Annotated in this window: 50 protein-coding genes (2 of these 50 only partly in view); 33 read left to right on the top strand and 17 right to left on the bottom strand. The window is 57.5% G+C overall.

What is annotated here, in order from left to right; all coding sequences use genetic code 11:
• A protein-coding gene (gene iolB / locus EC836_RS14180) for a 5-deoxy-glucuronate isomerase (protein WP_123334180.1) crosses the window boundary here: on the top strand, positions 1-476 show its 3' portion. It extends 343 nt beyond the left edge of the window; the window shows 476 of its 819 coding nt (coding positions 344-819); the start codon falls outside the window, past its left edge; its stop codon occupies positions 474-476.
• Between the two features lie 129 nt (positions 477-605).
• On the opposite strand, the gene EC836_RS14175 is transcribed toward iolB, so the two are convergent.
• A complete protein-coding gene (locus tag EC836_RS14175) occupies positions 606-1,532 on the bottom strand; it encodes an AraC family transcriptional regulator (RefSeq protein WP_123334178.1) in 927 nt (308 codons plus the stop codon).
• 164 nt (positions 1,533-1,696) lie between these two features.
• Between EC836_RS14175 and EC836_RS14170 the strand changes: the two genes are divergently transcribed.
• On the top strand, positions 1,697-2,905 hold the full coding sequence (locus tag EC836_RS14170) for an MFS transporter (RefSeq protein ID WP_123334176.1): 1,209 nt from the start codon (positions 1,697-1,699) through the stop codon (positions 2,903-2,905).
• Between the two features lie 39 nt (positions 2,906-2,944).
• On the opposite strand, the gene EC836_RS14165 is transcribed toward EC836_RS14170, so the two are convergent.
• Positions 2,945-3,781, bottom strand: coding sequence for a MurR/RpiR family transcriptional regulator (locus tag EC836_RS14165; protein ID WP_105594105.1), 837 nt, complete (start codon positions 3,779-3,781; stop codon positions 2,945-2,947).
• Positions 3,782-4,524: 743 nt separating this feature from the next.
• Between EC836_RS14165 and EC836_RS14160 the strand changes: the two genes are divergently transcribed.
• From EC836_RS14160 to EC836_RS14150, 3 genes are all read left to right on the top strand, one after another.
• Positions 4,525-5,010 carry a fimbrial protein gene (locus EC836_RS14160; RefSeq protein WP_123334174.1) on the top strand — a complete coding sequence of 162 codons (486 nt, stop codon included), beginning with the start codon at positions 4,525-4,527 and terminating at the stop codon, positions 5,008-5,010.
• Positions 5,011-5,103: 93 nt separating this feature from the next.
• A complete protein-coding gene (locus EC836_RS14155; RefSeq protein ID WP_123334172.1) occupies positions 5,104-5,844 on the top strand; it encodes a fimbria/pilus periplasmic chaperone in 741 nt (246 codons plus the stop codon).
• Positions 5,845-5,896: 52 nt separating this feature from the next.
• A complete protein-coding gene (locus EC836_RS14150) occupies positions 5,897-6,940 on the top strand; it encodes a fimbrial protein (protein ID WP_148050376.1) in 1,044 nt (347 codons plus the stop codon).
• A gap of 78 nt (positions 6,941-7,018) precedes the next feature.
• On the opposite strand, the gene iolC is transcribed toward EC836_RS14150, so the two are convergent.
• Positions 7,019-8,941, bottom strand: coding sequence for a 5-dehydro-2-deoxygluconokinase (gene iolC, locus EC836_RS14145; RefSeq protein WP_123334168.1), 1,923 nt, complete (start codon positions 8,939-8,941; stop codon positions 7,019-7,021).
• A 607-nt stretch (positions 8,942-9,548) separates the two neighbouring features.
• On the opposite strand from iolC, the gene iolD reads away from it, so the two are divergent.
• The 4 genes from iolD (at position 9,549) to iolE (ending at position 14,501) form a co-directional block, all read left to right on the top strand.
• Positions 9,549-11,483 carry a 3D-(3,5/4)-trihydroxycyclohexane-1,2-dione acylhydrolase (decyclizing) gene (iolD, locus tag EC836_RS14140; protein WP_123334166.1) on the top strand — a complete coding sequence of 645 codons (1,935 nt, stop codon included), beginning with the start codon at positions 9,549-9,551 and terminating at the stop codon, positions 11,481-11,483.
• A gap of 97 nt (positions 11,484-11,580) precedes the next feature.
• Positions 11,581-12,591 (top strand): Gfo/Idh/MocA family protein, encoded by a 1,011-nt coding sequence (locus EC836_RS14135; RefSeq protein ID WP_123334164.1) that lies wholly within the window; start codon positions 11,581-11,583, stop codon positions 12,589-12,591.
• Between the two features lie 84 nt (positions 12,592-12,675).
• Positions 12,676-13,560 carry a sugar phosphate isomerase/epimerase family protein gene (locus EC836_RS14130; RefSeq protein WP_123334161.1) on the top strand — a complete coding sequence of 295 codons (885 nt, stop codon included), beginning with the start codon at positions 12,676-12,678 and terminating at the stop codon, positions 13,558-13,560.
• Positions 13,561-13,604: 44 nt separating this feature from the next.
• Positions 13,605-14,501 (top strand): myo-inosose-2 dehydratase, encoded by an 897-nt coding sequence (gene iolE / locus EC836_RS14125; RefSeq protein ID WP_123334160.1) that lies wholly within the window; start codon positions 13,605-13,607, stop codon positions 14,499-14,501.
• Positions 14,502-14,591: 90 nt separating this feature from the next.
• Here iolE and EC836_RS14120 read toward each other — a convergent pair whose 3' ends face one another.
• Both EC836_RS14120 and EC836_RS14115 read right to left on the bottom strand, forming a co-directional pair.
• On the bottom strand, positions 14,592-15,152 hold the full coding sequence (locus EC836_RS14120; RefSeq protein ID WP_123334157.1) for a DcrB family lipoprotein: 561 nt from the start codon (positions 15,150-15,152) through the stop codon (positions 14,592-14,594).
• A 102-nt stretch (positions 15,153-15,254) separates the two neighbouring features.
• On the bottom strand, positions 15,255-15,920 hold the full coding sequence (locus EC836_RS14115; RefSeq protein WP_123334155.1) for a 7-cyano-7-deazaguanine/7-aminomethyl-7-deazaguanine transporter: 666 nt from the start codon (positions 15,918-15,920) through the stop codon (positions 15,255-15,257).
• Between the two features lie 236 nt (positions 15,921-16,156).
• Between EC836_RS14115 and tusA the strand changes: the two genes are divergently transcribed.
• Positions 16,157-16,402 carry a sulfurtransferase TusA gene (gene tusA / locus EC836_RS14110; RefSeq protein WP_105594092.1) on the top strand — a complete coding sequence of 82 codons (246 nt, stop codon included), beginning with the start codon at positions 16,157-16,159 and terminating at the stop codon, positions 16,400-16,402.
• Between the two features lie 63 nt (positions 16,403-16,465).
• Here the strand turns inward: tusA and EC836_RS14105 are convergent, their stop codons facing one another.
• Together EC836_RS14105 and EC836_RS14100 are read right to left on the bottom strand one after the other, a co-directional pair.
• Positions 16,466-18,748 carry a zinc/cadmium/mercury/lead-transporting ATPase gene (locus tag EC836_RS14105; RefSeq protein ID WP_123334153.1) on the bottom strand — a complete coding sequence of 761 codons (2,283 nt, stop codon included), beginning with the start codon at positions 18,746-18,748 and terminating at the stop codon, positions 16,466-16,468.
• 82 nt (positions 18,749-18,830) lie between these two features.
• The gene (locus tag EC836_RS14100; protein ID WP_123334151.1) at positions 18,831-19,457 is read right to left on the bottom strand and encodes a lysoplasmalogenase; all 627 of its coding nucleotides are present in this window, start codon (positions 19,455-19,457) and stop codon (positions 18,831-18,833) included.
• A gap of 137 nt (positions 19,458-19,594) precedes the next feature.
• On the opposite strand from EC836_RS14100, the gene EC836_RS14095 reads away from it, so the two are divergent.
• Entirely contained in the window at positions 19,595-19,960 is a 366-nt protein-coding gene (locus tag EC836_RS14095) for a DUF2500 domain-containing protein (RefSeq protein WP_123334149.1), read from the top strand.
• 53 nt (positions 19,961-20,013) lie between these two features.
• On the opposite strand, the gene EC836_RS14090 is transcribed toward EC836_RS14095, so the two are convergent.
• Positions 20,014-20,283 (bottom strand): DUF1145 family protein, encoded by a 270-nt coding sequence (locus EC836_RS14090; RefSeq protein ID WP_123334147.1) that lies wholly within the window; start codon positions 20,281-20,283, stop codon positions 20,014-20,016.
• 40 nt (positions 20,284-20,323) lie between these two features.
• On the bottom strand, positions 20,324-20,929 hold the full coding sequence (rsmD, locus tag EC836_RS14085) for a 16S rRNA (guanine(966)-N(2))-methyltransferase (protein WP_123334145.1): 606 nt from the start codon (positions 20,927-20,929) through the stop codon (positions 20,324-20,326).
• Between the two features lie 221 nt (positions 20,930-21,150).
• Between rsmD and ftsY the strand changes: the two genes are divergently transcribed.
• The 7 genes from ftsY (at position 21,151) to EC836_RS14050 (ending at position 27,610) form a co-directional block, all read left to right on the top strand.
• On the top strand, positions 21,151-22,740 hold the full coding sequence (gene ftsY, locus EC836_RS14080) for a signal recognition particle-docking protein FtsY (RefSeq protein ID WP_123334143.1): 1,590 nt from the start codon (positions 21,151-21,153) through the stop codon (positions 22,738-22,740).
• A 6-nt stretch (positions 22,741-22,746) separates the two neighbouring features.
• A complete protein-coding gene (gene ftsE / locus EC836_RS14075) occupies positions 22,747-23,415 on the top strand; it encodes a cell division ATP-binding protein FtsE (protein ID WP_123334141.1) in 669 nt (222 codons plus the stop codon).
• Positions 23,405-24,397 carry a permease-like cell division protein FtsX gene (gene ftsX, locus EC836_RS14070; protein ID WP_123334139.1) on the top strand — a complete coding sequence of 331 codons (993 nt, stop codon included), beginning with the start codon at positions 23,405-23,407 and terminating at the stop codon, positions 24,395-24,397. Before ftsE ends, ftsX begins: the two co-directional genes overlap by 11 nt.
• A gap of 290 nt (positions 24,398-24,687) precedes the next feature.
• On the top strand, positions 24,688-25,542 hold the full coding sequence (gene rpoH, locus EC836_RS14065; RefSeq protein ID WP_123334137.1) for an RNA polymerase sigma factor RpoH: 855 nt from the start codon (positions 24,688-24,690) through the stop codon (positions 25,540-25,542).
• Positions 25,543-25,659: 117 nt separating this feature from the next.
• Complete coding sequence (locus tag EC836_RS14060) at positions 25,660-26,505, top strand: AraC family transcriptional regulator (protein ID WP_123334136.1); 846 nt, start codon at positions 25,660-25,662, stop codon at positions 26,503-26,505.
• A 74-nt stretch (positions 26,506-26,579) separates the two neighbouring features.
• Complete coding sequence (locus EC836_RS14055; RefSeq protein ID WP_123334134.1) at positions 26,580-27,299, top strand: AzlC family ABC transporter permease; 720 nt, start codon at positions 26,580-26,582, stop codon at positions 27,297-27,299.
• The gene (locus tag EC836_RS14050) at positions 27,299-27,610 is read left to right on the top strand and encodes an AzlD domain-containing protein (protein ID WP_123334132.1); all 312 of its coding nucleotides are present in this window, start codon (positions 27,299-27,301) and stop codon (positions 27,608-27,610) included. Before EC836_RS14055 ends, EC836_RS14050 begins: the two co-directional genes overlap by 1 nt.
• On the opposite strand, the gene panM is transcribed toward EC836_RS14050, so the two are convergent.
• A complete protein-coding gene (gene panM / locus EC836_RS14045; protein ID WP_123334130.1) occupies positions 27,586-27,990 on the bottom strand; it encodes an aspartate 1-decarboxylase autocleavage activator PanM in 405 nt (134 codons plus the stop codon). The genes EC836_RS14050 and panM overlap by 25 nt on opposite strands.
• Before the next feature lie 386 nt (positions 27,991-28,376).
• On the opposite strand from panM, the gene EC836_RS14040 reads away from it, so the two are divergent.
• The 10 genes from EC836_RS14040 to ugpQ all read left to right on the top strand — a co-directional run bounded on the left by EC836_RS14040 (position 28,377) and on the right by ugpQ (position 38,570).
• Positions 28,377-29,492, top strand: coding sequence for a branched-chain amino acid ABC transporter substrate-binding protein (locus EC836_RS14040; protein ID WP_123334127.1), 1,116 nt, complete (start codon positions 28,377-28,379; stop codon positions 29,490-29,492).
• Positions 29,493-29,627: 135 nt separating this feature from the next.
• A complete protein-coding gene (gene livH, locus EC836_RS14035; RefSeq protein ID WP_123334125.1) occupies positions 29,628-30,554 on the top strand; it encodes a high-affinity branched-chain amino acid ABC transporter permease LivH in 927 nt (308 codons plus the stop codon).
• Positions 30,551-31,825, top strand: coding sequence for a high-affinity branched-chain amino acid ABC transporter permease LivM (locus EC836_RS14030; RefSeq protein WP_123334123.1), 1,275 nt, complete (start codon positions 30,551-30,553; stop codon positions 31,823-31,825). The genes livH and EC836_RS14030 overlap by 4 nt, the downstream gene beginning before the upstream one ends.
• Positions 31,822-32,589, top strand: a complete 768-nt coding sequence (gene livG / locus EC836_RS14025) for a high-affinity branched-chain amino acid ABC transporter ATP-binding protein LivG (RefSeq protein WP_123334120.1) — start codon at positions 31,822-31,824, stop codon at positions 32,587-32,589. Before EC836_RS14030 ends, livG begins: the two co-directional genes overlap by 4 nt.
• Positions 32,589-33,302 (top strand): high-affinity branched-chain amino acid ABC transporter ATP-binding protein LivF, encoded by a 714-nt coding sequence (livF, locus tag EC836_RS14020; protein WP_123334118.1) that lies wholly within the window; start codon positions 32,589-32,591, stop codon positions 33,300-33,302. The genes livG and livF overlap by 1 nt, the downstream gene beginning before the upstream one ends.
• Before the next feature lie 269 nt (positions 33,303-33,571).
• Positions 33,572-34,888: a sn-glycerol-3-phosphate ABC transporter substrate-binding protein UgpB gene (gene ugpB / locus EC836_RS14015; RefSeq protein WP_123334116.1), complete on the top strand. Its 1,317-nt coding sequence runs from the start codon at positions 33,572-33,574 to the stop codon at positions 34,886-34,888.
• 138 nt (positions 34,889-35,026) lie between these two features.
• Complete coding sequence (gene ugpA, locus EC836_RS14010; RefSeq protein ID WP_123334114.1) at positions 35,027-35,914, top strand: sn-glycerol-3-phosphate ABC transporter permease UgpA; 888 nt, start codon at positions 35,027-35,029, stop codon at positions 35,912-35,914.
• The gene (gene ugpE, locus EC836_RS14005; RefSeq protein WP_123334112.1) at positions 35,911-36,756 is read left to right on the top strand and encodes a sn-glycerol-3-phosphate ABC transporter permease UgpE; all 846 of its coding nucleotides are present in this window, start codon (positions 35,911-35,913) and stop codon (positions 36,754-36,756) included. The genes ugpA and ugpE overlap by 4 nt, the downstream gene beginning before the upstream one ends.
• Positions 36,757-36,759: 3 nt before the next feature.
• On the top strand, positions 36,760-37,830 hold the full coding sequence (locus EC836_RS14000; protein WP_123334110.1) for a sn-glycerol-3-phosphate import ATP-binding protein UgpC: 1,071 nt from the start codon (positions 36,760-36,762) through the stop codon (positions 37,828-37,830).
• Entirely contained in the window at positions 37,827-38,570 is a 744-nt protein-coding gene (gene ugpQ / locus EC836_RS13995) for a glycerophosphodiester phosphodiesterase (RefSeq protein WP_123334108.1), read from the top strand. Before EC836_RS14000 ends, ugpQ begins: the two co-directional genes overlap by 4 nt.
• 193 nt (positions 38,571-38,763) lie before the next feature.
• Here ugpQ and EC836_RS13990 read toward each other — a convergent pair whose 3' ends face one another.
• Positions 38,764-39,054: a DUF2756 domain-containing protein gene (locus EC836_RS13990; protein ID WP_123334106.1), complete on the bottom strand. Its 291-nt coding sequence runs from the start codon at positions 39,052-39,054 to the stop codon at positions 38,764-38,766.
• 155 nt (positions 39,055-39,209) lie between these two features.
• Between EC836_RS13990 and ggt the strand changes: the two genes are divergently transcribed.
• Positions 39,210-40,988 carry a gamma-glutamyltransferase gene (gene ggt, locus EC836_RS13985; RefSeq protein ID WP_123334104.1) on the top strand — a complete coding sequence of 593 codons (1,779 nt, stop codon included), beginning with the start codon at positions 39,210-39,212 and terminating at the stop codon, positions 40,986-40,988.
• 39 nt (positions 40,989-41,027) lie between these two features.
• Here the strand turns inward: ggt and malT are convergent, their stop codons facing one another.
• A complete protein-coding gene (malT, locus tag EC836_RS13980) occupies positions 41,028-43,751 on the bottom strand; it encodes an HTH-type transcriptional regulator MalT (RefSeq protein ID WP_123334102.1) in 2,724 nt (907 codons plus the stop codon).
• Between the two features lie 565 nt (positions 43,752-44,316).
• Here malT and malP point away from each other — a divergent pair.
• Positions 44,317-46,719, top strand: coding sequence for a maltodextrin phosphorylase (gene malP, locus EC836_RS13975; protein ID WP_123334100.1), 2,403 nt, complete (start codon positions 44,317-44,319; stop codon positions 46,717-46,719).
• Between the two features lie 9 nt (positions 46,720-46,728).
• Positions 46,729-48,810, top strand: a complete 2,082-nt coding sequence (gene malQ / locus EC836_RS13970) for a 4-alpha-glucanotransferase (protein WP_123334098.1) — start codon at positions 46,729-46,731, stop codon at positions 48,808-48,810.
• Positions 48,811-48,852: 42 nt separating this feature from the next.
• Here malQ and fabF read toward each other — a convergent pair whose 3' ends face one another.
• The 3 genes from fabF to gntX form a co-directional block, all read right to left on the bottom strand.
• Complete coding sequence (fabF, locus tag EC836_RS13965) at positions 48,853-50,127, bottom strand: beta-ketoacyl-ACP synthase II (protein ID WP_123334096.1); 1,275 nt, start codon at positions 50,125-50,127, stop codon at positions 48,853-48,855.
• Between the two features lie 197 nt (positions 50,128-50,324).
• Positions 50,325-50,900 (bottom strand): Fe-S biogenesis protein NfuA, encoded by a 576-nt coding sequence (gene nfuA / locus EC836_RS13960; RefSeq protein ID WP_123334094.1) that lies wholly within the window; start codon positions 50,898-50,900, stop codon positions 50,325-50,327.
• Between the two features lie 58 nt (positions 50,901-50,958).
• The gene (gntX, locus tag EC836_RS13955) at positions 50,959-51,642 is read right to left on the bottom strand and encodes a DNA utilization protein GntX (protein WP_123334693.1); all 684 of its coding nucleotides are present in this window, start codon (positions 51,640-51,642) and stop codon (positions 50,959-50,961) included.
• Between the two features lie 37 nt (positions 51,643-51,679).
• Here gntX and bioH point away from each other — a divergent pair, with 37 nt between their 5' ends.
• Together bioH and EC836_RS13945 are read left to right on the top strand one after the other, a co-directional pair.
• On the top strand, positions 51,680-52,444 hold the full coding sequence (gene bioH, locus EC836_RS13950; RefSeq protein WP_123334092.1) for a pimeloyl-ACP methyl ester esterase BioH: 765 nt from the start codon (positions 51,680-51,682) through the stop codon (positions 52,442-52,444).
• A 244-nt stretch (positions 52,445-52,688) separates the two neighbouring features.
• A complete protein-coding gene (locus EC836_RS13945; RefSeq protein ID WP_123334090.1) occupies positions 52,689-52,955 on the top strand; it encodes a DUF1471 domain-containing protein in 267 nt (88 codons plus the stop codon).
• A 15-nt stretch (positions 52,956-52,970) separates the two neighbouring features.
• On the opposite strand, the gene EC836_RS13940 is transcribed toward EC836_RS13945, so the two are convergent.
• Together EC836_RS13940 and feoB are read right to left on the bottom strand one after the other, a co-directional pair.
• On the bottom strand, positions 52,971-54,662 hold the full coding sequence (locus tag EC836_RS13940; RefSeq protein ID WP_123334088.1) for an alpha-amylase family glycosyl hydrolase: 1,692 nt from the start codon (positions 54,660-54,662) through the stop codon (positions 52,971-52,973).
• Positions 54,663-54,766: 104 nt separating this feature from the next.
• On the bottom strand, positions 54,767-56,692 hold the 3' portion of the coding sequence (gene feoB, locus EC836_RS13935; RefSeq protein WP_123334087.1) for a Fe(2+) transporter permease subunit FeoB. The gene runs 378 nt beyond the window's last position; the window shows 1,926 of its 2,304 coding nt (coding positions 379-2,304); its start codon lies beyond the right edge, outside the window; it ends in the stop codon at positions 54,767-54,769.

The raw sequence follows: 56,692 nt of genomic DNA, 5'->3' as shown, positions 1-56,692 counted from the left end.
ATCTGCCGGCACGTCTGATTGCGCCTGAAGATGTTGGCGTGGAGCAGCGCGGTAAAGGCCACAACAAGCGTCTGGTGCATAACATCCTGCCGGACAACAAGCCTGCCGACAGCCTGCTGGTAGTGGAAGTGTACACCAACGAGGGTGATACCAGTTCCTACCCAAGCCACAAGCACGACCAGGAAGATTCAGAAGACGAAACCTATCTGGAAGAGACGTACTATCACCGTTTCGATCCGGAGCGTGGCTTCGCCCTGCAGCGCGTCTATACCGACGATCGCTCGCTGGATGAGTGCATGCCGGTGTATAACCGCGACGTTGTTACCGTGCCGCGTGGCTACCATCCGGTAGCGACTATCGCCGGTTACGACAACTACTATTTGAACGTCATGGCCGGGCCAGTACGTTTATGGAAATTTACCTGGGAGAAAGATCACGCCTGGGTGAACAGCGATGAGTATCCGCGCAAGAAGTAAGTTGGTTTAGTTGTAGTGATGTACCCCGGAGGGTTTTCGTCGCCGTCAGGCCGCTGGAAGCTCGAAGGAAAAGGTTGATGTTGAAAACAAGCTAATAAACGGGCGGCCACCTACGGGCTGCCCGTTTTTTTATGGCTGGCGTTTACCGCTAACCGAGGTGGGCGTTCGACCGTAAAAACGATGGAAGGCTGCGCTGAAGCTGGAAAGATGCTGATAGCCGACCTTCCACGCCACCGTGGAAGCGTGTAGCCCGCTTTCCAGTAATGCCAAGGCGTGAGCCATGCGAATCTCCGTCAGCATGCGGTGCGGCGTGGTATTGAACAGCGTGCGAAACCCCTGCTTCAACGCGAATTCATTGCTGCCCGTGGTGGCACAGAGCCAGCCCACGGTCAGCGGCTGGTCATAGTGCTGCTGCATGAGTTCTCTGGCTTTGAGCAGCTTATCCTGGGCCGCACCGCTCATCGTCTGTGACTTTTTCGGCGGCGATGAGAGCAGCCTGGCCTGCTCACTCAGCAGGGTAAGCGTGGCGATCTGGATTTCGAGGGCGCTGGCATTCCGGCTATGCAGCGCGACCAGCCGTTCCGCCAGCCGCTGGATACTCAGGCCGTGCTGGCCGGAGAACAGGGAATACACCTGATTATCTGGCTGACGACCGCTGAGCAGCCCGGTCAGCGCGTACTGCTCCATCAGCGGTTCATCAACGATCAGCCGCAGCTGGCGTATCTGCTGACCCGCCGGTAAAAAACGCTCGCCGCGGGCGCGGGAAAATAGCGCCACCGTGCTGTGCCCTGCGCGCAGATGATAATGGCTGCCGTCGCTGGCGCTGGTCAGGCTGTTACCCTCAAGCGCAATAGCGATTGTCAGACTGCGAACGTTCCGTTCGATGATGCTGTGCTCACGCAAATCACGCTGCGGCTGATAGTGGCACAAGGCCAGCGCCAGGCCGTCATCCAGCCGCAGGCGATCGACAAAGCCACCGCAGGACTCCTGGGATATCGGCTGCCTGTGCCAGCTAAAACGCTGCGCTGAAATCATTGTGCCCTCTGCATTCCACATCACGCCGGCTCCGTAATGCCTAAACAAAGCTCCGTTATGCCTAAGAAGCGAATGATACACAATCGCATTAAAAACTTATAGTGATCCACGGCTTCGCGCGGCCCGATTAACCGATGACTAACGCAGATGAGGTGATGGCAACCGTCACCCGTACGGAGTAACAGATGAACGAATTATCCGGTGGTAATACCCGCACGGCCACGCAGGCGCGTGCCGGGCAACTCTGGCTACTGTGGCTGGGGTTTATTCTAGTTTCGATGAATATGCGGCTGATTTTTACCACGGTGGGGCCGCTGCTGGCGGAGTTCCACCTCAGCTTCAGTTCCACGCTGATGGTGACAACGCTGCCGCTGGTGCTGCTCAGCGTGTTCTCGATCACCGGCGTGAAGCTGCGCCAGCGATTTGGTGAAGAACGCGCGCTGTTTCTGGCTTTGGCGCTGCTTTGCCTGGGCTGTGCCGTAAGAGGGCTGGGGGAGATGATGCTGCTGGTGGGCACGGCGATTGGCAGCATCGGCATTGCGATTATGAATGTGATTATGCCCGCCCTGGCGCGTAAACGTTTTCAGCCCCGCCAAATGGGAACGGTGATGGGGATTTATGCTCTGATGCTGGGCGTGGGGGCGGTGATTGGCGCCAGCGGCGCTTTTCCTCTCTACCTCGCTTTGGGCGCGAATGAACCGGCGGCCTATCAGTCGCTGGCGCTGTGGGCGCTTCCGGCGCTGCTGGCGATGCTGATCTGGCTGCCGCAGTTACGCTATGCTGCCGCCGCAGGCCTGGTCCCCGGCGTTCAGAACGGCGAGCGGGTTAACCTCTATCGGCAGCCGGTGGCCTGGTCGGTGACGCTGTTTTTTGGCCTGCAGGTGCTGAACCTTTACGTCTTTCTGGCCTGGATGCCGACGATATTTATCAGTCGTGGCTCCACGCCTGAAGCGGCAGCGCTGCTGTTTTCAGCCTCGCAGTTCAGCCTGATGATCGGCGGTTTTCTGGTGCCGTTTTTTGCCGCCCGGGTGGCCGATCAGCGCGGATTTATGGTTCTCACGATCCTGCTGTGCCTGTTCGGCACGCTGGGGATCCTGTATGCCCCTGGCAGCACGGCAATGATCTGGGTGCTGCTGCTGGGGTTTGGCCAGGGGGCCGGTCCGGGTCTGGGAACCTATCTGTTCGTGGTGCGCAGCGCCAGTGGGGAGAGCGCGGCGCGGCTGTCAGCCATGGCGCAGAGCGTGGGCTATCTGATTGCCGGACTGGGTCCGCTGCTGGTGGGCTATCTGTGGACGTTTGTTGGCAACTGGGATTTGCCGCTGCTGCTGGTGGCCGGGCTGCTGGTGGTGGAACTGCTGGTTTGTCTTCCTGCCGGGAGGAATCAGCGGATTTGAGGGGCAACCGGCGCAGAGCGAGCGCCGGTTATTCACCGCTTAGTTGGCGTTGTTCAGCGCCAGCGAAACGGCCAGGGTCTGCGCCAGACACAGGGAAGCCACCTGCGAACGGAAGCCGTCAACCTGTGCTTCACGCACCACGAAGCAGACGTCGCTGAAGGCGGCCAGCGGGCTGACCTGGCTGTCGGTAATGGCGATCTGATGGGCACCGCGTTTGGCGCCCAGCTCAACCAGCTCAACCGCTTCCCGCGCGTAAGGCGAGTAGCTGATGGCAATCACCACGTCTTTCGGGTTCACCATGCTCAGCTGCTCGGCGAACATGCCGCCCAGGCCGTCGATCAGAAACGCGCGGCGCTCCAGATGGCGCAGGGCATAGGTCAGGTAAGAGGCGACGCTGAAGGAACGGCGCAGGCCAATCACGTAGATGTTATCGGCCTCATCGAGCATTTTAACCGCTTTTTCCAGCTGTTCCGGATTGATCTGCATCGCCAACTGCTGCAACGCCTGCGAGTTCACCATGGTGAACACGTTAAGGATCTCCGCCGGATTTTCCGGTGCGGTTGGCGTTTCATCGGTCGCGGTCTGGCGGAACAAACGTGCACGTTCGGTGTAGTTGACCGTTTCTTCCATCAGGTGCTGACGAAACACCTGCTTCATTTCGTTGAAACCGCTGAAACCAAATGCGTTCGAGAAGCGGATTAACGTCGAAGGTGGCACGTCCGCCTGCTGGGCAATTGAGGCCACGGTATCGAAGGCGATGCTGTTACTGTTATCCAGAATATAGCGAGCGACCTGCTTCAGGCGTTTGCTTAGGGTGTCGTAACGGCGACGGATGTCGTCCTGTAGCAGTGAAAGCTGTGTTGGATTGTTGGTCATTAAGCTGCTCGCTAATCTTGAAATGTTGTTCTTCTGAGCGCCATTCTACCAGATGAACAAAAAATTTCACTTGATGAAGAAAGCAGCGGCGTCTATTTCATCAGGGTTGGGAATTGGTTCACAAAAATGCAACGAACAGGCAAATAAAAAGAGTGGCAGAATGTTCATTCGATTTGTTAACCACGCCATGACTGTAACGATTTATGCTTATGCGGTAGTCCCTCTCCGTAGAAAGACCCCTCCGGGTGCCTCCCGGCCTGTGGTTCGTGTGATGGCATTTCTCTTCACGCGCACCGTTTACCCTCTGGTATTCACTGCCCGCGTGCTGATTTTCTGTCCGGCATCATCAAGCCATGTTCACCCACAAAGTAAGGGAATAACGGTCATTTAATTGATCAATTCGTTGATATCACTTAATTTTGTTAAGTTTGCGATACATTTAACTATAAAAATTGAATTGAAATATAATTAACTCGCAAAAGTTATTTTTAGAGTAAAACTGGAAAGTAATTGATCGAAATGCTATTCGCGGTGATTTATCATTTCTAGAATAAAACTAATTCAATGTATAATTTTTCTTCTGGGTTTTTTCGAATAACTGGAAGTTTCAGAAATCCCCAAGTGATTTTAGGACGCTGTCGGCAAGACCTAAGCCGAAGTTGATGGGGGCTGAAAAAGATAATATTGTTCAGTTATGGTCAGATAATTCGCTGCCTTACACCACGTAATAAAATGGAGAGTATATGTTCGCATGGAAGATACCAGTGGTGGTGTTGCTGATGAGTACCTGCCTGCAGGCTTATGCTGATGGTCCAGCCAGATTTAATTTCAAAGGCCGTGTGGTGGATAAAAACCCCTGTACCATAAATAATGGAAAGCAGATTTTAATTCCTTTTGATAATATTACGCAGGAAAAATCCGATGGTAAGCAGATTCAGAAGAAAATAGATCTCAACGTGGTGTGCACGGAGGAATATGTCAATTCTGCATTGAGAATGCAAATTTTAGGTACGGCATCATTTGCAGATAATGTGCTTAAAACCGATATGGACGATCTTGGTATCGTCTTCTATAAAAATGGAGCCCCCGTCGAACTGCAGACCTGGTTTAATTTGCCCAAACCGGCCAGTTCGCTACTGCTGACGGCATCACCGATTGCTAATGGCAAATCTAAAATGCCGGGGGGGAATTTTACCGCTTCCGCTACGCTGCTGGTTAATATTCAGTGAAATCACATCTGTGGAATGTGGTTTCATAAAGTGAAAATGTCTGAAGCTGAATTAACTACCAACGATAAATTGAAATTATAAGCTGAGTGCATTATGTTTTTCCCCGTAAGAACCTTTATATCTTTCCTTGCCATCACCGCTTCATTTGTGACAAATGCAGCGATTTCGTTGCAGCAAACCCGCGTTGTTTTTGATGGCGATAAAAAAACGGCCAGCCTGTTCGTTGTTAATCAAAATACGAACACGCCTTACCTGGCGCAGGGCTGGATTGAAGATGAGCAGAACAACCGTGTGCAGGGCCCCTTGCTGATTCTGCCCCCGATTCAGCGTATTGAGCCAGGCGAAAACTCGCAGATTAAAATTCAGGCATTACCGGCAGCAAGGCTGCTTCGGCAGGATCGGGAAACGCTGTTTTACCTGAACCTGCGAGAAATCCCGCCGAAAAATGAAAATGGCAATACGTTACAGGTTGCGCTACAGAATCGTATCAAGGTCTTCTACCGGCCGGTGGGACTAAAAAACACCGAACTCGCTTCTCCCTGGCAGTCTCAGTTGGTGTTAAACAAACGGGATAATCGCTGGCAGATAACGAATCCCAGCGCGTATTACATCACGCTGGTAGACGCTCAGGCTCGCCAGCGGGGACCATCCGTCGCGGGCTTTACGCCATTAATGCTGGCACCTGGCGCCAGCGACATGTTGCCGGGTGATGCAAACAGTTATGGTAGCGCCCCAGTATTGACCTACCTCAATGATTATGGCGGTCGCCCAGAAATCACTTTTAGATGTGGTTTAGAACGTTGCAAGGTTATTACCAATCAGGTTCCGCGCTAATTACAGCGAACGTTTGGCTGATAAAGAACATCTTAAATACGTGGTGGTAATCATGAGAAGAGTACAAAAGTGGATGGATGAAACGTTCCCGGTAAAAACATTTTCGTTTTTGATGCTGGTAAGTTCTGCGGTATATGCGGTTCCCGATCGCCCACCTGGTATGCCGGGTGGTGGATGCTGGGCGGATCCAATGAATAATTTGATAGTAGTATTGTCGTCTTCATCATTTTATTCAAATCAGGAAGGCACAGTAGCGACTATGAATTTCATGACTCAACCAAGTACATACCCAGGGTGGTGTTATAGCGAGGATGCCGATTTTAAGGCAGCACGTTATTTTGGGTTGGAATCGGGATTGGTTATTCCGGGTAAGACCGAAAAATACTATCAAATGTCCGACGATGTAGATGTTCGCGTAGGTGTAAATTTTTCAGATGGTTATGCTGAAGCTTATCCGCCTATGTGGGATAGATATTATCCAGCTACTGCGGGTGCTACTCGTCCGGGTGTCAGCGAATTGGCCGGTGCTAGAGTCGGTAACAGTGGGAGTGTTACTTTTAAGCTTCGCCGAACATTAATTGGTGGTGCATTCTTTGTTCCCGGGGGATTGGAACTAGCTCGCATGTATCGTTACGTCTATGCTGGAAAGCATCCGACAATACCTTTGTATCGGCTTATCACGCAGCAAACCTTGATTCCCGTTCCGGTAGTGTGCGGTATTAATGGAGGTAAGACGATAGATATTGATTTCGGTCTGATTGACAGCGATCGGCTAACACAGTCGGCCCTGTCATCCCCCTATCATGAGCAACAGCACCTTCAATATAAGTGTAATACCTCCCTGACTCAGGATATGAGGGTCGATCTTGTTGCTGAACCTGCCGCTTTTAGTGATGCCATTAAGACGACTAATCCAGACGTTGGGGTGGTCATGCTGTATAACAATGTGCCTGTTAAACCCTACGGCAGTTTTAAGACGAAAGTCGTCAACGGCATGGGCAGCGACGATGTCAGCTTCGCCATAGTCGGAAACGGTAAGAAACCCGCTACCGGAGATTTTACCGGCTCGGCAGTACTTATTATTGCCAGCCTGTAGTTCATTAAAAAAACCGCCCCCAACGGATACCGGCATGCATTCCAGCATCCGCCAGGGGCGGTTTTATCGTGCAGATGTTTACTTAGCCGGGCGCGCTTCGCGCCAGTAGCCAATCAGCGTCAGGTAGTTACTTTTCACTTTGGCAATCAGTGACGCATCGTCCAGTTCGCCCTGCAGCCACTGGCGTGAAGGCTGGCCGAAGATGGTGCGACCTACCGCGAAGCCTTTGACCCACGGGCTCTTCGCCGCAGCGGCAAAGCCCGCTTTCAGTTCAGCTTCCGGCGCATCCAGGCCCAGCAGCAGGATCCCACGGCAGTGCGGATCGTTCTTCTCGATCAGCGCGCTGATCGCTTCCCAGCAGGCGTGAGACAGCGGCGGCAGCTTCCACCAGTCAGGCTGAATGCCCATGCTGTAGAAGTGGGTCAGGATTTCCAGATAGTACTTCTCGTCTTTATCCGGGTTGCTTTCCGGCAGGATCACTTCCAGCAGCAGTTCGTGACCGGATTTATTACAGCCGTTCCACACGTCGAGGATCAGATCGTCCTGCTCTTTACGCATTTCCGCGCTGTCGTGCGGATGGTAGAAGGTCAGGCATTTGACCACGTGCTCCTGCGGCCAGTCCACCAGCTGCGAGCCGATGTTACCGTGCTCAAGGCGCAGCGGACGAGAGCTTGGCAGCTCGATTGGGCGACCAATCCACCAGCCTTTACCGGTGATAGCGTTCAGCGCGGGCTGACCGTAGGTGGTGTCAGCCAGGATACCGCAGCGACCGTCGTCCAGACCGGCTTCACGTGCCGCTTCCTGTGCGCCCTGCAGCAGCAGTGTTTTCAGCTCGGGAATGCGAGAATCGTCAAAGCCCGCTTCGGCTGCCATGTCTGCCAACTGTTTGCGGTGGTCGAAGGCAAAAATATTCAGCTCGGTCCACTCCTGCTTGCGCGTGGTGACGCGGTGCAGGTGGTTCAGGCGTGCGTCCAGGTCCGGGCGCTTAACGTCTTTATCGCGGCTGAGGAAGTCGTCCAGCTCTTCTTTGGTAGGCATCGCTGGCGCACAGCCGTGGCGGGAAACCACCAGTGCACCGCAGGCGTTGGCGTAACGGCAGGCCTGTTCCCAGCTTTCGTCGTTCAGCCAGCCGCGCAGCAGACCGGACATAAAGGCATCGCCTGCGCCCAGCACGTTCAGCACTTCTACGCGCACGCCGCTTTGCAGCTGTGTGTCTTCCCAGCTGTCCGGGATATCGCCTTCAAAGACGACGCAGCCCAGCGGGCCACGTTTGCAGACCAGCGTGGCTTTGGTGGCTTTACGCACGTTCTTCAGCGCGGTCAGACTGTCGGTGCTGCCACCGGCAATGTGGAACTCTTCTTCCGTTCCCACGACCAGATCAAAATAGTGCAGCACTTCCTGCAGCTGCTGGGTTACACGCTCGGACTCAACGAAACGCGTTTCGCCGTCGCCCAGTGAGGTCAGGCCCCACAGCACCGGACGGTAGTCGATGTCCAGCGCGGTACGCAGGCCGTGACGGCGGGCGATCTCCAGCGCTTTCAGCACGGCGGCGCGGGTGTCCGGGTGAGACAGATGTGTACCGGTTACGGCAACGGCGCGGGAAGAGGCGATGTAGTCTTCCTGAATATCATCCGGCACCAGGCCCATATCGGCGCAGTTGTCACGGTAGAACACCAGCGGGAAGGTTTCCTGATCTTTAATCCCCAGGATTACGAGGCCGGTCAGACGTGTTTTATCGGTGATCAGGCTCTGAGTGTCGCAACCAACGCGCTGCAGCTCTTCCCGCAGGAAGCGGCCCATATGCTCATCACCCACGCGCGCCAGCATGCCTGATTTCAGGCCCTGGATTGCGGTACCGTACGCCACGTTACCGGATGAGCCACCCAGATATTTAGCAAAGGTGGTTTCATCTTCAAGGCGCGCACCGATTTGCTGGCCATAAAGGTCGACGGCGATGCGCCCGATACAAATCACATCAAGCCGCTTCTGTTGTGTACTCATACCTGTTTTTTCCTTCTGTGATGTACCCTGGTCATCGGCGTTTTTTCGCGGTTGAGTAACCGCCGGTGGTTTCGGGTAAAGCCGACTCTGTTTGAGCTTCTCCAGCGGATCGGTGGCACGCCAGCCCGATCGAATCCGGATCTAACATGCCAACGAGTATGAGGAATAAAAATTCCAATTTCAATATGAAATGAAATTATTGCCCCAAAAGTGTGAGGTGGTTAAAACTCTTGCACAGCGGCATATCCGCACGGCAGATGTCATGCCGTTTCAGACAGCTCAGGAGTTGTGAGCGATATCTCAACTTTCTTAGATAACAGGCGTAAACATATTGAAGTGAAAGGGTTTTTATCATTTTATGTCTGGATGGGGGTAAGCGTTTCATTTCCCCCCCTTCGATCCCCCCATTCATCCCCGTTTCACCGCAGAATTTGATCTCACTCGCAAAATGAAATGTTTCTTCTGTAATTCTGTTTAGTGAAAAAAATATTTGTTTATAATCGGCTCACGTTTCACTTATAGCTGTCGCCGTTTTCTCACCAGGGCGACCAAAAATGCGAATACCGGTGGACCTGAGTTGCGTCCCCGACAAATAAAGGAAGAGCAAATGGGCAAGATTAGATTAACTACAGCACAGGCTCTGGTCAGATTCCTGGACAACCAGTATCTGTCGGTAGACGGCGTTGAGACCAAATTCGTTAAGGGCATTTTTGCCATCTTTGGCCACGGCAACGTGCTGGGTCTGGGCCAGGCTCTGGAACACAACAACGGCGATCTGGTGGTGTATCAGGGTCGTAACGAGCAGGGCATGGCGCATGCGGCTATGGGCTATGCCAAGCAGAAGCTGCGTCGCGAGATTATCGCCTGTACCTCTTCCGTCGGTCCGGGCGCGGCCAACATGATTACCGCAGCGGCGACCGCCACCGCCAACCGCATCCCTTTATTACTGCTGCCGGGCGATGTGTTTGCCACCCGCCAGCCGGACCCGGTTCTGCAGCAGATTGAACAGAGCCACGATCTGAGCATCAGCACCAACGACGCGTTCCGCGCCGTTAGCAAATACTGGGACCGCGTTAACCGTCCTGAGCAGCTGATGACCGCCTGTATCAACGCCTTCCGCGTGCTGACCGACCCGGCTGAAACCGGCGCGGTGACCATTTCTCTGCCGCAGGATGTGCAGGGTGAAGCCTATGACTTCCCGGAATATTTCTTCCAGAAGCGCGTGCACCGCATTGAGCGCCGTCTGCCAACCGAGGGTCAGCTGGCCGATGCGCTGAAGCTGATTGCCGCGAAACACAAGCCGATGATCATCTGCGGCGGCGGCGTGAAGTACTCCGGCGCGGGCGAAGCGCTGCTGGCCTTTGCTGAACGCCACGGTATTCCGTTTGCTGAAACCCAGGCGGGTAAAGGCACCATCGTTTCTGACCATCCGCTGAACGTCGGCGGCGTGGGTGAAACCGGCTGTCTGGCCGCTAACCTGCTGGCGAAAGAGGCCGATCTGGTGATTGGTATCGGTACGCGCTACACCGACTTCACCACCGCGTCAAAATGGATCTTCCAGAACCCGGACGTGAACTACATCAATATCAACGTCAGCAACTTTGACGCCTACAAGCTGGATGCGGTGCAGGTTGTTGCGGATGCCCAGGAAGCGCTGAACGCACTGAACAGCCGTGTGGAAGCCATTCACAACGGCTGGGGCGAGCAGGTGACCCAGGCGCAGAGCAAGCTGCTGAAAGAAACGCAGCGCGTTTACTCTGCGGTGTACAGCGAAGAGAACTTCGTGCCGGAAATCGCCGACCATATCGACCGCGAAGCGCTGTTTGCCGAGTTCAATCGTCTGACCGGCTCCTTCCTGACGCAGAGCAGCGTGCTGGGAACGCTTAATGAGCACCTCCCAAAGGATTCGGTGATTGTCGCCGCCGCGGGCAGCCTGCCGGGCGATCTGCAGCGTATGTGGCGCACCAAAGATTACAACAGCTATCACGTCGAGTATGGCTATTCCTGCATGGGCTACGAGGTCAACGCTTCTCTCGGCGTTAAGCTGGCCGAGCCGCACCGTGAGGTTTACACCATGGTGGGCGACGGTTCATTCCAGATGCTGCACTCCGAGCTGGTCACCTCGATCCAGGAAGGCGCCAAGATCAACGTGGTACTGCTGGATAACATGACCAACGGCTGCATTAACAACCTGCAGATGGAACACGGTATGGACAGCTTCACCACCGAGTTCCGTTTCCGTAACGCGGAAACCGGCAAACTGAACGGTGGCTTTGTCCCGATTGATTTCGCCGCGATTGCCGCAGGCTACGGCTGCAAAACTTACCGTATTACCACACTGGAAGAGCTGAAGGCCGCGCTGATTGATGCGCAGAAGCAGACCGTTTCCACGCTGTTCGATATCAAAGTTCTGCCGAAGACCATGATCCACAAGTACTTCAGCTGGTGGCGCGTGGGCGGAGCCCAGGTTTCAGACTCTGAGCGCGTCGATGCCGTCGCCCGCAAGCTGAACGAGCATATCGACCAGGCTCGCGAATATTAATAACGCATTTTTTATTGTTCTTTTTGCTGTTCTTTTTTGCCTTTAAAGCGCGGGCTGTTTAGCCCGCTTTTACCCCCTACTCAAGTAAGGATCGATCATGACGTTAAAGTTAGGTGTTATCGGTGCTGGTGCCATTGGTCAGGAACATATCCGTCGCTGCAGCAAAGTGCTGCAGGGTGCAGAGGTTGTGGCCGTCTCTGATATCAACGTGGAAGGCGCGAAAGCGGCCGTTGCGCGTCTGGGTCTGAACGCTGAAGTCTATGCCGACGGCCACGACGTGGTGAAATCGTCCAACGTGGATGCCGTGCTGGTGACCTCCTGGGACCCAACGCACGAAGAGTACACGCTGGCTGCGATTGCTGCCGGTAAGCCAGTGTTCTGTGAAAAACCTCTGGCGATGAGCGCTGAAGGCTGCCGTCGCGTGGTGGATGCTGAGATTAAATTCGGCAAGCGCCTGGTGCAGGTTGGCTTTATGCGCCCGTACGATGCCGGATACCGCGCGCTGAAAAAAGTGATTACCGATGGTGAAATCGGCGAACCGCTGATGCTGCACTGTGCGCACCGTAACCCGACCGTACCGGAGAACTACACCACCGATATGGCGATTACCAACACGCTGATCCACGAGCTGGATGTGCTGCGCTGGCTGACCGAAGACGACTACAAATCTGTACAGGTTGTCTTCCCACGCGTAACCTCCAAAACCCATGCCAAACTGAAAGATCCGCAGATCGTTTTGTTTGAAACCCGTAAAGGTATCCGCATTGACGTTGAAATCTTCGTTAACTGCGCATACGGCTACGACATCCAGTGTGAAGTCGTTGGTGAAGAGGGTATTGCTAAGCTGCCGGAGCCGTCTGCCGTGCAGATGCGTAAGAATGCGCAGCTTTCTACCGCGATTCTGACCGACTGGAAAGACCGCTTTATCGATGCCTATGACGTTGAGTTACAGGCGTTTATTAATGATGCCACCGCTGGCAAGCTGACCGGGCCATCCGCCTGGGACGGCTTTGCCGCTTCCGTCGCCGCTGATGCCTGCCATAAGGCGCAGAACAGCGGGGCGATTGAGCCGGTGGAACTGCCAGAGCGCCCGGCGTTCTACAACTAATCGCCGCGCTGCTACCGCACCTTCCCCTGCCGGTGAGCAGGGGAAACCGTAAAACAGCGTACTGATTTAATCACGGAGAGTCTGATGAAAATTGCCTTTGATGTGGATGTCATTCGAGATTTGGGCATCACAAAAATGGTTCACCAGGTGGCTGACTGGGGCTACAAATATATTGAGCAGTCCCCGCATCCGCAGATCAACCCGTTCTACAAGCATCCGAAAGCCAGCCGCGAAATTATCACCGAGTACAAAAACGCGCTGCGTGCTACCGGGGTTGAGATCTCCTCTTACATCGTGGTTTATCGCTGGTCCGGTCCTGACGAGGCACGCCGCCAGGCTGCCGTTCGCAACTGGAAACGTATGATCGAGATCGCGGTAGAAACCGGTGTGCAGGTCATTAATACCGAACTTTCCGGTAACCCGAACGAGCCAGAAATCTGTGAAGAGATGTTCTATCGCTCCATGGAAGAGCTGCTGCCTATCGTTGAGCGCGAGGGCATTCGTATCGAAATCCAGTCACACCCGTGGGATTTCTGCGAAAACAGCAATGAAACGGCCGATATTGTGAAATCGTTCCGCAGTGAGAACGTGAAGTACCTGTACAGCGCACCGCACACTTTCTTCTACGACAAAGGCAAGGGCGATGTGAAGCCTATGCTGGAGTACGCCGGTGCTGACCTGTCCCACGTGCTGATTGCCGACACTATGAACCACACCAAGCACTGTCGCTATATCGTGAACCCACCGGGTGTGGACGCCACGATCCACCAGCACGTTGCCGTGGGTAAAGGTGAGGTTGATTTCCCAACGCTGTTCCAGACTCTGCGCGATATGAAGTTTGCTGAGCAAACCTTCAAAGTGGGTGGCGATCCGATTATCGCCGCGGCGCTGTTCGGTTATCCGGAAGAAATGCATGTTGAAGCAGTTGCAACGCGCGAACTGATCGAGCGTGAACTGCTGCGGAAATAACAGCGGGCGGCTGTGGCCGCCTGTTGAACACCAGAGGTAGGATCATGAACAAAGATAACGTCAAACTGGCTATTGCCCCGATCGGCTGGACTAACGATGACATGCCGGAGTTGGGTAAAGAGAACACCTTCCAGCAGATCGTCAGCGAAATGGCGCTGGCCGGTTTTGTGGGCAGCGAAGTGGGCAGCAAGTATCCGCGCGATCCGGCAGTCCTGAAGCCGATGCTGGATATCCGTGGCATTCAGATTGTTAATGCCTGGTTCAGCACCTTCTTCGCCAATGGTGACAAGGCGAAGACCATCGACGAATTCATCAACCATCGCGATTTCCTGCATGCGATGGGGGCGAAAGTCATCGGCTGTTCCGAGCAGAGCCTGAGCATTCAGGGCACCACCAAAGCGGTGCTGGAAGAGAAGCCAGTCTTTACCGATGAGCAGTGGCGTCTGACCACCGAAGGCTACAACGAGCTGGCGAAACTGGCCGCTGAGAAGGGCATGACGGTTGGTCTGCATCACCATATGGGTACCGGCATTCAGACCACGGAAGAAGTGGATCGCTTTATGGCGGAAACCAACGACGACGTTTATCTGCTGTTTGATACCGGCCACGCCTACTACTCGGAAGGTAGCCAGGAGAAGATGCTGGCGATCCTGACGAAATACCTGCCGCGCATTAACCACGTTCACCTGAAAGACGTGCGTGATGAGATCGTCGATCAGGTCAGAAGCCAGAAGCTGTCGTTCCTGGACGGCGTGAAGAAAGGGACGTTCACCGTTCCGGGCGACGGCGTGATTGACTTCAAACCGGTGTTCAAAATCCTCGACGATTTCGGCTACAAAGGCTGGATGGTGGTGGAAGCCGAGCAGGATCCTGCGCTGGCTAATCCGTTTGAATACGCGGTAAAAGCGCGTAAATACATTCGCGAAACGGCCGGTCTGTAAGCGCCTGACGTAAAAAAACCTCCCACTTCTGAAACGGGCTTCTGCTGAAGCCCGATGACGAAGATGGGAGGTTTTTTTGTGGGCGCGGTATTACTTCAGCTGCAGCGTTTTCAGGATATCTCCGGCTTCAGTCTGCGCGGCCTGCTGATCGTCTCCCGGCAGGGAAATTTGTAGCGTCAGCAGTTTGCCATCCACTTTGCCCATCACCAGCGAAGACCAGACGGTCTGATTATTCGCGGAAATCACCGTATCCAGCTGCTGTAGCTGCTGGTCGTTAACGGTAATTTCTTTATTGGTCACCACCTGCAGCTGAGGTGCGCGGCTGCGCTGCTGATCGATCATGCGTTTTGACAGATCTTCCAGCGTGTCGTTACTGGTGTCGCCTTCGATCACGATGATCGCCTTCTGGCCTGACTCATCGGCGTAAACATGCATGTTATTGGCCTGAGTACCCAGCTTGCCGCTTTTGTCGCTCATGCCGGCGGGCAGGGCGAAGCTCAGTTTGCCGTCCATCAGTGAAACGGTCTGGCTGCTCTGACTTGCCTGGCTGCTGGCATTTTTGTCCGCAGCGGCGGTGTCACTCTTGCCATCGCAGGCGGCCAGACCAACCACCAGTAAACTTACTCCGGCATATTTCAGTAGGTTACGCATCAGGGTCCCTTTGTTAGTCATCACTCAAGATATCATGCACTTATACAATAGCATTCAGCCCGTAAAAGCAACTTATCTTGCGTGACATTGTGTGTAACCAGCTTACCCAAAATTAACCTGTGGGCCATTGGATTTTTCTGCTAATCGCTTCAGCGTGGCGTTCAGCAGCAGGCCGTAGGCGGGCAGGAAGAAAATCATGCAGATCATCACTTTAAAGCAGTAATCCACCATGGCGATTTCTACCCAGTGGGTCGCCATAAACGGATCGGTACTCTGGTAGAAGGCGATAAAGAAGAACGCCGCCGTATCGCTGATATTGCCCAGGAACATCGCCGCAGCCGGTGCCATCCACCAGGCGGCTTTCTGCCGCAGGCGATTAAAGACGTAAATATCGAGGGTCTGGCCGAGCGCATAGGCCATAAAGCTGGCGCAGGCGATGCGGGCCACAAAGATATTCATCTCTTTCAGCGAGGCGACACCCTGCCATTCACCCTGAAAATAGAGCGCGGAAATCAGATAGGAGATAAACAGCGCCGGGATCATCACCGCCAGGATAATACGACGCGCGAGCGGGGCACCGAAAATCCGCACCGTCAGATCGGTCGCAAGGAAGATAAACGGGAAGCTGAACGCACCCCAGGTGGTGTGCAGACCGAAAATGGAGACCGGCAGCTGGACCAGATAGTTGCTGGACGTGATCACCAGCAGGTGAAACAGGCAGAGCCAGATCAGCGCGTGGGTACGCTGACGCGAAGTAAATGCGATCATATTGAGCCTTTTTAAGATCAATGGGGTGAGGGAACCCAGTTCAAATGTGTGATACATCGACCGTTTTAGTCGGCGGTGTATCGGTCGCTTGCGCGATTTTGCGGCATATTACCCGGTTGTGCTGCTAATGCAATGGTTAATTTTAGCGCAAACGTTATCGTCCGATCGCGCTGTTGCACCCCGGCCGTGCGGCGGTAGAATAGCGGCTGTTTGTTTTCATCACTGTTGAGAATCCCATGAGCGACCTTTTCGCTAACCCCGATAAGACCCTTGATGCGCTGGGCCTGCGCTGCCCGGAACCCGTCATGATGGTACGCAAAACCGTGCGCCATATGCAGGAGGGCGAAACGCTGCTGATTATCGCTGACGACCCGGCCACCACGCGCGATATCCCCGGTTTCTGCCGTTTTATGGAGCATACGCTGCTGGCGCAGAACACCGATGCGCTGCCGTATCGTTATCTGCTGAAGAAGGGCGTTTAGGGGAGCCTGAGCGGCTCCCCTGAATTAACGGCTCAGGGCGAATAGATATCGCTTTGGCTACAGCTACGATCTGCGGCGTAGCAGCCGCAGGGCGTTAGCGGTCACTAATGCCGTTGCACCCGAATCCGCCAGCACCGCCAGCCACAGCCCGGTGATCCCCAGCAGGGTGGTCAGCAGGAACACCGCCTTAAGCCCCAGCGCGATGGTAATGTTTTGGCGAATATTGGCGTGAGTCGCACGCGACAGGCTAATCATTGCCGCCAGCCCGGCAAGGCGGTTATGGGTCAGTGCGGCGTCTGCCGTTTCCAGCGCGACGTCACTGCCGCTGCCCATCGCAATACCAATCGTTGCCGCCTTCATTGCAGGGGCATCGTTGATACCGTCGCCGACCATCGCCACCGGCTGCTGCTGGTTAAGCGCGCTGACCGCCGAGACCTTATCTTCCGGCAGCAGGCTGGCGCGGTAGTCGATGCCCAGCTCACCAGCAATGGCCGCCGCCGCCCGGGGATTATCGCCGGTCAGCATCACGCCCTGAATACCCATCGCCTTCAGCTCTGCCAGCGCGGTTCTGGCATCCTCGCGCAGAGTGTCGCGCAGGGCGATCAGGCCATACAGCTGTCCAGCATCGTGCACAATCACCACCGTGTTGCCTGCGCTTTCCAGCGCTTCAACGGCGGAACGATGCGGAGCCAGCCGTTCTGCATCGACTTTTGACGGCGCGCTGATTGAAAGTAAGCGATCGCCCACTATCGCTTCCACACCGCTCCCGGCCAGCGCACGCTGTTCCGTAGCGGCGGGCAAAGTCAGCTGGCGCTCTGCGGCGGCGTCGACAATGGCCTGTGCCAGCGGATGCGAGGAGCCCTGCTCGATCGCCGCTGCCGTTGACAGCAGCCACGCTTCATCCTGCTGTGCAAACGGCTGGATGGCGGTGACCCGGGGTTTGCCCTCGGTGAGCGTGCCGGTTTTATCAAAGGCGATAGTGCGAACACTGCCCAGGCTTTCCAGCGCCGCGCCGCCTTTAATTAACGCCCCGCGTCGGGTGGCCGCCGCCAGCGCGGACGTAATCGCGGCAGGGGTGGAGATCACCAGCGCACACGGACAGCCGATCAGCAGCAGGGTTAAACCCTTATAGATCCACGGCTGCCATTCAGCGCCCGTCAGCAGCGGCGGGACCACGGCAACGACCAGCGCCAGCGCCATAATCGCCGGGGTGTAAACGCGGCTGAAACGATCGAGGAAGCGTTCAATCGGCGCGCGGCGCTCTTCCGCTTCTTCAATCAGATGCAGAATGCGGTCGATGGCGCTTGCACCCGGTTCGGAGGTGACTTCCAGCTGCACCAGACGATCCACGCTCAGGCAGCCCGCAGCAATCGATTCGCCCTGCTGGCGTTCAACCGGGATCGATTCGCCGGTGAGTGCGCTTTCATCAAAGCTGGCAAACGGGCTGAGCAGTCGGGCATCCGCAGGCAGACGTGCCCCGGCGGCGACCTCAATGCGATCGCCCGGGCGCAGTGCGCTGACCTGCACGCTCTCACGTCGGGATCCGTTAATGCGCACCGCCCTGTCAGGCTTGAGCGCCATCAGCGCCGTGACGCCTTTGCGTGCGCGGCTGGCGGCAAAGGACTCCAGTCGTTCGCCCAGCATAAACAGCAGCAGTACCATCGCAGCTTCGGCCGTTGCGCCAATAAATAGCGCACCTATGGCGGCCACGGTCATTAACGTTTCAATACTAAAGGGGGAACCACTGCGTATCAGGCGCAGTGCGCTGAGCGCAATCGGACAGACGCCGATCAGCGTGGTGGCGATAAAGGCATACTGACCGGCGGCCGGGTTGACGCTATCAAGCAGCCAGCTGGCGGCCATCAGTACGGCCAGCAGGATCAGGCTGCGATTCTCCGGCCAGAATTCAGGAGCGGGCTGGGCAGCTTTAGCGGCCTCTGACGCATCGCTGCGCTGAAGCTGGAAACCGGCGCGGGCCACGGCTTTCTCAACGTCATCACGCACATCGCTGTTAGCATCCACCACCAGTTTTTCGCTGGAAAAGACCACGCGGGCTGTATCCACGCTGCCGAGCTGCCGCACGGCGGTTTCGACTTTACGCGCGCAGCTTGGGCAGTCCATGCCGCGAATCAGCCAGCTGAAGCGGGAGAGTCCCGCTCGCCTGTCGTCCTCGTCGTCGGCGGTGTCTCCCGAACTGCAGGAGGCATCGCCGCAGCAGGGCGCTTCTACGCTGGCTGCGCTGACGGCGGTAATTTTGCGGATAACGGGACGTTTGGCTGAACTGCTGCAGCCGTGCTGATGGGGGGCGTGGTCGTGACCACAGCTGCAAGATGAATGCGAGTGCATAGCGCCTCCTGAAAGAGAGCGGCGGGCCGAGTGCCCGCCATCACGCTATCTTACACTCTGGAGTCCACTCCAGAGTCAAGCCCTACAGCCACAGCGATCGCACAATCATAAAGTGACCGGCAAAATAGCAGGCGGCGATAATCGCCCGGTCGGCGTTAAAACGGTGGCGATAATGGCTGACCAGCCAGACAATATTGGCCAGCAGCAGCAGGGAAGCCCCCACCATCAGCGTAAAGCTGTAGTCGGTTGGGCGGAACACATACAGCTCGGCGCTCAGCCAGACCATCAGCAGGGTGATACCGATAAAGGTGCACACCGGCCAGCGCAGCTCCTCCAGTCGGCTCCAGATCGTGGCAATCAGCAGCCCGCCAATAATCAGCAGCGCCAGCGGCAGCGGCCAGAAAAAGCTCAGCGTCATCTGGCTGGCGAAGAACAGGGTATACAGCAGATGAGAAAGGAAAAAGGCGCCGATGGCATACAGCATGCGCCGTTCGGGCAGCAGGGTCAGGGCATCGCCAAGCAGCGTTGCCAGCAGGCCAAGCAGGATCAGATAGTCGGTGGTTTTCAGTACGGGGGCCTGCCAGGCCCAGGCTAACAACAGCAATAACGTGACGGGCTTAAACACCCAGCGCTGCCACTGCGGGCCGCGATAAGAGGCATCAACATATAACCAGCCGGAAAAAAGCACAGCGAGAAAAGACCAAATCATAATTTTTCCCTGTATTGACGAAAAACTCCACAACTTAGCCCAGTTTAGGCCACCTGACGGCGGTGTGACAATCATCCTGGTCCGGTTGTATGCTTATGCCGTGCTGTTCACCTTGCCTCTGCGGAGAAACCCGTTCTATGAAGCCGCCGTTAATTTTTCTTATTGTGGTTGCGCTGATCGCCGTACTGGCGACGCGGCAGTTTATTAAGCAGCGGCGGGAAAATGCCGCTAACGATGCCTCGCCGGTGCGCAGCCTGATGGTGGAAGTGAAAACAAAGCGGGAATATCGGGCCCCGGATCGGCGCTCGCGCCAGCGCGACCAGATCCCGGTGGAGGACTGGCGCTATGAAGCAGGGTTTCATCCGCTGAATGGCAGCGAGGATATCAAGCTGGCGCTGAGCGCCGGCGATTATCATCAGATCGATAAAGGCAGTCGTGGCGAATTACAGGTACAGGGAACGCGCTTTATCCGCTTTACTCCCTGTACGGCATCCGATTGTTAACAGCATGGTGAAGCGCTGCCAGAAGGCTGCGGTTGCTTTTTGCCGCCGGGTGACTACTGTTTTGGGAAGTTTTTCTTCTGCCAGGCCAGCAGCTCAAACACGCCGAAGAAGAAGATTTTCGCCTGGGTTAAACCGCTCAGCTTCGGTGACTCTTTTGGCTGCGTTGAGCGCATCAGCACCAGCTGCAAGCCGTGCATGATAACCATAAAGAACAGCGCGACGTTGACGAAGTGGTTCAGCGGTTTAGGGAACGGATGCACCACATTCAGCAGCAAAAAGCCCCAGACAAAGACCATCAGCAGGCGGCCTGCATTAATTAACATGTTGATTCTCCGTGCCTGGCATTGCAGGCATTAGTCTTAATTACGCCTCTGCGGGCGAAAGCTCAGCAACGGCGTGCCGGATATACAGGCGGTAAGCGACCTGACCGGCAACTTTCTCGCGATGCAGCTGCCAGTTCACCGGCACCGGCGGCAGGCCATGCTCAACTTCGCTCTCGACGTAGATCAGCGCCTCATCGCTCAGCCAGCCGTTGTTTTCCAGCAGGGTGACGGTGTCTTCCAGCAGCCCTTTACGGAAAGGGGGATCGATAAATACCAACTGATGCGCCTCGCCTCTCTGCGCGAGAAACTGCAGCGTGTTGGTATTCACCACCCGACCGTTTTTGGCACCCAGCGTGGCGAGGTTTTTTTCCAGCTGTTGTGCAACCGGGCGCTCCAGCTCCAATAGTGTCGCACTGGCCGCATGGCGAGACAGCGCTTCCAGGCCCAGCGCGCCGCTTCCGGCGTAGCAGTCCAGGCACCGCGCTTCCTGAATATCGGAGGCCAGCCAGTTAAACAGCGTCTCACGGACGCGATCCGTCGTGGGGCGCAGGCCTGCGCTGTCAGGAACCGGCAGCTTACGGCCTCGCCAGATGCCCCCAATAATACGTATTTGCCCGGCTGCGCCGCTGCGGGTTTTCTTCATCATCGTACTGAACTCTTAATAATTTGTTGCACAGTTTAACGGGCTAACCGGGCTGAGGAAACGTAAAAAGGGAACTGTAATGCACTCAGCAGAAAGTGTTAGACTAAGGGATTGATTAGGCTGTCTCCCGCAACCGTACCGTGGCGCCCTCGTGCGGTTGCGAGAGACAGTTTTCGCTTATATTGGACCGGAACGGTTTTTCCCGCGAGGAGTGTGGTTGCACCATGGCAAAGAATAAAAAACGTGGCTTTTTTTCCTGGCTTGGTCTGGGGCGTGAAGACAAGGCACAGCAGGAAGACGTAAAAGAAACGTTAGACCCGCAACCTTCAGCTGATGCTGCGGCCGAAGCGGAAGCAGCTGCCCGCGCCGAAGCGGAAGCTGCTGCCCGCGTCGAAGCGGACGCTGCTGCCCGCGTCGAAGCGGAAGCCGCTGCCCGTGCTGAAGCCGAAGCTGCTGCCCGTGCTGAAGCGGAAGCTGCTGCTCGCACCGAAGCGGAAGCTGCTGCCCGTGCTGAAGCGGAAGCTGCTGCTCGCACCGAAGCGGAAGCTGCTGCCCGTGCTGAAGCGGAAGCTGCTGCCCGTGCTGAAGCGGAAGCTGCTGCCCGTGCTGAAGCGGAAGCCGCTGCCCGTGCCGAAGCGGAAGCTGCTGCCCGTGCCGAAGCGGAAGCTGCCGCCCGCGCTGAAGCGGAAGCCGCTGCCCGTGCTGAAGCGGACGCCACTACCCGCGCTGAAGCGGAAGCTGCTGCCCGTGCCGAAGCGGAAGCTGCCGCCCGCGCTGAAGCGGAAGCCGCTGCCCGTGCCGAAGCGGAAGCCGCCGCCCGTGCTGAAGCGGAAGCTGCTGCCCGCGCCGAAGCCGAAGCCGAAGCCGCTACCGTCGAGCAGGCTCGCCCGACGAAGGAAGGCTTCTTTGCCCGCCTGAAGCGCAGCCTGGTGAAAACCCGTCAGAACCTCGGTTCCGGCTTCATCGGCCTGTTCCGCGGCAAAAAAATTGATGACGATCTGTTTGAAGAGCTGGAAGAGCAGCTGCTGATCGCCGACGTTGGGGTGGAAACTACCCGCCGAATTATCGCTAACCTCACCGCTCAGGCCAGCCGTAAAGAACTGCGCGATGCCGAAGCGCTGTACGGCCTGCTGAAAACAGAAATGGCCGGTATTCTGTCCACCGTTGAGTCGCCGCTGGACGTCAGCGGCAAGACGCCGTTTGTGATCCTGATGGTCGGGGTTAATGGCGTGGGTAAAACCACGACGATTGGCAAACTGGCGCGCCAGTTCCAGGCCGAAGGCAAATCGGTCATGCTGGCGGCGGGCGATACCTTTCGCGCGGCAGCGGTGGAACAGCTGCAGGTGTGGGGCCAGCGCAATAATATTCCGGTGGTGGCCCAGCATACCGGTGCGGATTCTGCCTCGGTGATCTTTGATGCCATTCAGGCGGCAAAAGCGCGCGGTGTTGACGTACTGATTGCCGATACGGCCGGTCGTCTGCAGAATAAATCGCACCTGATGGAAGAGCTGAAGAAAATCACCCGCGTGATGAAGAAGCTGGATGAGGATGCGCCGCATGAGGTTATGCTGACCATTGATGCCAGCACCGGACAGAATGCGATTAGCCAGACTAAACTGTTCCATGAAGCCGTAGGCCTGACCGGCATTACGCTGACCAAGCTGGACGGCACGGCGAAGGGAGGCGTGATCTTCTCGGTGGCCGACCAGTTTAACATTCCTATCCGCTATATTGGCGTAGGTGAAAGTATTGAAGACTTGCGATCGTTTAAGGCTGACGATTTTATAGAGGCACTATTTGCCCGAGAGGATTAATTTAGGATGATTCGCTTTGAAGAAGTCAGTAAGGCTTATCTCGGCGGTCGGCAAGCGCTGCAGGGGGTGGATTTCCATCTTCGCCCCGGCGAAATGGCGTTTCTGACCGGACATTCCGGGGCAGGGAAAAGTACCTTGCTGAAGCTGATTTGTGGCATTGAGCGCCCGAGTGCCGGGCATATCTGGTTCAGCGGCCACGATATCAGCCGTCTGAAAAGCCGCGAAGTGCCGTTTCTGCGCCGCCAGATCGGCATGATATTCCAGGACCACCATCTACTGATGGATCGTTCGGTCTATGACAACGTGGCGATCCCGCTGATTATTGCCGGTGCCAGCGGTGAAGATATTCGCCGCCGCGTGTCGGCCGCGCTGGATAAGGTCGGCCTGCTCGACAAAGCGAAAAGTTTCCCCATTCAGCTTTCCGGTGGTGAACAGCAGCGCGTGGGGATCGCCCGCGCGGTAGTCAATAAACCTGCGGTGCTGCTGGCGGATGAACCGACCGGTAACCTCGATGAAGCGCTGTCGGAAGACATCCTGCGGCTGTTTGAAGAGTTCAACCGCGTGGGCGTCACCGTATTAATGGCTACCCATGATATGGGGCTGATTGCTCGCCGTAACTACCGCCTGATGACGCTGAGCCAGGGCCGTCTGCACGGAGGTTATCGTGGTGAATAAACGTAACGCCCGCCCAACATCGGCGAAGGCCGCTAAGCCTAAAATGCCGTCAAAAAGCAAAGCGTTGAAGGGCGGCTGGCAGGAGCAGTGGCGCTATGCGATGCGCGGCTCGCTGTCTGAAATGTGGCGTCAGCCGCTGGCCACGCTGCTGACGGTGATGGTAATCGCGATTTCGCTGACCCTGCCGAGCGTGTGCTATATGGTGTGGAAAAACGTCAGCACCGCAGCAGACCAGTGGTATCCGGCACCGCAGCTCACCGTTTATTTCAGCAAAACGCTGGATGACGACGCGGCTGAAGGGGTGGTGGCGAAGCTGAAGGCCGAGGACGGCGTGGATAAAGTGAATTATCTGTCGCGGGAAGAGGCGCTGGGCGAGTTCCGTAACTGGTCCGGCTTCGGCGGCGCGATGGATATGCTGGAGCAAAACCCGCTACCGGCGGTGGCGATTATCACTCCGAAGCTGAACTTCCAGAGCTCCAACACCATGGACAGCCTGCGTGAGCGGGTGTCGAAAGTGGAAGGCGTGGATGAAGTGAAAATGGATGACAGCTGGTTTGCGCGGCTGGCTGCGCTGACTGGGCTGGTTGGCCAGGTCGCGGCGATGATCGGCATCCTGATGATCGTGGCGGTGTTCCTGGTGATCGGCAACAGCGTGCGCCTCAGCATCTTTGCCCGCCGCGATACGATTAACGTGCAGAAGCTGATCGGTGCGACCGATGGCTTCGTGCTGCGTCCGTTCCTGTACGGCGGTGCGCTGCTGGGTTTCAGCGGTGCGCTGCTGTCGCTGGTGCTGTCCGGTGTGCTGGTGCTGCGGCTGGAGTCCGTTGTGGCCCAGGTGGCAACGGTGTTCGGCACCACCTTCGTGCTGCACGGCATGACGTGGGATGAAAGCCTGCTGCTGCTGCTGATTGCGGCAATGATCGGCTGGATTGCCGCCTGGCTGGCGACCGTGCAACATTTACGCCGATTTACGCCGCAGTAACCCCTCTACACGTTTTTTTGATATAATCTTCCTCTGCTGCGTGAGCGTTTGCCGCAGAGGAAGTTTAAACGCATCACTTCCCGCTGCTTTTCAGGCACTCGCCAACGGCTTTAAGAACGTGTATAAATTATCCCTGATTAAAATTGAACTTGTGGATAACTTCGGCGTCTTATCCCTGTAGAGATTGATGTTCGCACGGATTGCTTTCGATTTATCGTTGCACTTCGCGTAGGGTATCAGTCGCGTCAGGCTCTGACGCAGTCACGATGCTAAACACTGAGAGGGTTTGAATGACCAAAGAAATGCAAACTTTAGCTATTGCTCCTTTAGGCAACCTGGATTCCTACATCCGGGCGGCTAATGCCTGGCCTATGCTGACGGCAGAAGAGGAAAAAGCGTTGGCTGAACGGCTGCATTACCAGGGCGATCTGGAAGCAGCTAAAACGCTGATCCTGTCTCACCTGCGCTTTGTTGTTCATGTTGCTCGTAACTACTCCGGTTACGGCCTGCCGCAGGCAGACCTGATTCAGGAAGGTAACATCGGCCTGATGAAAGCCGTGCGCCGTTTTAACCCGGAAGTGGGTGTGCGCCTGGTGTCCTTCGCCGTTCACTGGATTAAAGCCGAGATTCATGAATACGTGCTGCGCAACTGGCGTATTGTGAAAGTCGCCACCACTAAAGCGCAGCGTAAGCTGTTCTTTAACCTGCGTAAAACCAAGCAGCGTCTGGGCTGGTTTAACCAGGACGAAGTGGAAATGGTGGCACGTGAGCTGGGCGTGAGCAGTAAAGACGTTCGCGAAATGGAATCGCGCATGGCCGCGCAGGACATGACCTTTGACCCAACGCCGGATGATGAAGGCGAAGGCCGTTCAATGGCTCCGATGCTCTATCTGCAGGATAAATCCTCTGACTTTGCCAATGGCATTGAGGAAGATAACTGGGAAGATCACGCTGCCGATAAGCTGTCGGACGCGATGCAGGGGCTGGACGAACGCAGTCAGCACATCATTCGCGCGCGCTGGCTGGACGACGACAACAAAACCACCCTGCAGGAACTGGCCGATCGCTACGGCGTTTCCGCAGAGCGCGTTCGTCAACTGGAAAAGAACGCCATGAAGAAGCTGCGTATGGCTATCGAAGCCTGAGCGTAGCGCTCAGACTGTCAGCGATGTCCAAACAAAAAAACCGCCTCCAGGGGCGGTTTTTTGTTGTCAGCGCGAAACCACCAGCACAGCAATTTTATTCTAAAGCGGGAGAGGTAAATGGATACGCTGAATACGCTGCAGGAGCGCGCCACGCTGTTCTGCGTGGAGGAATTCAACGGCATGAATATGCTGGATGCCAGCTATCAGCATCGCCGTTTTCCCCGCCACGTGCATGACACTTTTTGCGTTGGCGTTATTGAAACCGGCGCACAGCGCTTCTGGCGCTCGGGGGGCGATCATGTGGCGCCGAGCGGGGATATCATTCTGGTGAACGCCGATGAAGTACACACCGGCTGCTCGGAAGTGGCGGGCGGCTGGTCCTATCGCGCTATCTATCCCCATCCCGACCTCTTCGCCCGGCTTTCCGCGAGCAGTGAACCCGGCCCGGTGCCGTGGTTCCCTGATGCGGTGCTGCACGATCCTTTGCTGTCCACCCAGCTGCGATTGGTGTTCTCGCTACTGCCGGAGCAGGGTAACAGCCTGCTGAAAGAGTCGCTGCTGCTGACCGCCTTCTCCTGGCTGGTGATGCGCTACAGCCGTACGCGCGTTCTGCCGCCCGATCTGGCCGACGCCTGCCGCGCGGTACTGCCCGTGCAGGAACTGATGGCCAGCTGCCCGGAGAAAAACTGGTCCCTGCAGCAGCTTGCGGACGTCGCGCATCTCAGCCCGTGGCACTTCCTGCGCCAGTTCAAGAAAAGCATCGGGATGACGCCGCACGCCTGGCTGGTACAGGCCCGGTTGCAGAAGGCGCAGAGGCGGCTCAAACAGGGGGACACTATCGCTCAGGTATCCAGCCTGTGCGGCTTCTCCGATCAAAGCCATTTCACCCGCCATTTCAAAAACTCGATGGGCGTTACGCCGGGTGAATACGTCCAGGCGCTGAAACGAGGCCGTCGGGGATAAGCACCGCAATTTTATTCAATATTCAACCGGCGTCGCTTGCCACACTGCTGCTGAATTTATTCAGGAGCCGTCAGATGAATCACCCCGTTACTTCCCTTTCTCCCCCGCAGCCCGCGCCGTGGTCCGGTTTCTGGCGCGGAGCCAGCGGCATGCTGCCGCTCTGCCTTTCGGTGGTGCCGTGGGGCATCCTGGCGGGATCAATGGCCGTCCAGAGCGGGCTGAGCCTGCCGCAGAGTATTGCTATGTCGACGGTGATTTTCGCCGGAGCGGCGCAGCTGGTGACGCTCGGACTGATGCTGTCCGGTGCGAGCGTGGCGACCATTGTCGTCTCGGTATTTTTTATCACCGCCCAGCATTTTCTCTACGGCCTGACGATGCGCGAAACCGTGTCAGTGCTGAAGACGCGATATCGCCTGCCGATCGGCTTTCTGCTCACCGATGAGCTGTTTGCTCTGAGCTGCGCGCAGCCGAAAGAGAAGCTGACGCCGGGCTATCTGATTGGTGCAGGGCTGACGTTTTATCTCAGCTGGGCGCTGTTCAGCCTGATGGGGATCGCTATGGCCTCTTCAATCCCGGATCTCGACCGCTATCATCTTGATTTCTCGATCGTCGCCACCTTTATCACCATCGTGGTACCAATGATAAAAAACCTCAGCGTGCTGTGCGGCGTGGTCGTCTCGCTGCTGCTGTCGATGGTGCTCAGCCTTTATCAGATTGAAGGGGGCATCGCCATTGCCGGGGTGTGCGGCATGTTTTGTTCGGTGCTGGTTGCCCGTTTACGGCAGGAGGCATGATGAGCTGGCTATTACTGCTAACGTTGGCGGCGGTGGTATTTTTTAACCGCTATCTGTTCCTGGAGCCGGCGGTGCCGGTCAGGCTGCCCGCCGCGATCCGCGAAGCGCTGAAATATTCCGCGCCCTGTCTGCTGACCGCGATCTGCGGGCCGATCATTTTGCTGAATCACGGCGACGTTCGCGCCCTGAGCGACAATCCCTATCTGTATGGCGCACTGGCGGGCGTGCTGATTGCCGCGCGGGTGCGCAATATGGTACTCAGCGTGCTGCTGATCCTGGCGGTGTTCTATTTACTCTGCTGGTGGATGTAGCACTTTAATTCCGCATCAAACTGAAAACCCGCCGCCTGCATAAAGGCGGCGATTGCCTCAGCGCCGTCCGTGCCGTCGTTGGCCATCTGCCAGCGGGTAACATGCGGATTCTGCGCCAGCGTATCCTCCAGCAGATACAGCCCGACGCCGCGCCGGCGCGTCACTTCCCGCACCATCAGCTGCGACAGCCTGCCTTCATTTCCGGTAATCACAACCTGTACCGCCGCCAGCAGCCGTTCATTAAATCGCGCGGCATACAGTCGATGCCGTTCATCCAACTGCTGTTCTAACTGGTCGGAATCTGCCTGCGGCCAGATTTTTTGCAGATCGCTGTGGTCCTGCATTGAGAAGTGTTGCAGGCGAATGATGGTTAGCTTCATTGTAAAAACCCGTCTGTCAGAAAGGCATATTGTAGCGAAGTTGACCATACTAAAGCGTGGAAGTTTTTCTGTACAAAAACGAGGCGTTCTGTTTCTGAATTAAACAATTTACCGAGTAAATCATTATTCGGTTAGCAATTGTCCAGCATAAACCGCTGGGATACTGCCTTAAACGTAATCGTTAATGCCAGCTTATTATGCTGTGGCATCCGCGATTTAGTGAATATGTCAGTTGATTTACAGCAGAATATTCCTGTTTAATAACCTGAAATTTAACGCCTTTATACCAATAAAATGCCGCATTAATCCCTAAGCCTTTCTTTGTAAAGCGATTAGGAAAAATGACGGTAAAAAATAGCCAAATCACAACAGATGGGGAAGTTCGGATGAAAATCAGTAAAGGTAGTGCATTCCTGGCGGGCTGCGTCGCCCTGGCAATGAGCCACGCTGCGTTAGCAAAAGATATCAAAGTGGCCATCGTGGGTGCGATGTCCGGTCCGGTGGCGCAGTATGGCGACATGGAGTTCACCGGTGCCAAGCAGGCAATTGCTGACATCAACGCCAAAGGCGGCGTGAACGGCAACAAGCTGGTCGGTGTGGAATATGATGATGCCTGCGACCCGAAACAGGCCGTTGCGGTAGCCAACAAAGTAATCAACGACGGCATCCGCTACGTTATCGGTCACCTGTGCTCTTCCTCTACCCAGCCGGCTTCCGACATCTATGAAGATGAAGGCGTGCTGATGATCACCCCGGCTGCCACCGCGCCGGATCTGACCAGCCGCGGCTACAAGCTGGTGATGCGTACCACCGGTCTGGACTCCGACCAGGGCCCAACCGCTGCGAAATACATCCTGAACGACATCAAACCCCAGCGTATCGCGGTGATCCACGATAAGCAGCAGTACGGTGAAGGCCTGGCGCGTTCCGTGCAGGACAGCCTGAAAAAATCCGGTGGCAACGTGGTGATGTTTGAAGGTGTGACCGCCGGTGATAAAGACTTCTCTACCCTGGTTGCGCGCCTGAAGAAAGAGAACGTCGATTTCGTTTACTTCGGCGGCTACTACCCGGAAATGGGCCAGATCCTGCGCCAGTCACGTGCGGCAGGCCTGAAAACCCAGTTTATGGGTCCGGAAGGCGTGGGCAACTCCTCGCTGTCTAACATTGCCGGTGCGGCCTCCGAAGGCATGCTGGTGACCCTGCCTAAACGTTACGATCAGGTGCCTGCTAACCAGCCAATCGTTGATGCGCTGAAGGGCAAAAAACTGGACCCAACCGGCCCGTTCGTCTGGACAACCTATGCCGCGCTGCAGTCTCTGACCGCCGGTATGGAGCGCAGCAAGAGCGAAGAGCCAGAAGATATTGTGAAGAACCTGAAAGGTGGCGCGGCCGTGCCAACCGTGATGGGCGATCTCAACTGGGATGAGAAAGGCGATTTGAAAGGCTTCGAGTTCGGCATTTTCAAATGGCATGCTGATGGGTCTTCCACGGCGGTGAAGTAACTCCGTCTGCGGGCCAGGTCAGCCTGGCCCCTGCGGTGAGATGATCATCCCCCGTTGGGGTCGGGCCTGCCCGGCCCTTTGTTGTATTCATCCTTCTGCCCTGCCTGTGCAGGAGGAATCGTAAGGTATTCAGGTATGTCCGAGCAGTTTCTCTATTTCCTGCAGCAAATGTTCAACGGCGTGACGTTGGGCAGCACCTATGCGCTGATCGCCATCGGTTACACCATGGTGTACGGCATCATCGGCATGATTAACTTTGCCCACGGCGAAGTCTATATGATCGGCAGCTACGTCTCGTTTATCGTCATCGCCGCATTGATGATGATGGGGATCGACGCCAGCTGGCTGCTGATCGGCTGCGGCTTTGTGGTAGCGGTAGTGATCGCCAGCTGCTACGGCTGGAGCATTGAGCGCGTGGCCTACAAGCCGGTACGCTCCTCGAAGCGCCTGATCGCGCTGATCTCCGCCATCGGGATGTCGATCTTCCTGCAAAACTACGTCAGCTTGACTCAGGGCTCGCGCGATCTTGCGCTGCCAAGCCTGGTCACCGGACAGTGGACGCTGGGGGAAAGCAACGGCTTTGCCGCCACTATCTCTACCATGCAGATGGTGATCTGGGCGGTGACCTTCCTCGCTATGCTGGCGCTGACGCTGTTTATTCGCTACTCCCGCATGGGCCGCGCCTGCCGCGCCTGTGCTGAAGATCTGAAAATGGCCAGCCTGCTGGGCATCAATACCGACCGCGTGATCTCGCTGACCTTTGTGATTGGCGCGGCGATGGCGGCGGTGGCCGGCGTGCTGCTGGGCCAGTTCTACGGCGTGATCAACCCGTACATCGGCTTTATGGCCGGGATGAAGGCCTTCACCGCTGCGGTACTGGGCGGCATTGGCAGCATCCCAGGTGCGATGCTGGGCGGGCTGATCCTCGGTATTGCCGAGGCGCTAACCTCCGCCTATCTGAGCACCGAGTACAAAGACGTGGTGTCATTTGCGCTGCTGATCGTGGTGCTGCTGGTGATGCCAACCGGTATTCTGGGCCGTCCGGAGGTTGAGAAAGTATGAAAAAGCTTAACCTGCTGAATGCGCTCGTTTCCTCCCTGATGCTGCTGGTGCTGGCCGCGTTCTTTATGGGCCTGCGGTTGAATCTCGACGGCACGCACCTGGTGGTCAACAACGCCGGTGACGTACGCTGGAACTGGATCGCGGTCGGCTGCGGCGTGGTGTTTATCTTCCAGATGCTGCGCCCGCTGGTGCTGAGCAGCCTGAAAAAAGTCTCCGGCCCTTCGCTGGTGCTGCCGGGGATTGATGGCTCAACGCCGAAGCAGAAGCTGTTCCTGCTGGCGCTGGTGGTTGCGGCGGCGGTCTGGCCGTTTATCGTTTCGCGCGGCACGGTGGATATCGCCACGCTGACGCTGATCTACGTGATGCTCGGACTGGGGCTGAACGTGGTGGTGGGGCTTTCCGGCCTGCTGGTGCTGGGCTACGGCGGCTTCTACGCCATCGGTGCCTATACCTTTGCCTTACTGAATCACTACTACGGGCTGGGCTTCTGGCAGTCGCTGCCGCTGGCGGGCATCGTCGCCGCCGGATTTGGTCTGCTGCTGGGCTTCCCGGTGCTGCGCCTGCGCGGTGACTACCTGGCGATTGTGACGCTTGGCTTCGGCGAGATCGTGCGTATTCTGCTGCTGAATAACACCGAACTGACCGGTGGCCCGAACGGCATCAGCCAGATCCCGAAACCGTCGTTCTTTGGCCTGGAGTTCAACCGCAGCGTGCGCGACGGCGGCTGGGACACCTTCCATAACTTCTTCGGCCTGAAGTACGACCCGAGCGATCGCATTATCTTCCTGTACATGGTTGCGCTGCTGCTGGTGGTGATCACCCTGTTCGTGATCAACCGCCTGCTGCGTATGCCGCTGGGCCGCGCCTGGGAAGCGCTGCGTGAAGACGAAATCGCCTGCCGCTCGCTGGGCCTCAGCCCGACGCGCATCAAGCTGACCGCCTTCACCATCAGCGCAGCGTTTGCCGGTTTCGCCGGCTGCCTGTTCGCCGCGCGCCAGGGCTTTGTCAGCCCGGAATCCTTCACCTTTGCCGAATCTGCCTTTGTACTGGCGATCGTGGTACTGGGCGGGATGGGATCGCAGTTTGCGGTGATCCTCGCGGCGGTGCTGCTGGTGGTATCGCGTGAACTGATGCGCGACCTGAACGAGTACAGCATGCTGGTGCTCGGTGGATTAATGGTATTGATGATGATCTGGCGTCCGCAGGGGCTGTTGCCGATGAAGCGTCCGCACCTGAAGTTGAAAAATGCGGAAAAAGGAGAGCAGGCATGAGCCAGCCTTTGTTAACAGTCAATGGCCTGATGATGCGCTTTGGCGGCCTGCTGGCGGTCAACAACGTTGAACTGGAGCTGCGCCAGCAGGAAATCGTCTCGCTTATCGGCCCGAACGGGGCGGGTAAAACCACGGTATTTAACTGCCTGACCGGATTCTACAAGCCGACCGGCGGCTCGATTATGCTGGGCGAAAAACAGCTGGCCGGCCTGCCGGGGCAGCAGATCGCCCGTATGGGCGTGGTGCGAACCTTCCAGCACGTGCGCCTGTTCCGTGAAATGACGGTGATCGAAAACCTGCTGGTGGCACAGCATCAGCATCTGAAAAGCGGCGTCTTTTCCGGCCTGCTGAAAACCCCGGCCTTCCGTCGGGCGGAAAGCGATGCGCTGGATCGCGCAGCCACCTGGCTGAAGCGAGTGGGGCTGCTTGAGCTGGCCAACCGCCAGGCGGGGAACCTCGCCTACGGCCAGCAGCGCCGTCTGGAAATCGCCCGCTGCATGGTGACGCGCCCGGAAATCCTGATGCTGGATGAACCGGCGGCGGGGCTTAACCCGAAAGAAACTCACGAGCTGGATGAGCTGATCGCAGAACTGCGCGGCGAGCATAAAGTCTCGGTACTGCTGATTGAACACGATATGAAACTAGTAATGGGTATTTCTGACCGTATTTACGTGGTGAACCAGGGCACGCCGCTGGCGAACGGCACGCCGGATGAGATCCGCAATAACCCGGACGTGATCCGTGCTTACCTCGGGGAGGCATAATGAGTAACCCAATGCTCTCTCTGAATAATATCAGCGCGCACTACGGCAAAATCCAGGCGCTGCACAACGTCAGCCTGCATATTAATCAGGGGGAAATTGTCACCCTGATCGGTGCTAACGGCGCGGGTAAAACCACCATTCTGGGCACCCTGTGCGGCGAACCGCGCGCGACCCAGGGCACCATCGTCTTCGACGGCAAGGATATTACCGACTGGCAGACCGCGCGCATTATGCGTGAGGCCATCGCCATCGTGCCGGAAGGCCGCCGGGTATTTTCCCGTATGACGGTGGAAGAGAACCTGGCGATGGGCGGTTTCTTTGCCGAGCGTCAGCAGTATCAGGAACGCATTAAGCGCGTTTACGAACTGTTCCCGCGCCTGTGGGAGCGTCGCATCCAGCGTGCCGGGACCATGTCCGGCGGCGAGCAGCAGATGTTGGCGATTGGCCGTGCGCTAATGAGCCAGCCGCGCCTGCTGCTGCTGGATGAACCGTCGCTGGGCCTGGCGCCGATTATCATTCAGCAGATTTTCGACACCATCGAACAGCTGCGCAAAGAGGGGATGACCATCTTCCTTGTTGAGCAGAATGCGAACCAGGCGCTGAAGCTGGCGGATCGCGGCTACGTGCTCGAAAACGGCCATGTGGTGCTCGAAGACACGGGTGATGCACTGTTAGCCAACGAGGCGGTCAGAAGCGCCTACCTAGGCGGATAAGCCTTCAGGGCAGCCCCTGCGGCTGCCCTTTTTTGCCCCGAACGTGCGGGCAATTGTGCATTAAATCTGTGATCGTCTTCTCTCAGTTGATTACCAAAGTTGTTACATCCCTCTCACTTCTGTCGTCACGTTTCGAAATTCCCGTCATTCGCCCGTCACATTTCCGTCACATCACTATTATTAATCTGTCATTTAGCCGTGGCATGTTACTTGCCGACTCACACAGTGCGCGGAATCGCGCATAATTAAAACGGGCACAGGAAACCGATATGTCATCTACCGCATTCCGTCGTACCGCTCTCAGCATGGTGCTGGGACTGACCTTCAGCGGCAGCGCGCTGGCCGCTACCGAAATTCCGTTCTGGCACTCGATGGAAGGCGAGCTGGGCGTAGAGGTTGACTCACTGGCGAAGCGTTTTAACGAAACCCACCCCGATTACAAAATTGTGCCGACCTACAAAGGCAACTACGAACAGAGCCTGGCGGCGGGTATTGCTGCCGTGCGTACTGGAAAGGCACCTGCTGTTTTGCAGGTTTATGAAGTGGGCACGGCGACCATGATGGCGTCGAAAGCCATCGTCCCGGTTAACGAAGTGTTCAAAAAAGCCGGTATCGCGATGGATTCGAAGCAGTTCGTGCCTGCGGTTGCCGGTTACTACAGCGATTCGAAAGGCGAGCTGATCTCCCAGCCGTTTAACAGCTCCACGCCGGTGCTGTACTACAACAAAGACGCCTTCAAAAAAGCCGGTCTGAACCCGGACCAGCCGCCAAAAACCTGGCAGGAACTGGCGAAAGATACCGACGCGCTGCGTAAAGCGGGCATGTCCTGCGGCTACGCCAGCGGCTGGCAGGGCTGGATCCAGATTGAGAACTTCAGCGCCTGGCACGGCCTGCCGGTCGCCACCAAAAACAACGGCTTCGACGGTACCGATGCGGAGCTGGAGTTCAACAAGCCGGTGCAGGTGCGCCATATCCAGATGCTGGAAGACCTGAACAAGAAGGGTGATTTCACCTACTTCGGCCGCAAAGATGAATCCACCTCCAAGTTCTATAACGGCGACTGTGCCATCACCACCGCCTCTTCCGGCTCACTGGCCGACATCCGCAAATACGCCAAGTTTAACTTCGGCGTGGGCATGATGCCGTACGATGAAACCGTGCCGAACGCGCCGCAGAACGCCATTATCGGCGGTGCCAGCCTGTGGGTGATGAAGGGCAAAGACGATGCCACCTACAAAGGCGTCGCCGAATTTATGCAGTTCCTGGCCAAGCCGGAAATCGCTGCCGAATGGCATCAGAAAACAGGCTATCTGCCGATCACCACCGCGGCCTACGAGCTGACCAAACAGCAGGGCTTCTATGACAAGAACCCGGGCGCGGACATCGCGACTCGCCAGATGCTGAACAAAGACCCGCTGCCGTTCACCAAAGGCATGCGTCTGGGCAATATGCCGCAGATCCGTACCATTGTTGACGAAGAGCTGGAAGGCGTGTGGACCGGTAAGCAATCGCCGCAGGCCGCGCTGGATAAGGCCGTGAAGCGGGGTAACGAGCTGCTGCGTCGTTTCGAACAGCAGACTAAGTAACCGTTGTCGTTGTAAAGCGCCGTTCGCCTCCGGGCCGGGCGGCGCTTTGCCAGCAAAGGCATATCACCGATCTCTCCCGTGGGGCGATCGGTGATGTGCCCGTTAATACCGACCCTGTTCCGCACGAGATAATCCATTATGGCTCAACCCCGTCCCGTTTTTCGCAATCGCTTTTTGCCCTATCTGCTGCTGCTGCCGCAGTTGGTGATTACGGCGATTTTCTTTATCTGGCCAGCGGGTGAAGCGCTCTGGTACTCGCTGCAAAGCATCGATCCGTTCGGTATCTCCAGCACCTATGTCGGCATGGAGAACTTCGAGCGGCTGTTCAGCGACGGTCTGTACCTGGAGTCATTCTGGACGACGATTAAATTCAGCGGGATGGTGACGTTCTTCGGCATGGGGCTGTCGCTGCTGCTGGCGGCGCTGGTGGACTATGTTATCCGCCTGAAAAAGACCTATCAGACGCTGCTGCTGCTGCCCTACGCGGTGGCACCGGTGGTGGCGGCGGTGCTGTGGATGTTTCTGTTTAACCCCGGGCTGGGGCTGTTCAGCCACCTGCTGAACCAGTGGGGCTACAACTGGAACTACGCGCAGAACAGCGGCCAGGCGATGTTCCTCATCGTGCTGGCCTCTATCTGGCAGCAGATGAGCTACAACTTCCTGTTTTTCTTCGCCGCATTGCAGTCGATTCCGAAGTCGCTGGTTGAGGCGGCGGCAATTGACGGGGCAGGCCCGGTACGGCGCTTCTTCGCGCTGTCGCTGCCGCTGATTACCCCGGTGAGCTTCTTCCTGCTGGTGGTGAACCTGGTGTATGCCTTCTTCGATACCTTCCCGGTGATCGATGCCGCCACCGGCGGTGGTCCGGTACAGGCCACCACCACGCTGATTTATAAAATTTACCGCGAAGGCTTTGCCGGGCTGGATCTCTCTTCCTCTGCCGCGCAGTCGGTGGTGCTGATGCTGCTGGTGATTGTGCTGACGGTGATTCAGTTCCGCTTTGTTGAGCGTAAGGTGCGTTACCAATGATTGAAAATCGTCGCGGGCTGGATATTTTCAGCCATACCCTGCTGATCCTCGGCATCCTGACCATCCTGTTCCCGCTGTATGTGGCCTTTGTGGCCGCCACGCTGGATAACACCGCCGTTTATCAGGTGCCGATGACGCTGATCCCCGGCAGCCACCTGTGGGAGAACATCAGCAATATCTGGGTTCGGGGGGTGAACGGCAGCGGCCCGGCCTTCAGCCTGATGCTGATGAACAGCCTGTTTATGGCGCTGGCGATCACCATCGGCAAAATCAGCGTCTCGATCATTTCGGCGTTTGCGCTGGTGTGGTTCCGCTTCCCGCTGCGCGGGCTGTTTTTCTGGATGATCTTTATTACCCTGATGCTGCCGGTGGAGGTGCGTATCTTCCCGACGGTGCAGGTAATTGCCGATCTGAATATGCTCGACAGCTACAGCGGCCTGACGCTGCCGCTCATGGCCTCGGCCACCGCCACCTTCCTGTTCCGCCAGTTCTTTATGTCGATGCCGGATGAACTGATGGAAGCCGCGCGCGTGGACGGCGCCAGCCCGATGCGCTTCTTCCGCGACATCGTCCTGCCGCTGTCGAAAACCAACCTGGCGGCGCTGTTTGTCATCACCTTTATCTATGGCTGGAACCAGTATCTGTGGCCGCTGCTGATCGTCAACGATGCGTCGATGAGCACCGCCGTGGCGGGTATTAAAAGCATGATCTCCACCAGCGGTTCGCCAACGCAGTGGAATGAAGTGATGGCGGCGATGCTGTTAACCCTGATCCCACCGGTGGTGATCGTATTAGTCATGCAGCGTGCGTTCGTGCGCGGTCTGGTAGAGAGTGAGAAATAATTTATGGCTGGTGTAAGACTTCAGGCAGTAACCAAATCCTACGACGGAAAAATCCAGATCATTCAACCGCTGGACGTCACCGTGCAGGATGGCGAATTTATGGTGATGGTCGGGCCGTCCGGCTGCGGAAAATCGACCCTGCTGCGAATGGTGGCCGGGCTGGAGCGGGTAACCAGCGGCGATATCTATATTGATTCCCGCCGCGTGACCGATGAAGAGCCGAAAGATCGCGGTATCGCGATGGTCTTCCAGAACTACGCGCTTTATCCGCATATGAGCGTGGAAGAGAACATGGCCTGGGGCCTGAAAATTCGCGGCATGGGCAAAGAACAGATCCGACAAAAGGTGCTGGAAGCGGCACGTAGCCTGGAACTTGAACCGCTGCTGAAGCGCCGCCCGCGTGAGCTTTCGGGCGGCCAGCGGCAGCGTGTGGCGATGGGGCGCGCTATTGTTCGTGAACCGGCGGTGTTCCTGTTTGATGAGCCGCTGTCGAACCTGGATGCTCGCCTGCGTGTGCAGATGCGCCTGGAGCTGCAGCAGCTGCATCGCCGCCTGCAAACCACCAGCCTGTACGTCACCCACGATCAGGTGGAGGCGATGACGCTGGCGCAGCGCGTGATGGTGATGAACAAAGGCGTGCTGGAACAGCTGGGTACGCCAACCGAGATTTACGAGCGCCCGGCGACGCGCTTCGTCGCCAGTTTTATCGGTGCACCGGCGATGAACCTGCTGGACGGGCAGTTCAGCGCCGACGGCTCACGCTTCAGCCTGGACGAACGTTTTGCTTTACCGATTGCTGCGCCATCGACAAACCTGGTAGGGCAGGCGTTGACGCTGGGCATTCGCCCGGAGCATATTGAGCTGTCTTCCGCTGAAGCCGGGGGGATCCCGCTGGTGGTGGACACACTGGAAATGCTGGGAGCAGATAACCTGGCGCACGGCAAATGGGGCCAGCATAAGCTGGTGGTGCGCCTGCCGCACTCGCTGCGCCCGGCCGCTGGCAGCACGCTGTGGCTGCATCTGCCACCGCACGCGCTGCACTTCTTTGACCAAAATGGACAACGTACTGAATGATTAATCGTGCCTGGCCCTACCCGCCGATTGTCGCCCATCGCGGCGGCGGCAAACTGGCCCCGGAAAATACCCTGGCCGCTATCGATCTTGGCGCGCAGCTGGGCCATCTGATGATTGAATTTGACGCCAAGCTGTCGCAGGACGGCGAGATTTTTCTGCTGCACGACGACACGCTCGACCGCACCAGCAACGGCTGGGGCGTGGCCGGGCAGCTGCCGTGGGATAAGCTGGTGCAGCTGGATGCTGGGAGCTGGTTTGGTAAAACCTTCGACGGCGAGCGCCTGCCGCTGCTGGCGCAGGTGGCGGATCGCTGCCGTCAGCACCGGCTGATGGCCAATATTGAAATTAAGCCGACCACCGGCCTTGAAGTGGAAACCGGTCGGATAGTAGCGCTGGCCGCGCGCGATCTTTGGCAGGACCAGGTGGCACCGCTGCTGTCCTCGTTTTCATACGAGGCACTGGAAGCGGCGCAGAAAGCCGCGCCGGAGCTGCCGCGGGGTTTACTACTTCATGAATGGAATGATAACTGGCGGCAGATGACCGACGCGCTGGGATGCCTCTCCATCCATCTGAACCACAAACTGCTGGATGAACGGCGCACCGCCGAGCTGAAGCAGGCCGGGCTGCGCATTCTGGTGTATACGGTTAACGAGCCGGAGCGCGCGCATCAGCTGCTGCAGTGGGGCGTGGATGCAATCTGTACCGACCGCATTGACGTTATCGGGCCGGATTTCCGCTGAGAATAAAGCGGTTATACCCCACTCTTTGACCTTGCAGGGAGATCCTGAAGCCAACGGGGGTGAATGACCGTTTGAGAAAAGCCTGTCCGGGACGATCGTGAACGATGACGATCCTCGTCCAGCCTGATATGACACAGTGCCCCGGCGGATAACCGACAGGGCACTGACTAAGGCAAGAAGCTTTGTGCTGAGTCTAGTTCGACGGCTGCGTGTTGTTGCTGTGGCCCGGCTGATTGTTCAGCGTGCGCTGGGAAGCGCTGTCACGCTGCTCCTGAATTTTACGCTGTAGATCCTGCTGCTGCCGCTGCTGATCCTGCTGGAGCTTCAGCTTCTGCTGGGACTGCTGGGTCTGCATCTGCTGCTGCATACGCTGGGTGCTGGGATTGTAGCCCGGCTGATTTGGGTTATTGCCGTTGTTTAACGTATTCGCCATACCGCTCAGCGGCAGCAGGGCGGCAAGCATCACTAACACTTTCGTTTTCATTGTGATTCCTCCGTGTTACTTCCCTTATTTTACGCCAGACGCAACGATCTGAGGCCAGGAGTGCTCCTGATTTCAGACAAAGTTCGCGAAGCTGCCGTTTTTGTGCATATTTATCAATGGCAAACATAACGTAAATAAACTTAAAGGATGTAACAATGATGACACAAGGTAAGATGCGCCGCCTGTCGTGGTCGCTGTTGGCCGGGCTGCTGGTCTGGCAGGGGGCGGGTGCAGCACCGACCGACACGCCGACGGCCCAGCCCGCTCCGGCGGCGGCACCGGTTTCCTATGGCGTCGGAGCGGATACCTTCCATCCGGTGAAGGCGGCGCACGGCATGGTGGCCTCGGTGGACGCGACCGCCACGGCGGTCGGCGTGAAGATCCTCGAACAGGGCGGCAATGCGGTGGATGCGGCAGTAGCCGTTGGCTATGCGCTGGCGGTAACCCATCCGCAGGCGGGCAACCTGGGCGGTGGCGGCTTTATGATGCTGCGTACCGCCTCCGGCAATACCACCTCGATTGATTTCCGTGAAATGGCGCCGGTTCGCGCCAGCCGCGATATGTTCCTTGATGCACAGGGGAATGCCGACAGTAAAAAATCGCTGACTTCTCACCTGGCCTCCGGCGTTCCCGGCACGGTCGCGGGCTTCTCTCTGGCGAACCAAAAGTACGGCACGCTGCCGCTGAGCACGCTGATTCAGCCCGCACTCGAGCTGGCGCGCAAAGGCATTGTGGTGAATGAATCGCTGGCCGACGATCTCAGCGTCTACGGCAAAGAGGTATTACTCAGCCACCCGAACAGCAAAGCCATTTTCTTTAAGGCCGACGGCACGCCGTGGCAAAAAGGCGAGAAGCTGGTGCAGCGTAATCTGGCGAACAGCCTGGAGCTGATTTCCCGCCAGGGGCCGGATGCATTTTATAAAGGGAAAATCGCCGATCAAATTGCAGCGGAAATGGAGCAGCACGGCGGACTAATCGGCAAAGCCGATCTGGCCAACTACCGCGCCATCGAGCGCAAGCCGGTCAGCGGCAGCTATCGCGGCTATGAAGTCTACTCCATGCCGCCACCGTCTTCCGGCGGTATTCACATCGTGCAGATCCTCAATATTCTGGAAAACTTTGACCTGGCGAAGATGGGCTTCGGCAGTGCGGATGCGATTCAGGTGATGGCGGAAGCCGAGAAATATGCCTACGCCGACCGCTCGGAATACCTCGGCGATCCGGAATTTGTTAAGGTGCCCGGGGCGGCGCTGACCAGCAAAGCCTACGCGAAAACCCTGGCGCAGCAGATCGACCTGGCGAAGGCGCGCCCGTCGTCGGAGATCAAGCCGGGCAAGCTGGCCCCGTATGAAAGCGACCAGACCACGCATTTCTCGGTGGTGGATAAGGACGGGAATGCGGTAGCGGTGACCTACACGCTGAATACCAACTTCGGCAGCGGCATCGTGGCCAGCGACAGCGGCATCCTGCTGAATAACGAGATGGATGACTTCTCCGCCAAGCCCGGCACGCCGAATGTGTATGGCCTGGTCGGCGGCGAGGCCAACGCGGTGCAGCCGTACAAGCGCCCGCTCTCTTCCATGTCGCCGACCATCGTGGCGAAAGACGGCAAGACCTGGCTGGTGACCGGCAGCCCGGGCGGCAGCCGTATTATCACCACCGTGCTGCAAATGGTGGTGAACAGTATCGACTTCGGGATGAACGTCGCTGAAGCCACCAACGCGCCGCGCTTCCACCATCAGTGGCTGCCAGATCAGCTGCGGGTGGAAAAAGGTTTCAGCCCGGATACGCTGAAGCTGCTGGGCGAAAAGGGTCAGCAGGTGAAGGTGATGCCGGCGATGGGCAGCACCCAGAGCATTATGCTGGGGCCGGACGGCATGCGCTATGGTGCTTCGGATCCGCGTACGATTGATGATTTAACGGCAGGATACTGACAGCAGCAGGGCCGACGTTAACCGCTCGGCCCGGTTTATTTACTGGGCGCTCACGCCCATCCCCATCAGCTGCAGCAGCTGCTGTGCCTGCTGTACCGCCTCCTGACGATGTACTACGCCAAGCTTCTGATACAGATTGCGGATATGGGTTTTGATGGTGGTGGCCGCCACGTCCAGCTCGCCCGCGATGCGTTCATTGCTGTAGCCAGAATAAATCAGCCCCAGCACCTGCCACTCGCGCTGGGTCAGCGGGCTGGTGCGGATTAGCTCCGGTACCTGCGGATGGGTCAGCAGCCGGGTCACAAAGCTTTCGTCAAAGTGGGCGAACTTATGGCGATGATGCTGGTTAATATCACGAAGGATGCGCTGAGCGCGGCGCTGCTCCATTTCCGGCAGTGTGTTGAGCTGCAACAGCTGGCGTAGCTGCTGTGCCATCGGCTCGCCTTCAATCACAAAATGACTGATAAAGCCGGTACGGTTGGCCAGCGTCAGCGCTTCAATCAGCGCCTGCTGGGCCTCGGCCTTACGGCCTTCTCGCCAGTAAAGCGCATTGGCCAGCAGCAGGTTGCGGTTAAGATCGCTGGTCAGCAGCAGGCGGCGAGCATTGTCATTCAGTTCGTCCAGCACTACTTCCGCCTGGCTAAACTGCCCGAGCAGGATCTGCGCGCGGGCGATATTGCGCCACTGTCCCTGCAGGAAGTGATTATCCGCATCCGCCGGTTTCAGGGTCAGGCCCAGCCAGCTGCCAGCGGTGGTGACGTCGTGGGTCATCTGCCAGTAGATCACCCGCGCCTCATCGGCGTTGGTCACCCAGTCGCTGTGATAGTGGCCGTTGCTCAGCAAGTTTTCACAGCGGGTGAGATAGCGGCGGGCGTTATCCAGATCGCCGCGCGCCAACGCGCATTTTGCCAGCACCGTCAGGCACTGCAGCTGCTGCTGCGGATGGAAGTTCTCCAGCACTTTCAGCCCGGCGCGGGCGGCTTTCTCGGCGTCGTCCAGATGCGCCCAGGAGAGCAGCAGCTGCGCACGCAGGCGCAGCAGGAACTCATGCATAGGCAGCTGCTCCAGCCCCTCTTCCGCAATCAGGCGGAATGCCTGCTCCTGCGTGTCCCAGGCCGTTTGCAGATAGCCCTGGGCAATCAGGATCTCGCTCTGCTGCAGTAGCGCCCACAGCGCGTAGTGGCAAACGTTCTCCTGCCTTGCCATCTGCGCGGTTTGCTGCATCATCATCAGCGCCATGGCCAGCTCGCCACGGCAGTGCAGCACTTCTCCGCGCACTGAGGTGGCAACGATGCGGCTGAAAGCGCAGCTCAGCGGCAGGGTATCCAGCGCCAGTAGCGCCAACCGGTCGGCTTCATCCGGGCGGCCGGCGTTGATCGCCACCTGGGCACGCAGGGCGTTAAATTCGGCGCTGAGCAGATCGTCGACCACCACCTGTTCCAGTGCCATTTCCTGTTCGGCACGCGCCAGCAGGCGGTCGACTTCGTTGTAGCGGTGCTGGCTCTGCGCCAGCCAGGCCTGCAGCAGGATCAACCGGGGATTCTCAACCAGCTGCTTCCAGGGCAGCGCCTGTAAGCCTTTTTCCAGCAGCGTCAGTTCGCTGTGGTTGAACAAGGTCCACGCGTGGCGCAGCAGAATATCGCGCAGCAGCGGGATATCTTCCGCCTCCAGCGCGTGATGGATCGCCTCACCGGCATAGCCCTGCGCCATCCAGCCTTCTGCGGCGGCACGATGAATGGCATGCAGCTCGCTGCCCAGCTCCCACTGGCAGCGCTGGCGCAGGAAAGAGGCAAACAGCGGGTGGAAGTTAAACCATTCTCCGTGCTCGTCCATCCGCTGGATAAACAGCCCCTGACGTTCAGTTTCTTCCAGCCGCCGCTGGCCGCACTCTTCACTGGTCAGGCGGGCAATCAGCCCGTCGTTCATGGAGCGCAGCACCGAGCTGCGCAGCAGGAAGTTACGCGTGGCATCATCCACGCAGTCCAGCACCTCATCCACCAGATAATCCGCCAGATGGCTGGCGTTGATCCCGGCCAGGCGCTGGGCGGACTGATGGGTTGGCGTATTGGACTGGCGGGCGGAAAGGGCGATCAGCTGGAGCGCGGTGGCCCATCCGGCCACTTCATCGCACAGCCGCTGGGATTCCTGTTCGGCTATCGGCTGCAGCAGGCGACCGGCGAAAAAGGCGCGCGTCTCTTCGTGGGTGAAGGCCAGCGACTGGCTGTTGATTTCCAGCAGCTGCTCGCGCACGCGCAGATTAGCAATGCCTAGCGACGGCAGGTTGCGAGAAAGGATCACCAGCGTCAGGTTTTCCGGCTGATGGCGCAGGAAAAAGCGCATCGCCTGATGAATCACGTCATTGGTCAGCTGGTGGTAATCATCAATCACAATGGTCAGCGGCGCCTGCCATTCGGCCAGCTCGATAAACAGCTGCGAGAACAGGGCATTCAGGGAGGCGTACTGACGCTTCTGCGCCAGGGTTTCACTGCGCAGGCAGTGACCGCCGGTCGCCTGTTGAATGGCCGCCATAAAATAGTTGGCGAAGCGTTCGGGGTAGTTGTCGCTTTCATCCAGGGAATACCAGCCCAGATCGCTTTTTCCCGCTGCCCACTGGGCCATCAGTGTCGTTTTACCGTAGCCTGCCGGGCTGGTGACCAGTACCAGGCGGTACAGATGGCTGTTAGCCAGCCTGGCGATCAGGCGATCGCGTACCAGCGTATTCTCTAACCTTAGCGGTCTGCTTAGTTTTGAGGGTATCAGCATGGTGAACACTTCACTGTGTGGTGGCGAAAAAAGAAATAAAATGAATTATTTCGCAGCGTGTAATTAAAATACCTTCGGCCAGGATGACCTTTATTGCAAGACGCAGTGCAAATGGAGATTCTGTAAGTTGCACTGCATCACATTTCCTTATGATTTTTTACATCGCGCCACACTGACGCGATGAATGAAATGACGCATACTGAATTAAACCGCATGACTTTTAATTCATCCCTCCTAACTCTTTTTTAGCCGTGCAGTGCGCGCTGCCGATTGATTGTGCGTTTCATCCGGGCTGCCGGTCCGGCGAGCTATACCCTCTGATTGTCATTCTTGCTATTTATTTGCTCATCGCATTATGCGATGAGCTTTTTTTTGTATTGGCGTCTTAACTGTAAGGTGCGGGCGATCACATTTTCACCTACGCCCCACGGCTCCTCCCTGGTAAAAATTGCCCGGGGATGATGCTCTGTCATCCGGCGTCGTTAGCATGTGCGCATCGGTTTATCACAGTATTTCGGGTCATGACGGCAGTTGGCCAATTTGAAACCATTTTGTGAGGGAAGTTATGTCGCAACAGCAATTCAATAAAGCACGTTTTGACGCGGCTCTGACGCGTCAGTGGCAACACCTGGGCTATTCCTCCGCCGCTGAGATGAATTCACACCAGTGGTGGCAGGCGATTAGCGGCGCGCTGGCCGAATTGCTGGCAGCGCAGCCGGTGGTGAAGGTGGATAAAAAACAGCGGCACGTTAACTATATCTCGATGGAATTTCTGATTGGGCGACTGACCGGCAACAACCTGCTTAATCTCGGCTGGTATGACGAGGTGAAAGCCGCGCTGGCCGAGCACCAGCGCGACCTGAGTGAACTGCTGGAGGAAGAGGTCGATCCGGCGCTGGGCAACGGCGGCCTCGGGCGTCTGGCGGCCTGCTATCTGGACTCAATGGCGACGGTGGGGCAGTCGGCAACCGGCTACGGCCTTAACTATCAGTATGGTCTGTTCCGTCAGTCGTTTGCCGACGGCCAGCAGAAAGAAGCCCCGGACGACTGGCACCGCGATAGCTACCCGTGGTTTCGGCATAATGCTGCGCTGGATGTGAATGTCGGCATCGGCGGTAAAGTGGTGAAGAACGGCGCAGGCGGTTTTAGCTGGCAGCCCGCCTTTACCCTGCGCGGCGAGGCCTGGGATCTGCCGGTTACCGGCTACCGCAATGGCGTGGTGCAGCCGCTACGCCTGTGGCAGGCGACGCATGCCCATCCGTTCGATCTGACGCTGTTTAACGACGGCAAATTCCTTAAGGCGGAGCAGCAGGGCATTGATGCCGCGAAGCTGACCAAGGTGCTTTATCCAAATGATAATCATCAGGAAGGCAAGCGCCTGCGCCTGATGCAGCAGTATTTCCAGTGCGCCTGCTCGGTGGCCGACATTCTGCGTCGCCATCATCAGGCCGGCCGCAAGCTGCACGAGCTGGCGGATTATGAAGTGATTCAGCTCAACGATACCCATCCGACCATTGCGATCCCGGAAATGCTGCGGGTGCTGATTGACGATCACCAGCTCGGCTGGGATGACGCCTGGGCTATCGTCAGCAAAACCTTTGCCTACACCAACCACACCCTGATGCCGGAAGCGCTGGAGCGTTGGGACGAGCGGTTAATTCGCAGCCTGCTGCCGCGCCACTTTACGCTAATCAAAGAGATCGACCGCCGCTTTAAAAAGCAGGTTGAGAAGCAGTGGCCGGGGGATGAAAAGGTCTGGGCGAAGCTGGCAATCGTTCATGACAAACAGGTGCGTATGGCGAACCTGTGCGTGGTCAGCGGCTTTGCCGTCAACGGCGTAGCGGCGCTGCACTCCGATCTGGTGGTGAAAGATCTGTTCCCCGAATATCACCAGCTGTGGCCGGAAAAATTCCATAACGTCACCAACGGCATTACGCCGCGCCGCTGGCTGAAGCAGTGTAATCCGGCACTGTCTGCGCTGATCGACGAGACGCTAAAGGAAGAGTGGGCCAACAACCTGGATGCCCTGCGCGGACTGGAAAAGTACGCCGATGATAAGGCCTTCCGCCAGCGCTACCGCCAGATCAAGCATGATAACAAAGTGCGCCTGGCGGAGTACATTAAGCAGCGTACCGGCATTGTGGTCAGCCCGGACGCCCTGTTCGACGTGCAGATCAAGCGACTGCACGAATACAAGCGCCAGCATCTGGGGCTGATGCATATCCTCTCCTGTTACAAGCGCCTGCGCGATAATCCGAAGCAGGACTGGGTGCCGAGGGTCTTCCTGTTCGGAGCCAAAGCTGCGCCGGGCTACTATCTGGCAAAAAACATTATCTTCGCCATCAATAAGGTGGCGGAGAAGATCAATAACGATCCGCTGATCGGCGATAAGCTGAAAGTGGTGTTTATCCCCGACTACCGCATTACGGCGGCGGAGCTGATGATCCCGGCGGCGGATCTCTCCGAGCAGATCTCCACGGCGGGCTATGAGGCTTCCGGTACCGGCAACATGAAGCTGGCACTGAACGGGGCGCTGACCGTCGGCACCATGGACGGCGCAAACGTGGAGATTGCCGAGCAGGTCGGTGAAGAGAACATCTTTATCTTTGGCAATCGTGTGGATGACGTAAAGGCGCTGAAGGCCGGGGGCTATGACCCGGTGAAACTGCGCAAGAAAGATAAACACCTGGACAGCCTGCTGAAAGAGCTGGAAAACGGCTTCTTCAGCGACGGCGATAAACACGCTTTCGATATGATGCTGCACAGCCTGACGAAGGGCGGCGATCCGTGGCTGGTACTGGCGGACTTTGCCAGCTACTGCGAGGCGCAGCTGCGGGTGGAAGCGCTGTACCGGGACCAGGAAGCCTGGAGCCGGGCGGCCGTTCTTAACACCGCGCGTACCGGGATGTTCAGCTCCGACCGCTCAATCCGTGACTATCAGCAACGCATCTGGCAGGCAAAACGCTAAGGACGGCCTATGGATCATCAGAAATTTGAACAGGCCGCCGCCGCCGCGGGTATCGCGGCGGAGTACATCAATGCTAAAGGCGAGCCGGAAGTCATTCCTCTGGCAACGCGGCAGAAGCTGCTGGCGGCAATGCACGAGGTGCCAAAAGCCGATCGTGTGCCGCTGCCGCCGTGCAAAGTGCTGCTCAACAAGCGTGAGCAGCGGCTTAGCATTGGCGGCAGCGGAGAGTACCAGTGGCATTTTCATACCGAAAAGGGCAAAGAGTTTCACGGGCGGGTGACGGCGGGGGAGACGCTGTCGCTGCCATCACGCCTGCCTAACGGCTACCATCAGCTGCTGCTCAGCCAGGGAAAAAAGCAGTGGCTGTGCCGGGTGATTATCGCGCCGAAGCGCTGTTATGAACCTGCCGCCCTGAAGCAGGGAGAGAAGCTGTGGGGATCCTGCGTTCAGCTTTATACCCTGCGCTCTGAGCAGAACTGGGGAATGGGGGACTTCGGCGATCTGAAGCGGATGGTCGGTGAAGTGGCGCAGCGTGGGGGGGCCTTTATCGGCCTGAATCCCGTTCACGCTCTGTACCCGGCCGCGCCGCAAAATGCCAGCCCGTACAGCCCGTCATCCCGCCGCTGGCTGAACGTGATGTATATCGACGTGGCCGCCGTGGAAGATTTCCAGCACAGTGAGGAGGCGCAGCGCTGGTGGCAGCAGAGTGAGACGCAGGCCACGCTGGCGGCGGTGCGTGAGACCGACTGGGTGGATTATGGCCCGGTTGGTGCACTGAAAATTCAGGGGCTGTGCTACGCGTGGCAGCATTTCAGCAGCCGGCTGCACGACGACAGAACACGGCTGGAGTTTGAGCAGTTTATTACCTGCGGCGGCGAAAGCCTGTTTAACCAGGCGGCCTACGATGCCATTCACGCTTATATGCTGAAAGAAGACGCCAGCCGCTGGGGCTGGCCGGTGTGGCCGGAAGCCTGGCAGCACGGCGATAGCGATGCGGTACAGCAGTTCTGTCAGCGCCACGAGGATGAGGTGCGCTTCTGGCTGTGGCTGCAGTGGCTGGCGCACCGTCAGTTTGATGAATGCTGGCAGTTCAGTCAGCAGCAGGGCATGCCGGTAGGGCTTTATCGTGACCTCGCCGTTGGCGTCGCCGAAGGCGGCTCGGAAACCTGGTGCGATCGCGAGCTGTACTGCCTGAAGGCCTCGGTCGGTGCGCCGCCGGATATTCTCGGTCCGCTCGGGCAAAACTGGGGGCTGCCGCCGATGGATCCGCACGTGATGGCGGCTCGCGGCTATCAGCCCTTTATCGATCTGCTAAGGGCCAATATGGCCAGCTGCGGCGCGCTGCGCATCGATCATGTGATGTCGCTGCTGCGCCTGTGGTGGATCCCCTATGGCGAGACGGCCAACTTCGGCGCCTACGTTTACTACCCGGTTGACGATCTGATGGCGATCCTCGCGCTGGAAAGCGAGCGTCATCAGTGCATGGTGATCGGTGAGGATCTGGGCACCGTCCCGGCGGAAATCGTCGGTAAGCTGCGCGACAGCGGGATTTATTCGTGGAAGGTGCTGTACTTTGAACAGCAGGATAAAGACACCTGGCGACCGCCGGCCGACTGGCCGCGTCAGTCAATGGCCAGCGCCACCACGCACGATCTGCCGACGCTGCGTGGGTTCTGGAACGTCGGGGATTTAACCCTGGGGGAAACGCTGGGCCTGTATCCGGATAAAGTGGTACTGAGCGGGCTGTTTGCCGATCGCGCCAGGCAGAAGCAGGCGCTGCTGGATGCGCTGCACCGTTTCGGCTGCGTGCCAAAGCGCTATGCGAAACGGGCGGAGAAACGTGACATGGACGCCACGCTGAATCGCGGGATGCAGCGCTACATTGCCGACAGCAACAGCGCGCTGCTGGGTTTACAGCCGGAGGACTGGCTGGATATGGCAAAACCGGTCAACGTGCCTGGTACCACCGATCAGTACCCAAACTGGCGCAGAAAACTCAGTGCCAGCCTGGAGGAAATGTTTGCCGATGAGGGAATCAATCGGTTGATTAGCGACCTCGACAGACGCCGTCGGGCAGGGAATAAAGCCTGAGTTGCCGCCTCTGCCGCTCAGCGTGGCAGAGGCGGGTGCGGTTTACTCGTTGAAGTTTTTAAAAATAACCGAGGCGTTGACGCCGCCGAAGCCAAATCCGTTCACCAGCGCGGTGTGGATCGGCATCGGACGGGCGGTATTCTGCACCACGTTTAACTCCTTCGCTGCGTCATCCAACCGCTCGATATTCAGCGACGGTGGCGCTATCTGCTGGCGTATCGCCATCAGGGAGAAGATCGAGCCGACGGCTCCGGCGGCACCCAGCAGGTGCCCGGTTGCCGATTTGGTGGACGATATTGCGGTTTTCGCCCCTTTTCCCAGCACCTTCAGCAGGGCGTTAATCTCCGCCAGGTCGCCCACCGGCGTCGAGGTGGAGTGGGCGTTAACATAGTCAATATCGCTGCCCGTCAGTTTCGCCTGCGCGAGGGCCAGCTGCATCGATCTGGCCGCGCCTTCGCCATCCTCCGGCCCCGCCGTAATGTGATAAGCATCCGAAGTGGTGCCGTAGCCGACCACCTCTCCGAGGATGGTTGCACCGCGCTGGCGGGCGTGTTCCAACTCTTCCAGCACCAGCATGCCCGCCCCTTCACCCATTACGAAGCCGTCTCGTCCGGCATCAAACGGCCGTGAGGCCAGTTCAGGCCGATCGTTCCAGGCGGTGGACAACGCGCGTGCGGCCTGGAAACCGCCCAGTGAAACCGGGTTGATGCAGGATTCGCTGCCGCCAACCACGGCAATGTCGGCTTCGCCGCAGCGAATGGCACGCAGGCCATCGCCGATGCTCTGGATGCTGGCGGCACAGGCGGAAACCGGGGTGCCCAGCATGCCTTTGAAGCCATATTTTATCGCCACCTGGGACGCGGCCAGGTTGGCGATAAACGACGGAATGGTGAAGGGCGAGAGGCGACGACTGCCTTTTTCCGCCACGGTTTTAACCGCGTTACCGATGGCGTGGAAGCCACCGATGCCGGTGGCAATAATGGTGGCAACGCGTAGTTTCGCCGCTTCGCTCAGGTTACGCAGGCCTGCCTGGTTCACCGCCTCTTCGGCAGCGGCCAGCGCCAGATGAATAAAGCGGTCGGACTTGCGCTGCTCTTTCTGCGGGATTAATGCATCAATATCAAAGCCGTGTTCGGGGTCCTGATTCACATCAGGGACCTGCCCACCCACGCGGATGGCGGTGTCGCCGTAGGCGTCCGCGGGCAGGGCAGTAATTCCTGACTTACCGGCAATCAGCCGCTGCCAGCTGCCGCTTACGCCGTTTCCCAGTGGGCCTGTCAGCCCCATTCCGGTAATAACCACTCTTATATTATTCATAGACAATGCTGTCACCCGGGTTACGAAAGGAAATTTCAGTGTACACGTGTAAGCTGAAAGATCCAGTTCTAATCCCACGATAAGCTCAATGTGTATAACGACGTTTTTTCACTGGGGAATGGAACAGGATAGCGAGGGAGCGGATCAAAAAAGGCGGCCACAGGGCCGCCCGGAAAGCGATGTTTAGCGTGAGTCGATTAGTAAAACGAGTGCTCGCCGCGCTGATGTTCGGTCAGATCGCGCACGCCTTTCAGCTCAGGGAAGGCCTGCAGCATCTCTTTTTCAATCCCTTCTTTCAGGGTGACGTCGACCATTGAACAGCCATTACAGCCGCCGCCGAACTGCAGAATAGCCAGGCCATCATCGGTGATTTCCATCAGCGACACTTTGCCACCGTGGCTCGCCAGCTGCGGGTTGATCTGAGCCTGCAGCAGATACTCGACGCGCTCAACCAGCGGCGCATCCTCGTTCACCTTACGCATTTTGGCGTTAGGCGCTTTCAGCGTCAGCTGTGAACCCAGATTATCAGTGACGAAGTCGATTTCAGCGTCTTCCAGATAAGGTGCGCTGAGTTCATCGATGAATGCCGACAGCTTCTCGAACTTCAGTTCAGTATCCGTTGCTTCTACTGCATCGGGCGGGCAGTAGGAAACGCCGCACTCGGCGGTGGGCGTACCCGGGTTAATAACGAATACGCGAATCTGGGTGCCATCTTCCTGCTTTGATAGCAGTTTTGCAAAGTGCTCTTGTGCAGAGTCAGTAATAACGATCATGGCGATTGCTCAACAGTTAACAAAATTCATTGGTTATAATACGCCCATCTCCGACCTGCTACAAGGTTCGGCACAGGCACCATATCTGTACGCTGGCGGCACCGGCGGCCAGCAGCATACGGCTGATTTCGGCAACGGTGCTGCCGGTGGTGACCACATCATCCAGCAGGGCAATATGACGCCCGCGTACCTCAGCCGTGACCCGAAAAGCGCCGCGCAGATTGCGGCGGCGGGCCAGCGCGTTCAGGCGGTGCTGGATTTTTCCTTTGCGGATGCGTATCACGCCCCGACGGTCATAGCGGCAGCGCGTCCAGTGCGCCAGGTTCTGCGCCATATCATCTAACTGATTATAGCCGCGATGCCACGCCCTGCGGGAATGCAGCGGCACGCAGAGCAATAACTCAGGACGCGGCGGGCCGCCGCAGCGATATTCCTGTAACCACCTTAGCAAAATTAGCCGCGCCAGCATTACCGCCTGTGCGGTGGCGCGATAAAATTTCAGCCGGTTCACTAAGGTCTTCAGCGGCGGCTGCCAGGGCGTAACGGCCAACAGGTGCTGCCAGAGCGGCGGGCGCAGCAGGCAACGGCCGCAGGGGCGGGATGCATGCCCACTGGCAAGACCACAGCGCGGGCAGGCGGGAGACTGCTGGAGTAGCTGCCGCAGACAGATGCTACAGACCCCGTGGCGTGCCAGATTCAGCGGCATCTGACATAGCCAACAGGCGGCAGGCATTGGTAGCATGTTCACCTCATCGACGTTAAACACAGGACCATAACCTATGAAGCCGCTTTACTGGGAGACGATTGGCCAGGGCGATCGCCATCTTGTGCTGCTGCACGGATGGGGGCTGAACGCCAGCGTATGGCATTGCATCAGCGATCGACTCAGCGCGCACTTTTGCCTGCATCTGGTGGATCTGCCGGGCTATGGCCGCAGCCAGGGTTTTCCGGCGATGTTGCTGGACGACATGGTGGCCTCGCTGCTACCGCAGGCACCCGAGAAGGCGGTCTGGCTCGGCTGGTCGCTGGGTGGGCTGGTTGCCAGCCGGCTGGCGGTTCAGCATCCTGACCGGGTTGAGGCGCTGATTACGGTGGCGTCATCACCGCGCTTTAGCGCCGCCGAGGCGTGGCCGGGCATCCGCCCTGAGACACTGAGCGGCTTCCAGCAGCAGCTGAGTGAGGATTTCCAGCGGACGGTCGAGCGCTTTCTCGCCCTGCAAACCCTGGGAACCGAGAGCGCACGCCAGGATGCCCGCGCGCTGAAAAGCGTGGTGCTGGATCATCCGGTACCGTCGGTTGAGGTGCTGAATGCCGGGCTGGAAATACTCAGGGGCATTGATTTAAGAGCGGATCTGATTTCACTGAACTTGCCGATGCTGCGCCTGTACGGTGCGCTTGATGGGCTGGTGCCGCGTAAGGTTGCGTCGCTGCTGGATACGTTATGGCCAGCGAGTACCAGTGTGATTATGCAGAGGGCCGCCCACGCACCGTTTATTTCTCATCCGGCAGAGTTTTGTCAATATATTGTTGATTTTACAAAATAATAAAATTATTTATTAGATGATTTAACGCTGTGGTAACCCGTTTTTATGTTTACCCACGGCGAAGGGAGGCGAGGAAAAAAGGCGGGCGAGTAACGGGCGACTGAATGCCACTTTTTGTTCATCACATCGTCGGTTATCCGGTTGGTTTGTTTATCCGATCCGGTTAATAATGAGGCCAGGTAGCGCGGGAGGATCCGCGCCGCCTGACGAATCGGATACAGATAGCCTATGGAGAGGACAAATCATGAAAAAAATTATTTCTGTTACTGCATTACTCGTCACCGCGACCTTAGCGTTTAGCGCTTCCGCAGCCAAAGAAATCAGCCGTCAGCAGGTTCAGGAGATGAACCTGGAAAAGATTGGCGTGATTACCACCACTGACACCAATGCGCCAATGGATGCCAAGGCCGAACTGTCTGCCAAAGCGGATCAATTAGGCGGCAGTTACTACGTCATTATTGCCGCCGAAGAGCGTGGCCGCATGCTGGCAGAAGCGGAAGTGTATAAATAAGTTCTGCACGCCGGGCTATTCTGCCCGCAGCCAGTAGTAATCCCACGGGGCCAGATCGAGCGGCCCCGCTTTGTGGGTCCGTTCCCCGTTGATCACATTGCGATAAGTCCTGTCATCCGGCAGCGTATAGCTCATCGCCTTTTCACTCAGATTGTAGATGCACAGCAGGCTATCCCCGTTGGTTGGCGCGTCACGGGTCATCACCAGCAGTGTGTTTTCGCTGTCCAGAATGGTTAACGGATTATCGGGATGGAAGGCGGGCTGCCGCTGGCGAACCTGAATCAGTTCACGTAGGGCATGAAACACGCGATGCCGCAGCGTTGCCGGATCCGCCAGCGCCTGCTCAATGGCATCGAGCGGGTATTTCTCGCGATTGATGGCCCGGTTGTATCCGGCACGCCGCACCCCATCAACGTCGTTGCGGGAACCCAGCAGGCTTTGTACATAGACCGCCGGTACGCCGGGAAACGCCAGCAGTAGTGCGTGGGCCAGCATAAAGCGCCACAAACGGGTATCGTCATCGTCATCCTTTTTATTTAACGCATCCATATAGGTGACGTTAATTTCGTACGGGCTGGTGGTGCCGTCGGGATTGTTTTTATAGGAGATCAGCGCGCCTTCGCTCGCCAAATCACGCACCAGAGAAACGATCTCCGTTTCCGGCAGAATGCCGCGTAGCGGATTCAGGCCGATACCGTCGTGAGAGGCAAGGAAGTTAAAAAAGGTGGTGCTACCGCTGCTGGCATCGAGCGAAGCGGCCCACTGCCGCAGGGCGCGGGACGATCCGTAATGGATGGCGTGCAGCACCAGCGGCGGTAGTGAGAATTGATAAACCATCTGCGCTTCATCCGTCCCGTTGCCGAAGTAGCTGATGTTATCTTTGTGCGGCACGTTGGTCTCCGTCAGGATCACCGTTCCCGGTGCCACTTCATCGGCCACGGCACGCATCAGCTTAACCAACTGGTGGGTTTTCTCAAGATGGATGCAGGAGGTGCCGGGGGTTTTCCACATATAGCCTACGGCATCCAGCCGCACGTAGTCCGCGCCTTTCTCCAGGTAGTCCAGCAGCACGGCCATCATGTCGATCAACACTTCCGGGTTGGCGAAGTTGAGATCGATTTGATCGGCGCTGAAGGTGGTCCAGACAAAGCGTGTTTCGCCATCGGCCAGAGTAAACGGCGTCAGTAGCGGCGAGGTGCGCGGTCGGGTGACGGCGCTCAGATCGGTGGCGGGCGGCATGCTGATAAAGAAGTCATCCCAGCGCGGATCCTGTGCCAGATAGGCTTTGAACCAGCTGCTTTCCGCTGAAATATGGTTGCAGACAAAATCGAACATCAGCCGCGTATGCTGATGGAGTTGGGCGATATCCTGCCAGTCTCCGCAGTGCCGATCGATGCGGTGATAGTCGATAACGGAAAAGCCATCGTCCGAGGACCACGGGAAAAACGGCAGCAGATGCACCAGGTTAAACGTGGTTTGCAGGTGCTGCTGATAGAAGCGGGTAAAAGTGGTTAACGTGGCGATGCCGTCTTCGCGGAACTGATCGGCATAGGCGATCAGCACCACGTCTTTCTCATCCCAGTGTGGCTTGCGCCGGTAGCGGATGCGAGCGCGGGTATCGTCAATCAGCGCCCGCAGCCGCTGCAGCGCAGCGGGGGGGAAGGAAGCGTCATAGATGCGATCGATTAAGCTACTGATGATATCCATGTGTCGTAAACGGACCACCGCTGGCGAAGAGTTCAGGCGTTATTTTTCACTGTAGACTCTGATATCAGATTCGCAACTTCTTCTGCCCTGCTCGCCGAAGAATATCAGTGGCAGTTTTTACTTTGCTCGCAGCCTTCACAGACGCGGGTGATATTTTTAACCGGAATGAGCACCGGTTTAAGCTTCACCCTGCGCAGCAGCGCCAGCACCACGATATTGACCAGCACGACGACAGCGATAATCAGGCTGCTGCTGCCCGGATGCTGCCGAAAGCTGGCCAACTGATAAAATAACGCGGCCAGCGACCAGGCGAGATCCAGCCCCCAAAAAATGGAAAACAGCATCCAGCGATGGCTGCTTTCGCGGGCGATGGCGCCCATCACCGACACGCAGGGTACGTACAGCAGAACAAAAATCAGATAGCTGTAGGCCGCCGCATCGCTGACAAATTTGCTGTGCATGGCGCCCATCGATCCTCCGGCCATTTCCGCATCGCCTTTGCTGGCCTCAATCGGGTTCGAAAGAACGCTAAGGCTGAAGGTGCTTTTCACTCCCTGCCAGGTTTCACCGAGCGCTTCCAGCAGTTGGTCGCTAAGGTTGAACTGTGCGGCATCGAACGGCTGCTGCTGGATGGCTTCGGCGGTGTACAGCGTATTCAGCGTGCCGACCACCACCTCTTTTGCCATCGCGCCGGTCAGCAGGCCGACGGTGGCCTGCCAGTTATCTTCCGTGATGCCGATCGGGGAAAGCAGTGGCGTCAGCACGCGGCTGACGCTGGCGAGGGCGGACTGGTTCAGATCGCTGACCGGTTTTCCGCTCAGCGAAAAGCTGTTCAGCGCGCCAATCAGTATGCTGACCAGCACGATCACTTTCCCCGCGCGCAGCACGAAACCGCGCAGGCGCTGCCAGCTTTGCAGAAGCAGGCTTTGCAGATGGGGAATGTGCCAGACCGGCAGCTCCATCACAAATGGGCTGGCGGCACCGCGCATCAGCGTGTGCCTCAGCATCAGGCCGGTAAGAATAGCCACGCCAATCCCCAGCAGATAGAGGCTGAATACCACCAGTGCCCCGTGTCGGCCAAAGAAGGCGGCGGCGAAAACGGCGAAAATCGCCAGCCGCGCGCCGCAGGAGATAAACGGTGCCATCAGCACGGTGATGAGCCGTTCACGCGGCGCGTCCAGCGTGCGCGCGCCCATCACCGAAGGGACGTTACAGCCGAAGCCGACAATCAGCGGCACAAAGGATTTACCGGGCAGACCCAGCGCCTGCATCAGGCGGTCCATTACGAAGGCGGCGCGCGCCATATAGCCGGAATCTTCCAGCAGCGACAGGAACAGAAACATCATGCCGATCTGCGGCACCAGCGGCATCACCGTATTGATCCCGCCACCGATCCCCTGGGCGAGGAATAGCGTCAGCCAGGCCGGAAAATGCAGAGTGGCCCCCAGCCACTGGGTGCCCTGAATGAAAATGGCGGCGGAACCGAGATCGAACAGCGGCTGCAGCGCGCCGCCCAGGTTGATCGCCAGAAAGAACATCAGATACATCACCAGGAAGAATATCGGCAGCCCCAGCCAGCGGTTCATCACCAGATGGTCAAGACGCTGCGAAATGCTGGTGCCGGTGGTGCCGTGAACTATCGCATCGCGGCACAGCGCATCGATTTTCTGGTAGCGGCTGCTGGCAATGGACTGTGCGGCATCCTCGCCGATCTGCGGGGGAATATTGGTCTGCAGGTCGGCCGCCTCTGCGGCCTGCTGCTGGCTCCAGATATCGCCCTCCAGCATTTGCAGCGCCAGCCAGCGTTTTTGTTGTTGCGCTAACGCTCCCGGCTGCGCGGCGACCAGCCGTTCGATCGTTTTTTCCAGCGGCTGCGGATAGTCGACGATCAACTCGGGCACGGTGCGATCGTGCCGATCGATGGCCTGTTTCAGCGCGTCAATGCCGTGGCCACGGGTGGAGACCAGCGACACGACCGGGCAGCCCAGCGCCCGGGAGAGCGCGTCGCAATCAATATGGGTTTGCTGGCG

Origin of the sequence: Erwinia sp. JUb26, from assembly GCF_003751505.1 — a bacterium.
Lineage (GTDB): Bacteria > Pseudomonadota > Gammaproteobacteria > Enterobacterales > Enterobacteriaceae > Erwinia.
The sequence above is the reverse complement of the archived record's forward strand: the minus strand, read 5'-3'. Positions and strand labels throughout refer to the sequence as shown.

What these genes read in the sequence shown, in the direction of transcription:
- iolD (WP_123334166.1), top strand. Translation starts at nt 9,549, where the DNA reads ATGGGCAAGATTAGATTAACTACAGCACAGGCTCTGGTCAGATTCCTG.
- EC836_RS14040 (WP_123334127.1), top strand. Translation starts at nt 28,377, where the DNA reads ATGAAAATCAGTAAAGGTAGTGCATTCCTGGCGGGCTGCGTCGCCCTG.
- gntX (WP_123334693.1), bottom strand. Translation starts at nt 51,642, where the DNA reads ATGCTACCAATGCCTGCCGCCTGTTGGCTATGTCAGATGCCGCTGAAT.
- nfuA (WP_123334094.1), bottom strand. Translation starts at nt 50,900, where the DNA reads ATGATCGTTATTACTGACTCTGCACAAGAGCACTTTGCAAAACTGCTA.
- malT (WP_123334102.1), bottom strand. Translation starts at nt 43,751, where the DNA reads ATGCTGATACCCTCAAAACTAAGCAGACCGCTAAGGTTAGAGAATACG.
- livH (WP_123334125.1), top strand. Translation starts at nt 29,628, where the DNA reads ATGTCCGAGCAGTTTCTCTATTTCCTGCAGCAAATGTTCAACGGCGTG.
- EC836_RS14105 (WP_123334153.1), bottom strand. Translation starts at nt 18,748, where the DNA reads ATGCACTCGCATTCATCTTGCAGCTGTGGTCACGACCACGCCCCCCAT.
- EC836_RS14135 (WP_123334164.1), top strand. Translation starts at nt 11,581, where the DNA reads ATGACGTTAAAGTTAGGTGTTATCGGTGCTGGTGCCATTGGTCAGGAA.
- panM (WP_123334130.1), bottom strand. Translation starts at nt 27,990, where the DNA reads ATGAAGCTAACCATCATTCGCCTGCAACACTTCTCAATGCAGGACCAC.
- EC836_RS14120 (WP_123334157.1), bottom strand. Translation starts at nt 15,152, where the DNA reads ATGCGTAACCTACTGAAATATGCCGGAGTAAGTTTACTGGTGGTTGGT.
- EC836_RS14155 (WP_123334172.1), top strand. Translation starts at nt 5,104, where the DNA reads ATGTTTTTCCCCGTAAGAACCTTTATATCTTTCCTTGCCATCACCGCT.
- iolC (WP_123334168.1), bottom strand. Translation starts at nt 8,941, where the DNA reads ATGAGTACACAACAGAAGCGGCTTGATGTGATTTGTATCGGGCGCATC.
- EC836_RS14150 (WP_148050376.1), top strand. Translation starts at nt 5,897, where the DNA reads ATGAGAAGAGTACAAAAGTGGATGGATGAAACGTTCCCGGTAAAAACA.
- EC836_RS14095 (WP_123334149.1), top strand. Translation starts at nt 19,595, where the DNA reads ATGAAGCCGCCGTTAATTTTTCTTATTGTGGTTGCGCTGATCGCCGTA.
- EC836_RS14055 (WP_123334134.1), top strand. Translation starts at nt 26,580, where the DNA reads ATGAATCACCCCGTTACTTCCCTTTCTCCCCCGCAGCCCGCGCCGTGG.
- EC836_RS14100 (WP_123334151.1), bottom strand. Translation starts at nt 19,457, where the DNA reads ATGATTTGGTCTTTTCTCGCTGTGCTTTTTTCCGGCTGGTTATATGTT.
- EC836_RS14170 (WP_123334176.1), top strand. Translation starts at nt 1,697, where the DNA reads ATGAACGAATTATCCGGTGGTAATACCCGCACGGCCACGCAGGCGCGT.
- rpoH (WP_123334137.1), top strand. Translation starts at nt 24,688, where the DNA reads ATGACCAAAGAAATGCAAACTTTAGCTATTGCTCCTTTAGGCAACCTG.
- EC836_RS14175 (WP_123334178.1), bottom strand. Translation starts at nt 1,532, where the DNA reads ATGTGGAATGCAGAGGGCACAATGATTTCAGCGCAGCGTTTTAGCTGG.
- EC836_RS14160 (WP_123334174.1), top strand. Translation starts at nt 4,525, where the DNA reads ATGTTCGCATGGAAGATACCAGTGGTGGTGTTGCTGATGAGTACCTGC.
- malQ (WP_123334098.1), top strand. Translation starts at nt 46,729, where the DNA reads ATGGATCATCAGAAATTTGAACAGGCCGCCGCCGCCGCGGGTATCGCG.
- EC836_RS14050 (WP_123334132.1), top strand. Translation starts at nt 27,299, where the DNA reads ATGAGCTGGCTATTACTGCTAACGTTGGCGGCGGTGGTATTTTTTAAC.
- EC836_RS14060 (WP_123334136.1), top strand. Translation starts at nt 25,660, where the DNA reads ATGGATACGCTGAATACGCTGCAGGAGCGCGCCACGCTGTTCTGCGTG.
- malP (WP_123334100.1), top strand. Translation starts at nt 44,317, where the DNA reads ATGTCGCAACAGCAATTCAATAAAGCACGTTTTGACGCGGCTCTGACG.
- tusA (WP_105594092.1), top strand. Translation starts at nt 16,157, where the DNA reads ATGAGCGACCTTTTCGCTAACCCCGATAAGACCCTTGATGCGCTGGGC.
- fabF (WP_123334096.1), bottom strand. Translation starts at nt 50,127, where the DNA reads ATGAATAATATAAGAGTGGTTATTACCGGAATGGGGCTGACAGGCCCA.
- EC836_RS14165 (WP_105594105.1), bottom strand. Translation starts at nt 3,781, where the DNA reads ATGACCAACAATCCAACACAGCTTTCACTGCTACAGGACGACATCCGT.
- EC836_RS13940 (WP_123334088.1), bottom strand. Translation starts at nt 54,662, where the DNA reads ATGGATATCATCAGTAGCTTAATCGATCGCATCTATGACGCTTCCTTC.
- ugpE (WP_123334112.1), top strand. Translation starts at nt 35,911, where the DNA reads ATGATTGAAAATCGTCGCGGGCTGGATATTTTCAGCCATACCCTGCTG.
- ftsY (WP_123334143.1), top strand. Translation starts at nt 21,151, where the DNA reads ATGGCAAAGAATAAAAAACGTGGCTTTTTTTCCTGGCTTGGTCTGGGG.
- iolE (WP_123334160.1), top strand. Translation starts at nt 13,605, where the DNA reads ATGAACAAAGATAACGTCAAACTGGCTATTGCCCCGATCGGCTGGACT.
- EC836_RS14130 (WP_123334161.1), top strand. Translation starts at nt 12,676, where the DNA reads ATGAAAATTGCCTTTGATGTGGATGTCATTCGAGATTTGGGCATCACA.
- livF (WP_123334118.1), top strand. Translation starts at nt 32,589, where the DNA reads ATGAGTAACCCAATGCTCTCTCTGAATAATATCAGCGCGCACTACGGC.
- ftsE (WP_123334141.1), top strand. Translation starts at nt 22,747, where the DNA reads ATGATTCGCTTTGAAGAAGTCAGTAAGGCTTATCTCGGCGGTCGGCAA.
- ugpQ (WP_123334108.1), top strand. Translation starts at nt 37,827, where the DNA reads ATGATTAATCGTGCCTGGCCCTACCCGCCGATTGTCGCCCATCGCGGC.
- EC836_RS14030 (WP_123334123.1), top strand. Translation starts at nt 30,551, where the DNA reads ATGAAAAAGCTTAACCTGCTGAATGCGCTCGTTTCCTCCCTGATGCTG.
- ggt (WP_123334104.1), top strand. Translation starts at nt 39,210, where the DNA reads ATGATGACACAAGGTAAGATGCGCCGCCTGTCGTGGTCGCTGTTGGCC.
- rsmD (WP_123334145.1), bottom strand. Translation starts at nt 20,929, where the DNA reads ATGATGAAGAAAACCCGCAGCGGCGCAGCCGGGCAAATACGTATTATT.
- EC836_RS13945 (WP_123334090.1), top strand. Translation starts at nt 52,689, where the DNA reads ATGAAAAAAATTATTTCTGTTACTGCATTACTCGTCACCGCGACCTTA.
- ugpA (WP_123334114.1), top strand. Translation starts at nt 35,027, where the DNA reads ATGGCTCAACCCCGTCCCGTTTTTCGCAATCGCTTTTTGCCCTATCTG.
- EC836_RS14090 (WP_123334147.1), bottom strand. Translation starts at nt 20,283, where the DNA reads ATGTTAATTAATGCAGGCCGCCTGCTGATGGTCTTTGTCTGGGGCTTT.
- ugpB (WP_123334116.1), top strand. Translation starts at nt 33,572, where the DNA reads ATGTCATCTACCGCATTCCGTCGTACCGCTCTCAGCATGGTGCTGGGA.
- bioH (WP_123334092.1), top strand. Translation starts at nt 51,680, where the DNA reads ATGAAGCCGCTTTACTGGGAGACGATTGGCCAGGGCGATCGCCATCTT.
- EC836_RS14000 (WP_123334110.1), top strand. Translation starts at nt 36,760, where the DNA reads ATGGCTGGTGTAAGACTTCAGGCAGTAACCAAATCCTACGACGGAAAA.
- livG (WP_123334120.1), top strand. Translation starts at nt 31,822, where the DNA reads ATGAGCCAGCCTTTGTTAACAGTCAATGGCCTGATGATGCGCTTTGGC.
- EC836_RS14115 (WP_123334155.1), bottom strand. Translation starts at nt 15,920, where the DNA reads ATGATCGCATTTACTTCGCGTCAGCGTACCCACGCGCTGATCTGGCTC.
- EC836_RS13990 (WP_123334106.1), bottom strand. Translation starts at nt 39,054, where the DNA reads ATGAAAACGAAAGTGTTAGTGATGCTTGCCGCCCTGCTGCCGCTGAGC.